Annotated in this window: 52 protein-coding genes, 1 tRNA gene, 2 pseudogenes and 1 riboswitch (1 of these 56 cut by a window edge); of the genes and pseudogenes, 22 read left to right on the top strand and 33 right to left on the bottom strand. The window is 66.6% G+C overall.

All coding sequences use genetic code 11. The annotated features are described in order from the left end of the window. A protein-coding gene (locus GTK09_RS16755; RefSeq protein ID WP_163464606.1) for a LysR family transcriptional regulator crosses the window boundary here: on the bottom strand, positions 1-669 show its 5' portion. Its footprint begins 351 nt before the window's first position; only the first 669 of its 1,020 coding nucleotides appear in the window; the start codon lies at positions 667-669; its stop codon lies beyond the left edge, outside the window. Positions 670-761: 92 nt separating this feature from the next. Here GTK09_RS16755 and GTK09_RS16750 point away from each other — a divergent pair, with 92 nt between their 5' ends. Together GTK09_RS16750 and GTK09_RS16745 are read left to right on the top strand one after the other, a co-directional pair. Then, positions 762-1,907 (top strand): GNAT family N-acetyltransferase, encoded by a 1,146-nt coding sequence (locus GTK09_RS16750; RefSeq protein WP_163464604.1) that lies wholly within the window; start codon positions 762-764, stop codon positions 1,905-1,907. 26 nt (positions 1,908-1,933) lie between these two features. After that, complete coding sequence (locus tag GTK09_RS16745) at positions 1,934-2,203, top strand: hypothetical protein (RefSeq protein WP_163464601.1); 270 nt, start codon at positions 1,934-1,936, stop codon at positions 2,201-2,203. 72 nt (positions 2,204-2,275) lie between these two features. Here the strand turns inward: GTK09_RS16745 and GTK09_RS16740 are convergent, their stop codons facing one another. From GTK09_RS16740 to GTK09_RS16710, 7 genes and pseudogenes are all read right to left on the bottom strand, one after another. Next, the gene (locus tag GTK09_RS16740) at positions 2,276-3,763 is read right to left on the bottom strand and encodes a M48 family metalloprotease (protein WP_246217956.1); all 1,488 of its coding nucleotides are present in this window, start codon (positions 3,761-3,763) and stop codon (positions 2,276-2,278) included. A 234-nt stretch (positions 3,764-3,997) separates the two neighbouring features. Next, positions 3,998-4,786, bottom strand: coding sequence for a thiamine ABC transporter ATP-binding protein (locus GTK09_RS16735; RefSeq protein ID WP_203561078.1), 789 nt, complete (start codon positions 4,784-4,786; stop codon positions 3,998-4,000). After that, positions 4,783-6,408, bottom strand: coding sequence for a thiamine/thiamine pyrophosphate ABC transporter permease ThiP (locus tag GTK09_RS16730; RefSeq protein WP_163464597.1), 1,626 nt, complete (start codon positions 6,406-6,408; stop codon positions 4,783-4,785). The genes GTK09_RS16735 and GTK09_RS16730 overlap by 4 nt, the downstream gene beginning before the upstream one ends. Positions 6,409-6,670: 262 nt before the next feature. Beyond that, positions 6,671-7,711, bottom strand: a complete 1,041-nt coding sequence (gene thiB / locus GTK09_RS16725; RefSeq protein ID WP_163464595.1) for a thiamine ABC transporter substrate binding subunit — start codon at positions 7,709-7,711, stop codon at positions 6,671-6,673. A gap of 53 nt (positions 7,712-7,764) precedes the next feature. Then, positions 7,765-7,864, bottom strand: a riboswitch (TPP riboswitch). Between the two features lie 396 nt (positions 7,865-8,260). Next, positions 8,261-9,520, bottom strand: a pseudogene (locus GTK09_RS16720) (HlyC/CorC family transporter); the annotation flags it as partial. After that, the gene (aroB, locus tag GTK09_RS16715) at positions 9,517-10,665 is read right to left on the bottom strand and encodes a 3-dehydroquinate synthase (RefSeq protein WP_163464690.1); all 1,149 of its coding nucleotides are present in this window, start codon (positions 10,663-10,665) and stop codon (positions 9,517-9,519) included. The pseudogene GTK09_RS16720 and the gene aroB, both read right to left, overlap by 4 nt. Positions 10,666-10,691: 26 nt before the next feature. Then, positions 10,692-11,273 carry a shikimate kinase gene (locus GTK09_RS16710; RefSeq protein WP_163464593.1) on the bottom strand — a complete coding sequence of 194 codons (582 nt, stop codon included), beginning with the start codon at positions 11,271-11,273 and terminating at the stop codon, positions 10,692-10,694. Positions 11,274-11,452: 179 nt separating this feature from the next. On the opposite strand from GTK09_RS16710, the gene GTK09_RS16705 reads away from it, so the two are divergent. Together GTK09_RS16705 and xerD are read left to right on the top strand one after the other, a co-directional pair. Beyond that, positions 11,453-11,641, top strand: a complete 189-nt coding sequence (locus GTK09_RS16705) for a hypothetical protein (RefSeq protein ID WP_163464591.1) — start codon at positions 11,453-11,455, stop codon at positions 11,639-11,641. Then, positions 11,638-12,633, top strand: a complete 996-nt coding sequence (gene xerD / locus GTK09_RS16700) for a site-specific tyrosine recombinase XerD (protein ID WP_163464589.1) — start codon at positions 11,638-11,640, stop codon at positions 12,631-12,633. The genes GTK09_RS16705 and xerD overlap by 4 nt, the downstream gene beginning before the upstream one ends. A gap of 21 nt (positions 12,634-12,654) precedes the next feature. Here the strand turns inward: xerD and GTK09_RS16695 are convergent, their stop codons facing one another. Beyond that, positions 12,655-13,584: a class I SAM-dependent methyltransferase gene (locus GTK09_RS16695; RefSeq protein ID WP_312869908.1), complete on the bottom strand. Its 930-nt coding sequence runs from the start codon at positions 13,582-13,584 to the stop codon at positions 12,655-12,657. A 181-nt stretch (positions 13,585-13,765) separates the two neighbouring features. Between GTK09_RS16695 and GTK09_RS16690 the strand changes: the two genes are divergently transcribed. Together GTK09_RS16690 and GTK09_RS16685 are read left to right on the top strand one after the other, a co-directional pair. After that, on the top strand, positions 13,766-14,719 hold the full coding sequence (locus GTK09_RS16690) for an acetyl-CoA carboxylase carboxyltransferase subunit alpha (protein ID WP_163464587.1): 954 nt from the start codon (positions 13,766-13,768) through the stop codon (positions 14,717-14,719). A 302-nt stretch (positions 14,720-15,021) separates the two neighbouring features. Continuing rightward, positions 15,022-16,011, top strand: coding sequence for a L,D-transpeptidase family protein (locus GTK09_RS16685; RefSeq protein ID WP_163464585.1), 990 nt, complete (start codon positions 15,022-15,024; stop codon positions 16,009-16,011). 220 nt (positions 16,012-16,231) lie between these two features. Here the strand turns inward: GTK09_RS16685 and GTK09_RS16680 are convergent, their stop codons facing one another. From GTK09_RS16680 to tkt, 5 genes are all read right to left on the bottom strand, one after another. Then, the gene (locus GTK09_RS16680; protein WP_163464583.1) at positions 16,232-17,113 is read right to left on the bottom strand and encodes an NAD(P)/FAD-dependent oxidoreductase; all 882 of its coding nucleotides are present in this window, start codon (positions 17,111-17,113) and stop codon (positions 16,232-16,234) included. Beyond that, on the bottom strand, positions 17,106-17,564 hold the full coding sequence (locus GTK09_RS16675) for an Rrf2 family transcriptional regulator (RefSeq protein WP_163464581.1): 459 nt from the start codon (positions 17,562-17,564) through the stop codon (positions 17,106-17,108). The genes GTK09_RS16680 and GTK09_RS16675 overlap by 8 nt, the downstream gene beginning before the upstream one ends. A gap of 171 nt (positions 17,565-17,735) precedes the next feature. Continuing rightward, complete coding sequence (locus GTK09_RS16670; RefSeq protein WP_163464579.1) at positions 17,736-19,589, bottom strand: autotransporter domain-containing protein; 1,854 nt, start codon at positions 19,587-19,589, stop codon at positions 17,736-17,738. Between the two features lie 275 nt (positions 19,590-19,864). After that, positions 19,865-20,881, bottom strand: a complete 1,017-nt coding sequence (gene gap / locus GTK09_RS16665; RefSeq protein ID WP_163464577.1) for a type I glyceraldehyde-3-phosphate dehydrogenase — start codon at positions 20,879-20,881, stop codon at positions 19,865-19,867. A gap of 154 nt (positions 20,882-21,035) precedes the next feature. After that, on the bottom strand, positions 21,036-23,042 hold the full coding sequence (gene tkt / locus GTK09_RS16660) for a transketolase (protein WP_163464575.1): 2,007 nt from the start codon (positions 23,040-23,042) through the stop codon (positions 21,036-21,038). Positions 23,043-23,320: 278 nt separating this feature from the next. Here tkt and GTK09_RS16655 point away from each other — a divergent pair, with 278 nt between their 5' ends. From GTK09_RS16655 to GTK09_RS16645, 3 genes are all read left to right on the top strand, one after another. After that, positions 23,321-23,599 (top strand): DUF4164 domain-containing protein, encoded by a 279-nt coding sequence (locus GTK09_RS16655; RefSeq protein WP_163464573.1) that lies wholly within the window; start codon positions 23,321-23,323, stop codon positions 23,597-23,599. Positions 23,600-23,731: 132 nt separating this feature from the next. Beyond that, positions 23,732-24,094, top strand: coding sequence for a cell division protein ZapA (locus tag GTK09_RS16650; RefSeq protein WP_163464572.1), 363 nt, complete (start codon positions 23,732-23,734; stop codon positions 24,092-24,094). Next, a complete protein-coding gene (locus tag GTK09_RS16645; protein ID WP_163464569.1) occupies positions 24,091-25,050 on the top strand; it encodes an alpha/beta hydrolase in 960 nt (319 codons plus the stop codon). Before GTK09_RS16650 ends, GTK09_RS16645 begins: the two co-directional genes overlap by 4 nt. 41 nt (positions 25,051-25,091) lie before the next feature. On the opposite strand, the gene GTK09_RS16640 is transcribed toward GTK09_RS16645, so the two are convergent. Both GTK09_RS16640 and GTK09_RS16635 read right to left on the bottom strand, forming a co-directional pair. Further along, positions 25,092-26,138, bottom strand: coding sequence for an alcohol dehydrogenase catalytic domain-containing protein (locus tag GTK09_RS16640; RefSeq protein ID WP_163464567.1), 1,047 nt, complete (start codon positions 26,136-26,138; stop codon positions 25,092-25,094). Between the two features lie 179 nt (positions 26,139-26,317). After that, complete coding sequence (locus GTK09_RS16635) at positions 26,318-26,473, bottom strand: hypothetical protein (protein ID WP_163464565.1); 156 nt, start codon at positions 26,471-26,473, stop codon at positions 26,318-26,320. A gap of 168 nt (positions 26,474-26,641) precedes the next feature. Between GTK09_RS16635 and GTK09_RS16630 the strand changes: the two genes are divergently transcribed. After that, on the top strand, positions 26,642-26,983 hold the full coding sequence (locus tag GTK09_RS16630; protein ID WP_163464563.1) for a hypothetical protein: 342 nt from the start codon (positions 26,642-26,644) through the stop codon (positions 26,981-26,983). Positions 26,984-27,153: 170 nt separating this feature from the next. Continuing rightward, positions 27,154-32,856 (top strand): PDDEXK-like endonuclease domain-containing protein, encoded by a 5,703-nt coding sequence (locus tag GTK09_RS16625; RefSeq protein WP_163464562.1) that lies wholly within the window; start codon positions 27,154-27,156, stop codon positions 32,854-32,856. Between the two features lie 171 nt (positions 32,857-33,027). Here the strand turns inward: GTK09_RS16625 and GTK09_RS16620 are convergent, their stop codons facing one another. From GTK09_RS16620 to dctP, 6 genes are all read right to left on the bottom strand, one after another. After that, positions 33,028-33,372, bottom strand: a complete 345-nt coding sequence (locus GTK09_RS16620) for a DUF6481 family protein (RefSeq protein WP_163464560.1) — start codon at positions 33,370-33,372, stop codon at positions 33,028-33,030. Between the two features lie 174 nt (positions 33,373-33,546). After that, positions 33,547-34,977 (bottom strand): SNF2-related protein, encoded by a 1,431-nt coding sequence (locus tag GTK09_RS16615; protein WP_163464558.1) that lies wholly within the window; start codon positions 34,975-34,977, stop codon positions 33,547-33,549. 161 nt (positions 34,978-35,138) lie between these two features. Next, complete coding sequence (locus GTK09_RS27840; protein WP_281353401.1) at positions 35,139-35,261, bottom strand: hypothetical protein; 123 nt, start codon at positions 35,259-35,261, stop codon at positions 35,139-35,141. A gap of 10 nt (positions 35,262-35,271) precedes the next feature. Continuing rightward, positions 35,272-36,585: a TRAP transporter large permease gene (locus GTK09_RS16610; protein WP_163464556.1), complete on the bottom strand. Its 1,314-nt coding sequence runs from the start codon at positions 36,583-36,585 to the stop codon at positions 35,272-35,274. Between the two features lie 3 nt (positions 36,586-36,588). Next, complete coding sequence (locus GTK09_RS16605; RefSeq protein WP_163464554.1) at positions 36,589-37,140, bottom strand: TRAP transporter small permease subunit; 552 nt, start codon at positions 37,138-37,140, stop codon at positions 36,589-36,591. Between the two features lie 69 nt (positions 37,141-37,209). Beyond that, positions 37,210-38,235, bottom strand: a complete 1,026-nt coding sequence (gene dctP / locus GTK09_RS16600; protein WP_203561077.1) for a TRAP transporter substrate-binding protein DctP — start codon at positions 38,233-38,235, stop codon at positions 37,210-37,212. 156 nt (positions 38,236-38,391) lie between these two features. Here dctP and GTK09_RS16595 point away from each other — a divergent pair, with 156 nt between their 5' ends. Genes GTK09_RS16595 through GTK09_RS16585 form a run of 3 tightly spaced genes read left to right on the top strand, consistent with a single transcriptional unit; the run spans position 38,392 to position 40,480 of the window. Further along, positions 38,392-39,060, top strand: a complete 669-nt coding sequence (locus GTK09_RS16595; RefSeq protein ID WP_163464550.1) for a GntR family transcriptional regulator — start codon at positions 38,392-38,394, stop codon at positions 39,058-39,060. A gap of 20 nt (positions 39,061-39,080) precedes the next feature. Further along, a complete protein-coding gene (locus GTK09_RS16590) occupies positions 39,081-40,190 on the top strand; it encodes an isocitrate/isopropylmalate family dehydrogenase (RefSeq protein ID WP_163464548.1) in 1,110 nt (369 codons plus the stop codon). Then, on the top strand, positions 40,190-40,480 hold the full coding sequence (locus GTK09_RS16585) for a putative quinol monooxygenase (RefSeq protein ID WP_203561076.1): 291 nt from the start codon (positions 40,190-40,192) through the stop codon (positions 40,478-40,480). Before GTK09_RS16590 ends, GTK09_RS16585 begins: the two co-directional genes overlap by 1 nt. Before the next feature lie 51 nt (positions 40,481-40,531). On the opposite strand, the gene GTK09_RS16580 is transcribed toward GTK09_RS16585, so the two are convergent. Then, positions 40,532-40,957 carry a type II toxin-antitoxin system VapC family toxin gene (locus GTK09_RS16580; protein ID WP_246217955.1) on the bottom strand — a complete coding sequence of 142 codons (426 nt, stop codon included), beginning with the start codon at positions 40,955-40,957 and terminating at the stop codon, positions 40,532-40,534. After that, positions 40,954-41,217 (bottom strand): type II toxin-antitoxin system Phd/YefM family antitoxin, encoded by a 264-nt coding sequence (locus GTK09_RS16575; protein WP_246217954.1) that lies wholly within the window; start codon positions 41,215-41,217, stop codon positions 40,954-40,956. The genes GTK09_RS16580 and GTK09_RS16575 overlap by 4 nt, the downstream gene beginning before the upstream one ends. A gap of 90 nt (positions 41,218-41,307) precedes the next feature. On the opposite strand from GTK09_RS16575, the gene GTK09_RS16570 reads away from it, so the two are divergent. Further along, positions 41,308-42,795, top strand: coding sequence for a UdgX family uracil-DNA binding protein (locus GTK09_RS16570; RefSeq protein WP_163464547.1), 1,488 nt, complete (start codon positions 41,308-41,310; stop codon positions 42,793-42,795). A gap of 23 nt (positions 42,796-42,818) precedes the next feature. On the opposite strand, the gene GTK09_RS16565 is transcribed toward GTK09_RS16570, so the two are convergent. Together GTK09_RS16565 and GTK09_RS16560 are read right to left on the bottom strand one after the other, a co-directional pair. Next, positions 42,819-43,238, bottom strand: a complete 420-nt coding sequence (locus GTK09_RS16565) for a type II toxin-antitoxin system VapC family toxin (RefSeq protein ID WP_163464545.1) — start codon at positions 43,236-43,238, stop codon at positions 42,819-42,821. Next, positions 43,239-43,634: a FitA-like ribbon-helix-helix domain-containing protein gene (locus GTK09_RS16560; protein WP_246217953.1), complete on the bottom strand. Its 396-nt coding sequence runs from the start codon at positions 43,632-43,634 to the stop codon at positions 43,239-43,241. A 169-nt stretch (positions 43,635-43,803) separates the two neighbouring features. Between GTK09_RS16560 and hisS the strand changes: the two genes are divergently transcribed. The 3 genes from hisS (at position 43,804) to hisG (ending at position 47,484) form a co-directional block, all read left to right on the top strand. After that, positions 43,804-45,417 carry a histidine--tRNA ligase gene (gene hisS / locus GTK09_RS16555; protein WP_163464543.1) on the top strand — a complete coding sequence of 538 codons (1,614 nt, stop codon included), beginning with the start codon at positions 43,804-43,806 and terminating at the stop codon, positions 45,415-45,417. Between the two features lie 5 nt (positions 45,418-45,422). Continuing rightward, complete coding sequence (locus tag GTK09_RS16550) at positions 45,423-46,559, top strand: ATP phosphoribosyltransferase regulatory subunit (RefSeq protein ID WP_312869907.1); 1,137 nt, start codon at positions 45,423-45,425, stop codon at positions 46,557-46,559. Positions 46,560-46,791: 232 nt separating this feature from the next. Then, positions 46,792-47,484, top strand: a complete 693-nt coding sequence (gene hisG / locus GTK09_RS16545; RefSeq protein WP_163464539.1) for an ATP phosphoribosyltransferase — start codon at positions 46,792-46,794, stop codon at positions 47,482-47,484. 257 nt (positions 47,485-47,741) lie between these two features. Here the strand turns inward: hisG and GTK09_RS16540 are convergent, their stop codons facing one another. The 3 genes from GTK09_RS16540 to fumC form a co-directional block, all read right to left on the bottom strand. Further along, positions 47,742-48,122, bottom strand: a complete 381-nt coding sequence (locus GTK09_RS16540) for a DoxX family protein (protein WP_163464537.1) — start codon at positions 48,120-48,122, stop codon at positions 47,742-47,744. Positions 48,123-48,230: 108 nt separating this feature from the next. Further along, complete coding sequence (locus tag GTK09_RS16535) at positions 48,231-48,470, bottom strand: hypothetical protein (RefSeq protein ID WP_163464535.1); 240 nt, start codon at positions 48,468-48,470, stop codon at positions 48,231-48,233. Between the two features lie 38 nt (positions 48,471-48,508). After that, positions 48,509-49,897, bottom strand: coding sequence for a class II fumarate hydratase (fumC, locus tag GTK09_RS16530; RefSeq protein WP_163464532.1), 1,389 nt, complete (start codon positions 49,895-49,897; stop codon positions 48,509-48,511). Positions 49,898-50,116: 219 nt separating this feature from the next. Here fumC and GTK09_RS16525 point away from each other — a divergent pair, with 219 nt between their 5' ends. Further along, on the top strand, positions 50,117-50,332 hold the full coding sequence (locus GTK09_RS16525; RefSeq protein ID WP_163464530.1) for a YMGG-like glycine zipper-containing protein: 216 nt from the start codon (positions 50,117-50,119) through the stop codon (positions 50,330-50,332). A gap of 151 nt (positions 50,333-50,483) precedes the next feature. Here the strand turns inward: GTK09_RS16525 and GTK09_RS16520 are convergent, their stop codons facing one another. The 3 genes from GTK09_RS16520 to GTK09_RS16510 form a co-directional block, all read right to left on the bottom strand. Then, the gene (locus GTK09_RS16520) at positions 50,484-51,146 is read right to left on the bottom strand and encodes a YiaD family glycine zipper/OmpA-like lipoprotein (RefSeq protein WP_163464528.1); all 663 of its coding nucleotides are present in this window, start codon (positions 51,144-51,146) and stop codon (positions 50,484-50,486) included. Positions 51,147-51,364: 218 nt separating this feature from the next. After that, the gene (locus GTK09_RS16515) at positions 51,365-52,588 is read right to left on the bottom strand and encodes a glycosyltransferase family 39 protein (RefSeq protein ID WP_163464526.1); all 1,224 of its coding nucleotides are present in this window, start codon (positions 52,586-52,588) and stop codon (positions 51,365-51,367) included. Positions 52,589-52,735: 147 nt separating this feature from the next. Further along, positions 52,736-53,767, bottom strand: coding sequence for an aspartate-semialdehyde dehydrogenase (locus GTK09_RS16510; protein WP_163464524.1), 1,032 nt, complete (start codon positions 53,765-53,767; stop codon positions 52,736-52,738). Between the two features lie 264 nt (positions 53,768-54,031). Between GTK09_RS16510 and GTK09_RS16505 the strand changes: the two genes are divergently transcribed. From GTK09_RS16505 to GTK09_RS16495, 3 genes are all read left to right on the top strand, one after another. Further along, positions 54,032-54,673, top strand: coding sequence for a thiamine diphosphokinase (locus tag GTK09_RS16505; RefSeq protein ID WP_163464516.1), 642 nt, complete (start codon positions 54,032-54,034; stop codon positions 54,671-54,673). A 174-nt stretch (positions 54,674-54,847) separates the two neighbouring features. Then, a tRNA-Arg gene (locus GTK09_RS16500) sits at positions 54,848-54,924 on the top strand. A 150-nt stretch (positions 54,925-55,074) separates the two neighbouring features. After that, a complete protein-coding gene (locus GTK09_RS16495) occupies positions 55,075-55,602 on the top strand; it encodes a hypothetical protein (protein ID WP_163464514.1) in 528 nt (175 codons plus the stop codon). Here GTK09_RS16495 and GTK09_RS16490 read toward each other — a convergent pair. Next, a pseudogene (locus GTK09_RS16490) lies at positions 55,586-55,705 on the bottom strand (IS481 family transposase); the annotation flags it as partial. The gene GTK09_RS16495 and the pseudogene GTK09_RS16490 overlap by 17 nt on opposite strands.

Below are 55,705 nucleotides of genomic sequence, written 5' to 3'. Positions count from 1 at the left end.
GACGATCCGTTCGCCGAGATCGATGCCGAAGATCGAGGCGAAGTCGATGTGCTGGAGTTGTTCGGTCTGCTGCACGACGACGCGGTGACGGGCGAGATCGGCGATGTTGCGCGGCGTCCCGTAGCGTTCGAGATAGGAGCGGCTCGCAAACGGCATCGTATGGAGGCGTCCGAGCCGCCGCTTGATCAGTTCGGGGGCGGTGGGCTCGGTCAGCTGTATCGAGACGTCGGCTTCCAGCCGCAGCACGTCGACCGAGCGCATGGCACATTGCAGGTTGATCTGGATGTCGCGCCCCTCGTCCGTCTCCATGAACTCCGCGAGCCGCGGGGTCAGCCAGAAACTGCCGAGGCCCTCGGTGATGGCAAGGTGGACCGGGCCGCCGCGGGTCGATGACGACGTCTGCGCCACCCGCCACATGTCGGACATCGACTGCTCGACATCCCGGGCCGAGGCGATGATCCGGCGACCCTCGGGCGTCAGCGTCACGCCGCCGACCTCGCGGTAGAACAGCTTGTAGCCGAGTTGGTCCTCGAGCCGGATGACGGCGTTGCGAACCGTGTTCACGCCGACGCCGAGTTCTTCGGCGGCGCCGCGAAAGCTGCGTTGGCGATCAACCATGATGAAGATGCGGACGGTATCCCAGTCGACCCCGCGCCACGAGTGTTCCATCAACGGAACGCCCCCCTTTCAAATCGGTAAAACCTGAGCGCGAGGATGTCGCGTAGGTTGACCCCAGGGCAAGCTAGTTCATGGGGACGAAAATGGGAAATCAGGCAGAGACCGGTGCCGCACGCGCCGCCCGTCTGATCGAAGTGCGAAACGCGGTCACCGCCGAGGCGATCGAAGCCCTCCTTCCAAAGGCCGAAACGGCCATGGGACCCTTGGCGAAAGCTGCGACGATCGAGCGGCTGACGAGGACCAACCCCGATACGATCTGGCTCGTGGCGCGGCGTGGGGCCGCGCGGCCCGAAGGCTTCGTGACGGTCCTGCTTCTCAACGAGGAAGGGTACGAAGCGCTTCTGAACGACGCGATGGATCTCGCCGATCCGGACGACCGCTACATCGTCCGGCAATCGGAGACTCCGGCGGCCGTCTACAGCTGGGCCTCCTATACGCCGGGGATCCTGGCGAACGCCATCCCGCTCGTCGTCGACCACTTCTCCTCGCCCCGCTACGCCAGCGCCGACATGATCGCCAACGTCACGACCGAGCGCGGCCGGAGGGCGATGCTCAGGCTCGGCTTCGACGAGGGGCTCGAATGGCGCGGGACGTTCAAGCCGAACCTCTTCATCAAGCATCGTGCCCCCAACTCCCGGCTTTTCCCGCGTCGCCGCTACGACCAGACGGCCGATTCGGCCGCGGGGACGGGCATCACCGTGGTGCACGGCATCGACCAGCTGTTCAGGGTCGCGGCGGTTCGTAGCGCCGTCTATATCGGCGAGCAATCCTGTCCCTACGACGAGGAGTTCGACGGCAACGATTTCGCGGCGACCCACCTTCTCTATTCGGTGAAGGGCGAGCCAGCCGGTTGCATGCGTATCCGCTTCTTCGGCGACTTCGCCAAGATGGAGCGGCTGGCGGTGCGCAAGGAGTTTCGCCGTTCGACCATCGCCTTCGAGCTGGTACGGGCCAGCGTCGAACTCTGCCGCGACAAGGGGTTCCGGAAGCTCTACGGCCATGCGCGCGAAGATTATCTGCCCTTCTGGCAACGCTTCGGTTTCAAGCTGAAGCACAACGGCGCGCCGTTCGGCTTTTCCGGCCACACCTTCGTGGAAATGGTCGACGACGTCGAGCCGCCGGATACGGCGATCTCGATCGACGACGGCCCCTACAAGCTCATCCGTCCCGAGGGTCAGTGGAGCTACCCCGGTATCCTCGATCGATCCGGACGAAGCCCATGGCTTTAGCGGCAAGCGGGGACCTGGATCTACAGATGGCAAACCTCATACACGAGATCGCCCACTGCAAGGAACTGGCGGAAAAGGCGGATCTGCGCTTCGCCTCGCGGCTTCTCGACATGTGCCTGCTCGAGGTCGCGATGGAGTGGGAGGGGCGGGGGCGCCTCGAGCCGCTGGGGGACGAGGAGCTCCTGATCGTTCTCCTGCGCTCCAAGCTCAAGATCGCCGTCAGCGGGGCGGGGCGTTCGATTACGGTCGGCTCGCCCCCGCCGCGTCGGCCGCCGGCCGATCCGGATCAGACGTGATGCGAAGACGCATTGCAACGACATCTGGCATGATAGCAGACGGACTGCGCGGGGACCCGCGCGGCCGCGGGCCTATTCGCCGACGATCTTGTAGCGCTGGCCACTTTTCACCGCATCGTCCGGTCCAAGCTCGTTCAACAGCCTGAACAGTCGCTCCTTGCCATCGACGCCGACCATCCGGTTCGACAGCGTCTCGGCCGTGTCGCCGGGCCTCGCATCCACAATACGGATGCGCAGGGGCTTGAGCGCCGCCTGCTCCTGCGGCGTCAACTGGTGGAACGAATCGGCCGTCTCGACCGCGATCGTCTCGGCATTGACGCTCGCCTTGGAGGGAACCGCGGTCAGGAAGCGGTAGACCTGCCCGCCGAGGCGCACCACCGTGACGTCGAAATCATACTCGCCGCCGCGCGCCTTGGCCGAGACTGCCTCGAGCCCGTGGATTCGGCGCTGGCGCACGCTGCCGGCCTCCAGCCCACCGATCCAGCCGGAATTGACATAGTCGACGAGACTGCGATTGGGCGGCAGCGCCACGCCGTCGAAGCGGATCGCGGTGTCGTCCGGGCCGGTGGCCATCACCGCCTCGGCGGTGTTGTCGAGAATGAAGCCCTTCGGCACCGTGAAGCTGATGCCGAGGCCGGGATGCAGGAAAGTGCGCTCGCGCACGTAGCCTTCCGCCGCCGAATCGCCGAACAGCATGCCGTCGACACCGTCGAGATAGCGGTCGCGATCCCGCTTGCCGGCATTGCCCACCGGGTTCACCTCGCCGGCGAGCTTCTCGGCGAGCTGGATGCGCTGCGGCGCGGAAGGATGCGAGGCGAGGAAGTCGAGATTGGGGTTCTTCGCCTGGAAGGCGTTGCGCATGTTGGCGTAGGCATCCATCGCCTTCAGGAAACGCGCCGCCGCGAAAGGATCGTATCCGGCCCTCGCCACATGGCGGATGCCGAGTCCGTCGGCCTGAAGCTCCTGCTGGCGGGAGAACTGGGCGAGCGAGAGCTTGCCCTTGGCGAGCGCGATCTGCCCGGCCGATTCGTTCTCGAGCACTTCCGACACGACGCGGCTCGCAAGCTCCGCCGCCTGTTCGCGCTGCTGGCGCTGGATGCCGTGATTGGCGGTGATGTGGCCCATCTCGTGGCCGATCACCGCGGCCACTTCCGAGCTGTCATTGGCGAGCGCGAGGAGGCCGCGGGTGATGTAGACATAGCCGCCGGGCAGGGCGAAGGCGTTGATGTTGGGCGAGTTCAGGATGGTGATGCGATAGGCCCGGTTCGGATCGTCGCTCGCCGCGGCCAGCTTGCCGACGATGCCGGCGAGGGCCTGTTCGAGCTTCGGATCGGAATAGGCTCCGCCATAGGCGGCGAGGATCTTCGGATGCTGGCTTCGGCCGATGACCGACTGCGGATCGCCCTGCTGGGCGGTCTCGAAGGTGATCGGCTGGCGCGTCGAGGTATAGCCCGCCTGCAGGCTGTCTTCGTCGCGCGCCGCGGACAGTCCGTCGAGCCCGGCCTCCATGGTCGTGCAGCCGGAGGCTATGGCGAGCGCACAGATGCCGGCAGCGCGCATGAGCGCCCGCATCCTCGGCCCCGTCTTCAGTTGATGCCATGGTGCTGTCATTGACGCGAATGACGCCTCGTCCGTCTCGACCGCGACTCTGCTTCCGCCGCCTCGAATATCGCAACTAATCGAATCGGCTGCCAGACCGATAGCGTGGAAAGGCAACATTGCCGATCAATTCACGGAAAGGAATCCCCCGATCCCCATTCTTATGAGTTAAGTAGGAATTCCGCCGGAATTGCGTCACGCCTCTCGTCTCCGAAGCCCGAGATAGTGCGAAACCCGGTGGTCGCCCTCGCCGGACAGCATCTCCGACGCCGGGCCGATCGCGGCGATCTCCCCGGCTTCCAGATAGGCGACGCGATCGGCATGGGGAGCGGCGTCTTCCGGGTGATGAGTCACCATCACGATGGCTGCCGCAGGCGCATCATCGCGCTTTCGTAGCTCGGCGAGAAGCGCCAGCATGTCCCGCCGCAGCGCTGGTCCGAGGGCAGCGAAGGGCTCGTCGAGCAGAATCAGCGGGCGCCTGCGCAGGAAGGCCCGAGCGAGCGCCACGCGCTGGCGCTCGCCGCCGGACATTTCGGCCGGCCGGCGCCTCGCGTAACCTTCGAGACCGACGGCGGAAAGCGCCGCCTCGATCTGCCGCCGCTCGTCCCTGGAAACCCTCAGACGCGGCGCGATTCCGAGCGCGACGTTGCGGAAGGCGTCGAGTTGCGGAAACAGGTTGTTCTCCTGGAACAGCATGGAAAGCGGGCGCTCGGCCGGGGCGATGCGGGTGACGTCCGCGCCGGCCATGAGAATGCGCCCGGCGCTCGGCGCCAGGAACCCAGCCGAAAGGTCGAGCAGCGTCGACTTGCCCGCGCCGCTCGGCCCGATCAGCGCCAGCCATTCTCCTGGTCCCACTGCCAGATCGAAGCGGAACGCCGCCCCGCCATGGGCGAAGCGGACGTCTTGGAGGCGAAGTGCCGCCGGCGCGTCGCTGGGGATGTTGCCCGAATCATGCGGGTGCCGCTCACTTCCATCCCTCGTCAACGGCCCGTCTCCTCTCGTCCAGCGAAACCACGCTCGACCAGCCCCATCAGCGCCACGGTGACGAGGCCGAGGATCAGCGCGAGGCCCGCCGCATCGGCGGTGCGGTAGCTCCCCATGCGCTGGAGCAGCAGATAGGGAAGCGTGACGAAGTCGCTCGACCCAAACAAGGCGATGGCGCCGAGATCGCCGAAGGAGAGCGCCAGGGAAAAAGCGAAGGCGAGGGCCAGCGGCCGGCGCATCGCCGGCCAGTCGACCAACGCGAAGCGGGCCGCTCCGGTCAGGCCGAGGCCTTCGGCGAGTTTGCCGGTCTCGGCGTTGGCCTGGCTCAGCGCCGGCCCGATGATCCGCACGATGAAGGGCATCGCCATCACCGCATTGGTGGCGACGACGACGTAAGGCGCCGCGGCGAGGACGTCGGTCACCTGTCGCAGCGCCAGGAACCAGCCGGCGCCGACGATCACCGGCGAGACGACGAGGACGAGGCTCGTCGCGGTTTCGAGACCGATTCGGGTGCCGCGGCGCGCGGCGCCTGGCCTCTTGCCGAAGCGCAGCGCCTCGATCGCCATGAGGACAAGCATGGAGACGAGGAGGGAGAGGGATGCCGCCGCGGCGGCGACGAGGAGGCTGGTTATCGCCGCCTCCTGGACTGTCGCTTCCCGTACGAGCCGCGTCAGATCGGCCGCAAGGCCGGAGACGAGGATCGCGGCGAAGGGGCTGACGACGAAGAGCGTGCCGAGAACGACGACGAGGCCGTCGCCCACGTCCCTGACTCGGCTTCGCGCGTCGAAGCGTCGGGCCCGGCCGCCGGTGCCGAAGCCGCCGGCCGGATCGCGCCCGAGGATGAGCGTCGCGACGAGGACGAGGGCCGTCAGGACGATCTGGATGATCGACAGGCCGATCGCCCGGCCGGGATCGAAATCATAGCGCAGGGCCTGGTAGACCGCGACCTCGAGGGTCGTTGCCGCCGGTCCGCCGCCGAGGACGAGGACGATGGTGAAGCTCGTCACGCAGAGCATGAAGATCAGCGCCGAGGCGCCGGGAAGGGCGCTCCGCAGCGCCGGCCACTCGATGGTGCGAAACACCGTGAAGGGCGGCAGGGCGAGCTGACCGGCGAGTTTCCAGCCTTCCGCCGGCACCCGGTCGAGGGCTGCGACGAACAGCCTTGCTGCGAGCGGCATGTTGAAGAAGACGTGGGCGACGAGGATGCCGGTGAGGCCATAGACGTCGAGCTGCGGCAGGCCGACGGCCGCAAGTCCGTCCGAGACGACGCCGTTGCGGCCCCAGATGGTGATGACGGCGAGAGCCCCGGCGAGGACGGGCAGCGCCTGTGGCAGGAGAAACAGCCGCAGGATCGCCCGCTTGCCGGCGAAGCGGGCGCGATGAAGGGCAAGGGCGAGGGGGATGGCGAGGACGACCGACAACAGCGTCGACAGTCCGGCCTGCATGAGGGTGAAGCCGAGGATCGAGCGGACGTAGGGGTCGGCGAGAGGCGCGACGACGTCCGGCGCCTGGTCGGAGACGACCAGGAGGACGAGGATTCCGCCGAGGAGGAAGCCAAGGGCGAGGAGCGCGGCGGCGATCCCAGCGCCGATGCGGATCTGGCGATCGGTGCGGGTGTTCATGTGCGGTCGTGACTCGCAGGACCGGTCGGCGCTCTACGAGATACCCCCCTCTGCCTGCCGGCATCTCCCCCACAAGGGGGAAGATCGAAGCGGGAGCGGCGGCGCCTCCTTGGCGACGTTCCTGTCGCCGCAGCTACTGACGGTTTGGAGCTGCGCACGACGCTGCCTGATCTCCCCCCTCGAGGGGGAGATGCCGGCAGGCAGAGGGGGGCGCCCAGCCGCACCGTTACAGGCCTTGCTTCCACCGCGAGCGCGTCGGCAGTCACCGCGCCCCGACCGCCTGCAGCCATTCGTCGGTCCAGGCGCGCCGGTTCTTCGCCACCGTGTCCGGGTCGATCAGCAGCGGCTCGTCGACGCTCACGAGGTCCGAAAACGCCTCCGGCAGATCGATGTCGTCGCGGACCGGCAGCGCCCAGTTCGTCGTCGGCAGGATCGACTGCGCCTCCTTGCCGACGAGGAACGTCAGGAATTTCCGGGCGAGTTCGGCATGCGGGGTTTCCTTCAGGATGCCGGCGACCTCGATCTGCAGATACTGGCCTTCGGCAAAGCCCGCCGCCTTGTAGCGGTCGGTTCCCTCTTCGATGACGTGATAGGCCGGCGAGGTGGTGTAGGAGAGGACGATCGGCACCTCGCCCTTGGTGAACAGGCCATAGGCCTCGCTCCAGCCGGGGGTGACGGTGAGGATGCGCGGCTGGAGCTCCTGCCATTTGGCGGCGGCCTCGTCGCCATAGACCGCCTTCATCCACAACAGGAAGCCAAGGCCCGGCGTCGAGGTGCGCGGATCCTCGATGGCGATCTTCTGGTTGGGGTCGCCCGAAACGAGATCGGCGAGGCTTTTCGGCGGGTTCGTCACCGTCTCGGAATCGTAGACAAAGGCGAGATAGGAATAGTCGTAGGGAACGAAGACCGCGTCGGAAAAGCCGGTCGGGACAGTCAGGTCCGAAACGTCGACCTCACTGTCCATGAACATGCTGGTCGCCTTGGCTTCGGGAATGAGGTCGGAGGTCAGGCCGAGGGCGATGTCGGCTTTGGTCGAAGGGCCTTCGAGCTTTAGCCGGTTGAGGATGGCGACGCCGTCGTCGAGGCCGACGAAATCGAGCGTGCAGTCGCAGCCGGATTCGAAGGCCTGCTTCAGCTTCGGTCCCGGGCCCCATTCGGCCGAGAAGCTGTCATAGGTGTAGACGGTCAGCGTCGGCCGGTCGCCGCTCTGGGCAAAGGCCCCGCCGACGATGACCGCGACGGTGGCGAGAGCGACCGCAGCGGATGCTGAAAATCGCAACAGGGAACGGGTGAGCTTTGGCATCGGCGCTTTCCTCTTGCCGGATGGGAAAGAGAAGCGCCGCGTGTCAAAGATCCACCGCAAGGCGCCCGCAATCCCTCCGCCGGCATGATCCGGATCAGGTTCGACGGGTTGGCTTCTCGCCTCTCAGCCTGCGTGGCACCCCGTGTGAGCTTTCCCGGTAGGTAACGGTTCCGCTCACCGAAGCAAGGGGGCCGAAGGGGCGTGGTCGAGAGGAATTGCGCCCTATCGCCGCTCCTCGTCGCCGTTTCGGTGGCGGGCGGGCCCCTCGTCGTCGTCGAGCCTCGGCTCGTCGTCTTCGCGCTCGTGGTGCCATGAGCGCGGGCGGTTGCGATCGGCGTCGCTACCGTCCTCACTCAGCCACCCCTCGTCGTTGAGGCCATCGTCGTGCCAGCCTTCGCGCTCGCTCCGGATCGGCGCCGCGGCCTCCATCTCCTCCATCTCCTCCATCGCTGCGTCGAGCACCTCGGGGTCGGTTTCCTGCACGTCGGCGACCGCTCCGGCGAGCCCGCCGGCATGGAAGGCCGACTTCTTCGGCGGCACGAGAACCGTCGCCGGGCGGATCCGCAACTTCGAAATGCGGTTCTTCTCGCGCTTCAGGACGGTGAAGCGCTTGTTGAAGAAGGTGAAGGCCTGGCGCTCCTCGGGGATGGTCTGGGTCTCGTGGATGACCAGGCCGGCGATCGTCACCGCCTCGTCGTCCGGCAAATTCCAGTCGAGCGCCCGGTTGAGGTCGCGGATCGGCACCTGGCCGTCGACCACCACCGAGCCGTCAGCCTCCAGCTTGACGCCCTGCATGTCGACGTCGTGCTCGTCGGCGATGTTGCCGACGATCTCCTCCAGAATGTCCTCGAGCGTGATCATCCCTTCCACCTCGCCATATTCGTCGACCACGATGGCGAAATGCGCCTTCCGGCGCAGGAAGGCGTTGAGCTGGTCCTGCAGCGTCGTCGTTTCCGGCACGAACCACGGCTTGGTGCAGATCTTGAGGACGTTGATCTTCGAGGGGTCGTTGTCGACCTCGTGCAGCGCCCTCAGGACGTCCTTGGCATGGATGACGCCGACGATGTTGTCGTAGTGGCCACGCCAGACGGGCATGCGGGTATAGGGGCTTTCGAGCACCTGGCGCACGACGTCCGCCGGCGCGTCGTCGGCATTGATCTGCCGCATCGACGTGCGGTGGACCATGACGTCGGAGACTTCGAGCTCGTGCAGGTCGAGAAGGCCGCCGAGACGGTTGCGGTCGGCATTGACGAGGGAACCTTCGCGATGGAGCACCTCGACGGCGCCGCGCAGCTCCTCATGGGCGGTCAGGAGCGAGGCGCCCGATTGCAGGCCGACGCCGAAGAGCAGGAGGATGCGCCGAACGACGAAGTTGACCGTCGCGGTGACCGGCCCGAAAGCGGTGACGACGAAGGCGACAGGGCGCGAGATCGCCAGGGCAAAACCGTCCGGCCGGGCGATCGCCGCCGACTTCGGCAGCACCTCGGCGAAGATCACCACGATGATGGTCATCGCAATGGTCGCGTAGACGACGCCGGTCTCGCCGAACAGCCCGAGAAAGGCGCTGGTGGCGAGCGAGGAGGCGAGGATGTTGACGAGGTTGTTGCCGATCAGGAGCGCGCCGATCAGCCGGTCCTTCTTCTCGATCAGCCGCTGGACGATCCCGGCCCGCGGGTCGCCGTTCTTCTCGTGGCTCATCATCCGGGCCCGCGAGACGGCCGTCAGCGCCGTCTCCGAGCCCGAGAAGAAGGCGGAGATGCAGATCAGGCAGATGACGATGCCGAGATAGATCCAGAGCGTCGTCGTCATTTCGCGAGCTCCTCGTCGAGGAAGCGTTCGACATCCGTGGGCTCGACGTCCCTGGCGACGAAGGCCTGGCCGATGCCATGGGTGAGGATGAAGGTGAGGCGGCCGCGCGAGACCTTCTTGTCCTGGGCGATCGCTTCCATCAGGGCCCGTCTGTCGAGCGCCGGGCCGGGGATCGCGGCGATTTCGGTCGGCAGGCCCGCGGCCCCAAGATGCGCCGCGACGCGGCCGGCATCCTGCCTGGTCGCAAGGCCGAGCTTGGCCGAAAAGCGATGCGCCAGCGCCATGCCGATCGCAACGCCTTCGCCATGGACGAGGCGGGCGGGATCGTAGCCGACCGCCCGCTCCAGCGCATGGCCGAAGGTGTGGCCGAGATTGAGCAGCGCCCGGCTGGCGTGCTCCTCTTCGTCGGCGGCGACCACCGCCGCCTTCGCCTCGCAGGACATCGCGATCGCCTCGGCGCGTTCGGATCCGCCGGCAAAGATCGCCGGCCGGTTGCGCTCCAGGAACTCGAAGAAGTCCGGCCGGTCGATCAGGCCGTATTTCACCACCTCGGCATAGCCCGCCGCAAATTCGCGCGGGGAAAGCGTGTCGAGGAGGGCGATGTCGGAAAGGACCAGCGTCGGCTGGTGGAAGGCGCCGACGAGGTTCTTGCCGCGCGGGGTGTTGATGCCGGTCTTGCCGCCGACGGACGAATCCACCTGGGCGAGCAGCGTCGTCGGAACCTGGACGAAGTTCGTGCCGCGCTTGACGATCGCGCTGGCAAAGCCGGCGAGATCGCCGATGACGCCGCCGCCGAGCGCGATGACGGCATCGCCGCGCTCCAGCCGTGCTTCGAGCATCGCATCGACGGTCCGCTCCAGATGGGCGAAGGACTTGGTCGTCTCGCCGGCCGGCAGCTTGACGCAGGTCGATTCGATGCCGGCACCGGCGAGGGCGATCTCGAGCCGGGTCAGATGGAGCCTCGCCACCGTCTCGTCGGTGACGATCACGGCGCGGATTCCCGGCAGGCGGGCGGCGATCTCCTCGCCGGCGCGGTCGATCAGCCCTTCGCCGATGACGATGTCGTAGGAGCGGCTGCCGAGCGAAACCCGCACACGGCGCTCGTCGGCGACGCGGGCCGGCGCGTGAGGGACCGGGCGGGGCATGGCTGAGGGCGTCTCGCCGGACGGGGTCAACGGCGCGTCCCTCCACGAAGATGATCGGCGAGCGCCTCGATCAGCTCGTCGGCGACCACCTCGCGCTTGACCGCCCGTGAAAGGACGGTCAGATCGGCTTCGGCATAGACCGGATAGCGCATGTCCATGAGTTCCTGCATCACCTTTCGCGGGTTCGGCGCCTTCAGGAGCGGCCGGTCGGCCCGGCGGCCGACCCGCTCCATCAGCGTGTCGAGATCGGCCTTCAGCCAGATGGTCACCGCCCTGTCGCCGAGAAGCGCCCGCGTTTCGCCATTCATATAGGCGCCGCCGCCGGTGGCGATCACCCTCGGCCCGTCCTGCACCAGCCTGGCGATGACCCGCGCCTCCAGCGCCCGGAACTCCGGTTCGCCATAGGCTTCGAACAATTCGGCGACCGTCATCGTCGAGACCGCCTCGATCTCGGCGTCGCTGTCGATGAAGGGCAGCGACAAGAGCGACGCGACCCGGCGACCGACGGTGGTCTTGCCGGCCCCCATCAGCCCGACGAGGACGATCGGCCGTCCGTCGAGCCGTTCCCGGATCGCCGATCCCCGGTCCTCCAAATTCTCGCCATCCATCGGCCCGACCGTTCCTCCGTTCGGCGCATAACGTCCCGAAGACGACGCGCGGGCGCTTCCACAACGGGCGTCGGCACCGTTATCGTCTCGCGTTATCGTCTTGCGTCTTCTCACATTCCCACTAGAAGCGGGGCCCAGGGACGCGAGCTTTGGCTCGAAACTGAGTTCGCCAGACGCCGATGCCGACACTCGTACGCCTCTTGACGATCATCGCCCTCGTTTGCGGCACCATCTACGGCATCATGGCCGCTCTCGTCTACTTCGTCGAACCGACCCGGACGGAGGTGACGGTGCCCGTCACCCTGCCTGAGGTGGACGAGGAAGCCGAACCGGCGGCGAGCGACGGACTGTCGGAGTTGCGGCCATGACGCCCGCGGCCGGAAAGCGGGCGGGCCGAGCCGCTTCGGCAGCGCGGCGCGGCGCCGGCTTCGAGGCCGAAGCCTTTCTGGAAATGATGGCCGTCGAGCGCGGTGCGGCGCAGAACACGCTCGACGCCTATCGACGCGACCTCGAGGATGCGGCCGGCCATTTCTCCGCCCGGGGTCTGTCGATGAAGAACGCCGACACCGAGGCCGTCCGCGGCTATGTCGCGGCGCTGGCGGCCGAGGGCCTCGCCGAATCCAGCCGGGCCCGGCGGCTGTCGGCGCTGCGCCAGTTCTATCGCTTCCTCTATACCGAGGGCCATCGCGGCGACGACCCGACCGGGCCGATCGAGGCGGCGAAGAAGAAGCGCCCGCTGCCCAAGGTGATGGGCGAGGAGGAGGTCGACCGGCTCCTGGATCTCGCCGAAGCGGAGGCCGAGAACCCGGCGCTGTCGCCATCCGCGAGACTGCGGGCGGCGCGCCTGTGTGCGCTGGTCGAGCTTCTCTATGCGACGGGCCTGCGGGTCTCCGAGCTCGTCGCCCTGCCGCGCTCGGTGCTCCGCGCCACCGGCCAGGCGATCGTCGTGAAGGGCAAGGGCGGCAAGGAGCGCATGGTGCCGATCGGCGAGGCGGCGGGCGACGCGATGCGCCGCTACGTGTCGGTGGCCAGGGAGCCGGGTCGAAAGCCGGAGGGCGACGAACGGTTCCTCTTCCCAGCCGCCTCCGAGAGCGGCCATCTTACCCGCCAGGCCTTCGCCCGCGACCTGAAGTCGCTCGCCGCGCGGGCCGGCATTCCGGCGGCAAAGATCTCGCCGCATGTCCTGCGCCACGCCTTCGCCAGCCATCTCCTGAAGCACGGGGCCGATCTTCGCGCCGTCCAGGAGCTGCTCGGCCACTCCGACATCTCGACGACGCAGATCTACACCCATGTCCTGGAAGAGCGGCTGGTTCGCCTCGTCACCGATCATCACCCGCTGTCACCGGTGAGCCGGGATTAGCGGCCTGATCGTTTCGCTCGTTTATGCGTGCCCGATCCAGCCCCGAAAGGTGAAGGCCGCGTAGAACAGCGCCGCGTCGGAAAATCCCGCGTCTCGCAAGATCGCTTCGTCCTCTTCGGGCGAAAAGCTCTTCAGGCTGCCCGCGACGGCGGCGCGGGCCTTCTCCACGTCGGCAGGCTCCGCGCCCATCGCGATGGGATAAGCGGCGTAACGATCGAGCCACACGTCCCGCTCGCCAAGCCCTTGAGGAAAGCTCGCATGCGCCGCGACGAAAGGCGAACGCGGCCGCAAGCGGCGGTGAATTTCGCCGACCGTCCGGGTGCGTTCCGCCGCATCGAGGAAGTGAAGGGTCAACAGGCAGGTCGCGGCATCGAAGGGGCCGTCGGGCGCATCGTCTATGTAGCCTTGCACCAACGTGACGCGTTCCATCAGCGGACCCAGGACGCGCTCGGCCAGCCGCAGCATCTCCCCTGCGGGATCGACGCCGACGAAGCGCCAGCCCGGCTGCGCTTCGGCCATGGCTTTGAGTTCACTCCCGCCACCGGCCCCGAGCACGAGCACCGCGGCCTCGCGGGGGGCGTGCTCGGCCAATAGAAGTCCGGTCATTCGATGAAGCGCGTCAAGGCCGGGAACGAAACGAGGGGGCCCTTCGGTGTAGCGCGCGACCGCGGCGGGGTCGTCGAAACCCCTGAGGAACGTCTTTTCGTCGTGCCGGGTATCTGCGTTCATCATTGTCTTCCGATGGGTTTTGCCCAGCCTGTGCCAGGCGTGGATGAAGTGTGTGGTGAAGCGCGAAAACGCGACGTTGCGGATGGGTGCCGATAGCGGCACCCAGGCCGCGCCGGACGGCATCATGCGACTGACAGACGGCAGATCGGCGGTGCATATGTTGTAACTTGGTATGTTACGAAAATCAGGGCCGGTCAAGGGTTGATGATCGGCCTTGATCACGGGCAGTCGCGGTCACGCCGCTCCGCTTGCTTGACATTCGACCGGCCCGTGGCCAGTTTCCGCCGCGAAGATTTCCGCCGCAGGCGGGGCACTGCGCGTTGCCGAAGCCGCTTGGCGGCGGCCCTGCCTGACCGGCGTTCGCCCCTCTCGCTCTCTCTGGACGGCCGCCGCCGTAGGACGCATGCACAACTATCTGGATTTCGAAAAACCGGTCGCCGATCTGGAAGGCCAGATCATCGAGCTGAGGAAGATCGAGACGGGCGAGGACGCGGTCAAGGTGACCGACGAGATCGACCGGCTGGAAAAGCGGTCGAAAGAGGCCCTCGAGGACCTCTACAAGAAGCTGACGCCCTGGCAGAAGACCCAGGTCGCGCGCCATCCGGACCGGCCGCATTGCGTCGACTACCTCGCCCGCCTGATCACTGACTTCGTGCCGCTTGCGGGTGACCGCTACTTTGCCGAGGACTATGCCGTGATCGCCGGCTTCGGTCGCTTCGACGGGGCGCCCGTCGCGGTGATCGGCCAGGAAAAGGGCTCCGACACCCAGAGCCGGCTGAAGCACAATTTCGGCATGGCCCGGCCGGAGGGGTATCGCAAGGCCGTCCGGATCATGGAGCTCGCCGAGCGCTTCGACATCCCCGTCCTGACGCTGGTCGACACCGCCGGCGCCTATCCCGGCATCGGCGCCGAGGAACGCGGCCAGGCCGAGGCCATCGCCCGTTCGATCGAGGCCTGCCTCAATCTGAAGGTGCCGCTGGTCTCGCTGGTCATCGGCGAGGGCGGCTCGGGCGGGGCGATGGCGATCGCCGCGGCCAATCGCGTCCTGATGATGGAGCATTCCATCTACAACGTCATCGCGCCGGAAGCCGGCGCCTCGATCCTCTACCGTGACGCGGCGCGGGCCCGCGACGTCGCCCAGGCGATGAAGATGACGGCGCAGGATCTGATGGGTTTCGGCATCATCGATGCCATCGTCGAGGAGCCGCTCGGCGGCGCCCATCGCGGCCCCGAGACCGCCATCGATGCCGCGGCGGCGCAGATTCGCCGGGCTTTCGGCGAACTCGGCCCGCTCTCGGGGGAGGAACTGAAGCGCCAGCGGCGGGAGAAGTTCCTGGCGATCGGTCGCAATCTCTGACGACAGTTGCAGCCCGGCCACAGGGTGCAACTTCCATTCCCCACCGTCATGCGCCAGAATGTCGCCATCGTCGTGGATCAGGGTGCGACGATGGGGCGCGAAAAGGGGTCGCGCCTCGGCGTCGGGACGGCACGGTTTACGGTCACTTAAGAAAATCGTGAAAGACTGCCGCCAACCATGCGCCCTGACTGCCTCTTGTGAGAGGTGTCGAGGACGCGATGAGGGGCCGTCGCTCGCGGCGGTCGTTCGAGAGGGGTGGTGGGCCATGATGCGCTCGCCGCAGGCGATGGGGACTTGAGGGGATGATCGTCCGACGTTTCGCGACGGCCGCGGCCTTGGCTGCGCTGATGACCGTGTCCGCTTGCAAATACGAAGATCTGGCTCCAGAGAACGCGCCGCTTCCGCCGGATCTGGCGCGGGCGATCCAGGCGAGCAGCATGGGCGTCAACTCGCCCATCCTCGTGCGACTCTTCAAGGAAGAGTCGGAGCTCGAGATCTGGAAGCAGAAGACCGACGGCACCTACGCCCTGCTCAAGACCTACGAGATCTGCGCCTGGTCCGGAAAGCTCGGCCCGAAGCAGAAGGAGGGTGACCGCCAGGCGCCCGAGGGCTTCTATACGGTGACGCCGGCCCAGCTCAACCCGAAGTCGAACTATCACCTCGCCATCAACATGGGCTATCCCAACGCCTATGACCGCGCCAACGGGCGCACCGGCTCCCATCTGATGATCCATGGCTCGTGCAATTCGTCCGGCTGCTACGCCATGGACGACGAGCAGGTGCAGGAGATCTACACGCTCGCCCGCTATTCCTTCGACGGCGGCCAGCGCGCCTTCCAGATCCAGGCCTATCCCTTCCGGATGACGCCGAAGAACATGGCCCGGCACAAGAATTCCGATCATTACGGCTTCTGGCAGATGCTGAAGAAGGGCTCGGACTATTTCGAGACCACCCATCTGCCGCCGAATGTCGGCGTCTGCGAGCGCCAATACATCTTCGACCAGACCGCAGAGACCGTCGCGGGCCTGTCGCCCGCGGGTCCGTGCCCGACCGTCGAGATGCCCCACGTCGTCGCCGCGAAGCACCAGGCCGATCAGGCGGCAGCCGAGGAAATCGCCGCGCGCATGGCGCCGAGCGAGTTCGCCACCTCGACGACCTTCTCCTACCGCACCGGCCAGCCGATGACCGCCGAGGCCTATGCCCAGGAGCAGCATCGCCGCGAGGGCTACGACCGCGACGGCAAGCGCATCGGCGGGCGCAAGGGCGGCTCGATCTTCAGCCTGTTCGAGTAGAGATCCTTCCCCCGGCGCCCTGTCGGACCGGGCCTCCGATGGGGTCGAGGCCGGGAACGAAAGCCGGGTTCGAGACAGACAGACGAAAAGGGCCGGTCGTTGCACCGGCCCTTTTTCTTTCAGACCTTCAGTGTCCGGACCGTGCCCAACCACCCGAGCGGAGCGTTGCCCCGAACAGGATCCGACGGGCGGAAACGCCGGCATCCTGATCCGTTGCCTCTCAGCCGAACATCAGCGAGCGGTGAACGGCCGTGCCCGTCATGGCCCCGTCGCCGACGGCGAGCGACACCGATCCTGCGGCCCGGGCGACGTCGCCGCAGGCAAATATACCGGCGACCGTCGTCTCCTGCATCGCATCCGTGCGCAGGAACCGGCCCGTCGGACCTTCCTCGACCCCGCAGCCGAGGCCTTCTGCGAGGCCGCAGGAGGGATGGATGCGGCTCGCGGTGAACAAGCCGGCCATGGCGAGGGTTCGCCCGTCCGTCAGGACGACGTCTGCCTCGCCGGCGATCCTTGCCACGCCGGTTGCCTCGATCGCGACGCCGCGGGCCGCCAGTCGTGCGCGTTCCTCGGGGCTCGGCTCGAAGGCGCCGTTGAGGAAGAACGTCACCGTCCCCCAGTCGGGCAGCATCAGTGCATGGTGCATCGACACCGGCCCTGTCGCCAGAACGCCGATCGCGCCGGCGTTCAGTTCGTAGCCGTGGCAGTAGGGGCAGTGGAAGACGTGCTTTCCCCAGCGTTCGGCAAGGCCGGGGACATCCGGCAGGTAGTCGACGACTCCCAGCGCCAGGACGAGGCGGCGGGAAAGGAACGACTGCTTCTTCTCGACACAGACGGCGAAATCGGCGCCGGGGCGCTCGATCCGGGTGGCTCTGCCGTCGACGAAGGTGACGTTCGGATAGGCCGCGATCTGCTGCCGTGCCTCGGCGACGATCGCTGCGGGATCGCGGCCGTCCTGGCCGAGGAAGCCGTGCGAATGTGATGCAAAGCGGTTGCGACGCAGGCCGGCGTCGATCACCACGACGTCGCGACGGGCGCGGGCGAGTTGCAGGGCGGCGGCGAGACCGGCATAGCTGCCGCCGACGACGATGACGTCATGCATGGGCTTTGGTTCCGTTTTCGGATTTGTGCCGTGCGAAGCGCCGGCGGAAATCGGCGGCGAGGGCGGCGAGCGTGACGGTCGCGAAGCGCTCCAGCAGCAGCGCTTCCGCGGCGTCGAAGGCATCGTCGAGAGCCGCGTTCACCGCCTGCTCGACGAGGCAGGCCGGGTTTTCGTGGCGATTGCCGACGGCAAAGAGCGCCGGCTCGCCGAGCGCGGCATTGATGTCCCTGAGGGTCACCCGGTCGAAGTCGCAGGCGATCGACCAGCCGCCGTTCGGGCCGCGATCGGAGCGCACGAAGCCGCTCTCCCGGAGACCGGCCATGGTTCGGCGGACGACGACCGGGTTGGTCGACATGCAGGTGGCGAGGTCTTCCGACGTCATCGGCTTGCCGTGGGATTCCATGTGCAGGAGTGCATGGAGGACGGAGGAGAGGCGGCTGTCGCGTTTCATGTAACTTGAGTTATTACGAATTATGCAGCGACGCAAGTCGCCATCTGGAGGCGTGGTTGGACGTTGTCGCGCGATCGGCACCGGGGAGGAAAAAAAGGGACCGCCCGACGGGCAGCCCTCGACCGAGATGTCGGATCGCCGGGCCAGGGAAGCCAGGCCCGGCGGCGACTGTCAGAACTTCACGGTCAGGACCGCCTTCGCCGCATGGCTGACGTCGATCGTGTCGCCGAAGCCGACCGAGTAGTTCAGGGAGCCGGCGACCGTGTCGGTGAAGTTCGCCTCGGCACCGGCGCCGACGACGAAGCCGCGAGCGGAAAGGTCGCCGAATTCGGCGAAGGAATCCTGCGACGGACTGCCCGAAATCCGCGAGACGATGCCCGTATCGTCGCTCGTCAGATTGTCCTCCCAGCCGATCCGGCCGGTCAGCCTGGCCGGACGACCGAAGGCCTCGGTGGCATAGGCAAGGTTCAGATTGGCGGCGCCGAGCAGCGCGTCGCGATCGTAGCCGTCATACTGGATGCGGGCGGCGAGGCCGGACTCGGTGAAGCCGTCCACGTCGAAATGCAGATAGGTGAGCGACAGGCTCGGCGTCGCGGTGAGGTCGCCGAAGGCCATCGGATAGGCGATCTCGGCCCCGACGTCGTAGATCGCGGCATCGGTGTCGGCGCCGCCGTTGACGACGCCCGGCAACAGGGTGACGCGTTCGATGTCGTTGAAGTCGGCATGGGCGATGCCGGCCGTCGCGGCGAGCTGGAAGCCACTCAGCGTCGTCGCGGTATAGATGTCGGCGGCGAAGGCCTGGGTGTCGTAGGTGATCGGCGAATCGTCCAGCGAGCCGTTCGAATAGCTGACGGATCCGCCGACGAGGGCATTGCCGAGAAAGGCATCGTAGCCGAGGCGCACGGTGCCGACGCCGTAGTCGTAGCCATGCATCCGGCCGCTGTCGCCGCGATCGTACCAGTTGCCGCCGAAGCTGGTGTAGAACCCTGCGGCCTCCGGGCCGCCGGCCAACACTTTCCGCCCACGCTCTAAGGCCGACGCGGCGCCCTCGTAACGGTCGAGGATCGCCGTCTCCGACATCGAGCCGACATTCGCCGCCTGCTCGCCGGCGGTCAGATAGTCGAGCACCAGCGAGGCGAGCAGCTGGTGGCCGGCCGTGGTCGGATGAACGTTGTCGAAGAAGAGATACTGGTTCTGCTCGGCCTGGGTTCCATTGAGGCAGCTCGTCACGAAGCGGCATCCTTCGGTGGCGTTGTCGAAGCCGAAGCGCTGGGGGTCGGCGATGATCGCGGAGAACACCCGCTCGACGTCGACAAGATGGGTGTCGGTACCCGGATTGGCTGCCGCCGAGGCGAAGACAGCCTGGCTCAGCGCCGAATTGAAGGTATCCGAGGCGAGCGTCCCGACGAACTGGGTGGTCGGCGAGCCGTTGAACTGCGGGGTCAGGCCGAGATCCGGCAGGTTGAGAACGACCACCGTCGGGGCGCCGATCTGCGAGAGGGTCCCGGCGGCCGTGCCGATGTTCTGGGCGGCAAGGGCTGCGGCGGCGGCGATGTCGGCAGGTGTCGCAGCCGGCTGCCGGGCCGCGTCGAAGATGTCGTTCGCCCCGCCGAGAAGCGTCACCACGTCGTTTGCTGCGAAGGCGCCGTCCTTCAGCTGGAAGAAGCCGATCTGATCCGGGATGCCGGGTGGCAGCGCCGTCAGCGCGTCCGTCCGGGCGCCGCCGAACGCGTAATTCTGGTTCGCCGTCGGATCGATCGGTACGCCGCCGAGCGTCGCCGCGCCGGCCGGCTGCATCGGCCCGTTCAGATACTCGGTGAAGACCGGCCCGTTCGAATAATGGCCGTTGAAATAGGGCGGGGAAGCGGGCGTGCTGCCTGCCGTCACGGCGTAGAGATTGCCGTTGTCGGATAGGCTGTCGCCGAACGAGACGACCGCTCCGATATCGCGGGCGATTGTCGGCTGCGCCGCCAGCGCGACGATGGTCGAGGCCAACACGCCCTGCGCCAGACGAGACTTCAACATCGTTGTTCCCCCAACATGATGCTGAAAACAAAAGCCTATCTCGTGCCGTTGACGCAACCGTCAGAGGGAGCCTTCGGCGCGGGGCGTGACGTCTTCGCTCTTCGTGTCACCGAAAAGCCGCAAAGCCGGGGCGTGCGCTGATCCGCGCCCGGCGCGTCCGCGCAAGCACTGGTTCGGGCGTGGGAGCAGGCGGAACCGAAACGCTCGGGCCCATGAAAAAAGGCCGCCCCGCGGGACGGCCTTTCGAAAACGTCGCTCGATCAGAGATTGTCGCCTCAGGCGTTGTGCATGGCCACGGCGGTGTCGTTCATGCGGTTCGAGAAGCCCCACTCGTTGTCGTACCAGGACATCACGCGCACCAGCGAGCCTTCCATGACCTTGGTCTGGTCCATGTGGAAGATCGAGGAATGCGGGTCGTGGTTGAAATCCGACGAGACGTTCTTGTCGTCGGTGAAGCCGAGAATGCCCTTCAGCGGACCGGATGTGGCGGCGGCGCGGATGGCGTCCTGGATTTCCTTCACGCTGGTGTCGCGCTTGGGAACGAACTTGAAGTCCACCACCGAGACGTTCGGGGTCGGCACGCGGATCGCGACGCCGTCGAGCCGGCCGTTCAGCTCCGGCAGGACGAGGCCGACGGCTTTCGCCGCGCCGGTCGAGGTCGGGATCATCGACAGGGCGGCGGCGCGGCCCCGGTAGAGATCCTTGTGCATGGTGTCGAGCGTCGGCTGGTCGCCGGTATAGGAATGGATCGTCGTCATGAAGCCCTTGTCGATGCCGATGGCGTCGTTGAGGACCTTGGCGACCGGGGCGAGGCAGTTGGTCGTGCAGGAGGCGTTGGAGGCGATCCTGTCGTCGGACGTCAGGGTATGATGGTTGACGCCGAAGACGATGGTCTTCTCGGCGCCGGCCGCGCCCGACAGGGGACCGGAGATCAGCACTTTCTTCGCGCCGGCTTCCAGATGCGCCGAAGCCTTGGCTGGATCGGTGAAGATACCGGTGCATTCCATCGCGACGTCGATGCCCATCTCGCCCCAGGGCAGGGCCTTCGGATCGCGCTCGGCCGTCACCTTGATCTTGCCGCGACCGACGTCGATCATGTCGCCCTCGACCGTCACGGTGCCCGGGAAGCGGCCGTGGACCGAATCGTAGCGGATCAGATGGGCGTTGGTTTCGACCGGCCCGAGATCGTTGATCGCCACGACCTCGATGTCGGTGCGGCCGGACTCGACGATGGCGCGCAGGACGTTTCGTCCGATGCGGCCGAAGCCGTTGATTGCAACGCGAACTGCCATGTGTCTTTCTCCCTGAAGGGTGCCCGAAGCCGGTTTCGAAGCCGGGCTGTAGCCCTGCCGGACGGACGAATCAAGTTTGCGGCGGCATCAGCTTTTCTCAAGGCCGGGCTGAGAATGTCTCGCTGGGCGCGCCACGGCGAAGGGTGCTTCGGCCTCATCCGGCGTCGGGCTCGTCCTGGCGCCCCAGCCGCTCCGTCACGGCGGCGACGACCGCTTCTGCGGTGATACCGAAATGCCGGTAGAGTTCCGGCGCCGGGCCGGAGGCACCGAAGCCGTTCATGCCGACGAAATGCCCGTCGCGGCCGATGAGTTCGTCCCAGCCCTGGCGGATGCCCGCCTCGATGGCGACCTTGAAGCTCGGATCGTCGGTCAGAGCCCGGCGGTATTCGACGGTCTGGCGGCGGAACAGCTCGAAGGAGGGAACCGAGACGACGCGGGTGGGGATGCCGCCGCGCTCGAGTTCGTCCCTCGCCTCGACCGCGATCTCGACCTCCGAGCCGGTGGCGTAGATCGTCACCTGCGCCTCTCCCGAGGCGGGATGGATCTCGTAGGCGCCGCGGGCGCTGCGATTCTCGTCGTGCTCGTCGAGGCGCAGCGTCGGCAGGCCCTGGCGCGACAAAGCGAGGATCGAGGGCGCCGCGCGGTTCTGCAGCGCCAGCTGCCAGCATTCGGCGGTCTCGACGGGATCGGCCGGCCGGAAGACGAGGAGGTTGGGGATGGCGCGGAGAGCCGCGAGCTGCTCGACCGGCTGGTGGGTCGGCCCGTCCTCGCCGAGGCCGATCGAATCGTGGGTCATCACGTGGATCACCCGGATGCCCATCAAAGCGGCGAGCCGAAGCGACGGCCGGCAATAATCGGAAAAGGCCAGGAACGTCCCGGAATAGGGGATCAGCCCGCCATGCAGCGCCATGCCGTTCATCGCCGCGGCCATCCCGTGCTCGCGGATGCCGTAATGGACGAAGCGGCCGGAATAGTCGCCTGCGGTGATCGGCGCGGTCTGGCTGGTCCGGGTGTTGTTCGATCCGGCGAGATCGGCCGAACCGCCGATCGTCTCCGGCACGATGGCGTTGATCTCCTCCAGCGCCATTTCGGAGGCCTTGCGGGTGGCGAGCTTCGGCCGTTCCTCGTTCATCCGGCGCTTGAACCGGTGCAGCGCCTGGGTGAAGCCGCTCGGCAGATCGCCGCGCATGCGCCGCTCGAATTCGCCGCGGGTTTCGGCGTCGACGGCGGCGAAGCGGGTTTCCCAGGCCTTGCGCCGGACGCTGGATCTGAGGCCGGCGAGCCGCCATTGGTCGAGGATCTCCGAAGGAACCTCGAAGGGCGGATGCGGCCAGTCGAGCGCCTTGCGGGCGGCGGCGATTTCCTCCGCTCCCAGCGGCGACCCGTGCGCCTTTTCGGTGCCGCCCTTGTTCGGCGCGCCGAAGCCGATCGTCGTCTTGGCCGCGATCAGCGTCGGCCGGTCGCTCGTCTTGGCCGTCTCGATGGCGCCGGCGATGGCATCGTGGTCATGGCCGTCGCAGGCAAGCGCCTGCCAGCCGCAGGCCTCGAAACGTTGCAGCTGGTCGGTGGAATCGGCGAGCGAGACTTTGCCGTCGATGGTGATGCCGTTGTCGTCCCACAGGAAGATCAGCTTCGACAGCTTCAGATGCCCGGCGAGCGCGATCGCCTCCTGGCTGATCCCCTCCATCAGGCAGCCGTCGCCGACGAGGGCGTAGGTGGTGTGATCGACGACGTCGTCGCCGAAGCGGGCGTTGAGGATGCGCTCGGCAAGCGCCATGCCGACGGCGTTGCCCGCGCCCTGGCCGAGCGGGCCGGTGGTCGTCTCGATGCCGGCAGCGTGGCCGTATTCCGGATGACCGGCGGTCTTCGATCCGAGCTGCCGGAAGCGCTTGATTTCGTCGATGCCGATGTCGCGGTAGCCGAGCAGATAGAGCAGGCTGTAGAGCAGCATCGAGCCGTGGCCGGCCGAAAAGACGAAGCGGTCGCGGTCCGGCCAGTCGGGCTTGGTGGGGTCGAAGGTGAGGAAGCGGGTGAACAGGACGGTGGCGATGTCCGCCGCGCCCATGGGCAGGCCGGGATGCCCGGAACCGGCCGCTTCCACGGCGTCGGCCGACAGGAACCTGATCGCGTTCGCCATCAGCTGGCGCATTGGCGTCGTCATCGCGAAGGCTCCCCGTCATGCCCCTGGTCAGGATCTGGCCGCCGGGTGAGGGGCCGCCGAGACGCGCGGCTTGCATCATAAGCTCTCGATCCTGTCAACGAAACCCTCGTCGCCGAGGGCGAGGCGCGAGACGCCGCGCTTTCCTTGCTCGCGTCGAGCGGTTAAGAGCAGTGAGGCCCATTCCGGCCGCAACCGCACCGCAACTTCAAGGAGCGCCGCCGTTTCCGGCGGACAATCCGTGATCCTTGGGCAGCTCGTGATCTTTGGAGAGAGACTGGATGCCGCATGACGATCCGTTCGACGCAGCCAGGATGCGACTTCGCACGGCGCTCGAACGGTTGGAAGGAGCCGTCGACGCTCGCCTCGAGCGCGAAGACGCCTTGAGAAGCGTCGACGCCGAGGTCCAGCGCCAGACCGCCGATCGCGGCCGTCTCGCCCGCGAACTCGACGCCGCCCTGGCGCGGGGCGAGCGTCTGGAACAAGCCAATCGCGAGGTCTCCAAACGCCTCGTCGACGCCATGGAGCGCGTGCGCAAGGTGCTCGAACAGCACAAATAGCCGTTCGCGGCGGACAATTTCGACGGGCAGGTGGGACATTTCGGGCCGCCGGGAGTTTACGTCGTCGGTCCCTTGGCAGAACTGTCGATCGAGGGGCTCGCATGAGACGACGCGATTGAAACGGGAAATACGATGCCGCAGATTGTCGTCACCATCGACGGAAAGACTTATCGCATGGCCTGCGCCGAGGGCGAGGAGCAGCACCTCGAGACCCTGGCGGCCGACGTCGACGGCAAGATCGCGGAGCTGCGCGGTTCCTTCGGCCAGATCGGCGATCTCAGGCTGACCGTCATGGCGGCGATCATGGCGACCGACCAGCTCTACGAGACACGCCGCCGGCTGGCCGATCTGCAGGCGAGGTTCGATGCCGATACCGCGTCGCACGGGGCACGGGAGGCGAGCGAGGAAACGACGCGCGAGGAATTCGCCCGCAGCCTGGAGGAAACCGCCGCGAGCATCGAACGTATCTCCGCAAAGCTTGCAGGCGGCCAATGAACGAACATGACGTCGAATGCCGCCCCGCGCCCACAGAGCGCGGTGCGCTGCCCCGTGCCGGCGTGGTTGAGGCGGCGAGCCGCAGCGGTCTCTTGACGCGGCTCGCCTTGTTCCTGTTCTGCGGGCTCTATGGCTTGGCGATGTCCGGCTGCGCATCCGCACTCAACGCCGTCACACCCTCCGGCGACTACCGGCTGGTGTCCGATCTCGCCTATGCGCCCGGCGAGCGTCGGGTTCTCGATCTCTATGTGCCGAAGGGCGTCACGGCGAGGGCGCCGGTCGTCGTCTTCGTCCATGGCGGCAGCTGGGATTCCGGCTCCAAGGACATCTATCCCTTCGTCGGCCAGTCGCTGGCGAGCGCCGGCATCATCGTCGCGATCCCGAACTACCGGCTCTATCCGCAGACGACCTTTCCGGGCTTCGTCGAGGACGCGGCGAAGGCTGTGGCATTCGTCGAGCGGCTGGCCGCCGACGGCCGCGAGGGCATCCCGAAAGGCCGGCACCGGCTGTTTCTGATGGGCCATTCGGCCGGCGCCGAGATCGCCGCTCTGCTGGCGACGGACGGCCGTTACCTTGCGAATGCCGGTTCGTCGATCCGCCGGCTCGCGGGCTTCGTCGGCCTGTCCGGGCCCTACGACTTCCTGCCGCTCACCGAGAAGCGCTACAAGCGCATCTTCCCGGAAGCCGTGCGCCAGGCGAGCCAGCCGGTGAACTTCGTTTCCGGCGACGAACCGCCGACGCTTCTGATCGCCGGCGACGCCGACACCACCGTCGACCCGAAGAACACCCGATCGCTCGCCGCCAGGCTGAAGGCGGCGGGCGTTCCGGTAAAGGCTAGCCTCTATCCCGGCATCGGCCACATCGGCACGATCTCGTCCTTCTCGACGGTGCTTCCGCTCGGCAATCGCGGCATCCGCGAAGAGGTCATCCGCTTCATTCGCGAGAATGCGAGGTAAGAGACGGGACCAACAGGGCCGCTCCGTGACCGAGGCGCGGCTCACGGCCGGATCAGCACCTTGCCGCGGTTGAGGCCGGAGAGCGCCTCGCCGAGCTTCTCCTCTGCCTCGGGGAGGGAGAGCGCTGCGGCGACGTCGGTCTTCCATGCGCCGGAGACGAAGCGCTCCTGGACCTTTTCGAAGGCCTCGCGCCGGGCTTCCGGTGAGGCCGTCGCCAGCCAATCGCTCAGCCAGAAGCCTTCGATCTTCTTCTTCATGAAGACCATTTGGCCGAGACTGGGCAATGCCGGCGACTGCGGCGACAGCTTGCCGTAGATCACCCAGCGCGCGCCGCCCGGCATCGCCGCGAAGATATCGGCCGAGCGGCTGTCGGCGACGGCATCGAGCAGGACGGTCGGCTGCACCTGACGCATCGCCATTACCAGCATGTCCTCGAAGTCTTCCCGCTCGGTGTTGAGGACCGTGCCGACGCCGAGACCTTCGAGCAGAGAGCGATGCTCCTCGCGGCGGATGGTGGCGACGGCGGCAAGCTCCATCTCCTTCGACAGGGTCGCCATCAGCTTGCCGAGCTGGCTGGCGCCGGCCGTCATGACGAAGGCCCTCGCACCAGCCTTCTTCACCAGATCGAGCATCGCCCAGGCCGTCATCGGATTGACGATCAGGGCTGCCGCGTCCTCGTCGCGCAGCTTCGGATGGAGCGGCACCACGGCCCGCGCGTCGGTGAGGGCATATTGCGCCCATACGCCGCTGCCGCCACGGCTCGCCGAGACCGCGACGCGCTGGCCGATCAGCTTGCGGGCCGCCTCGTCCTCGCCGCTCGCGACGACCTCGCCCATGCCTTCGAAGCCGGCGGGAACGCCCTTCCTGCGCGGCTGGCCATATTCACCCTTGATGTAGTGGAGATCCGAGGGATTGACGTTAGCGAGCCCCACCTTGATCAGAACCTGGCCGCCTTTCGGCTTCGGCACCTCGATCTCCGAAAGCTCGCACCAATCGGACAGCCGCTCGATCGCCGGACCTTCCGAGGTTCCGGAATAGCCGTCGTATTTGACGATCAGCGCCTTCATGGTCGTGGGAATCTCGGGCATCGTCGCCCCCTTTTTTGATGCGGTTGATACGGTGGTCTTTCTGCCGCCGCGACCAGCGACCCTGGAGCGATCGCCGGGATGGCTCGGCTTTGCCCTCGATATCGGGCGCACCACGGTCGGCGCCAAGGGGAGGGCGCACTAGACGGGGCGGCTCGCCGGTGGCCGGGAAGGGGCTGCGGTCAGGATTTCGGGACGTCGGGCATCGCCGTTGCCGTGGCTTCGCCCGGCAGTGTCCCTTCGGTCGGAGTGCCGTGCGGCGACGAAGTGGCGGCCTCGATCGTCTCCGCCCAGATGACGATCTCGACGGTTGCGCCGTAGCGTCTGCGCGAAATCATGATTCGATTGCAAGAACAAGTAATAATCGTTTTTGCATAATATATAATTGAAATAGATTAAAATTGTATGCAACTTTCATTCGCTTCTGTTGTCGAAGGAAATATTTTTATTCTGCTGTATCGTGGTGAGAATGTAGAGCGCATCGTACAGTCATGGGAGATGATCCGATGAATGATGGCGTGAGCTCCGACAAGCCGTCGACGGAACGCTCTTGGGCGACGGAGTTCACGTCATGGTTTAGGGCACTTGGCGTCGTCGAGGAACTGAGGTCGATCGACTACCCGATGAACCGCGTTCTCGGCGACGTTGCGGGGACGACGGTGGGGCTGGCCGGTCTGTACGGTCTGGCTCACCTCGCCCCGAACGGCTGTGCCTATACCCCGTTCCGATCGACCGGTTCGAGCTGCGTGATGGCGAGCGAGAGCCCTCTCCTCTTCCTCTTGTCGATCGGCGGGATGGGCCTTGCTGTGAGCGCTTTGCTGTTCGTCTTCTTCCGCGACGATCCCTGACGTTCGACGCGACGAGCCTCGGGTCGTGACGGAGCCCGCCACGATGCCGGTCAATGCGAGATGCTCCGCATGCAGCCGTCGGCGATCGTTTTGATCGTCTGCCTCTTCTCATGAGCACTGAGCTTGCCCTACGGTTGCGATGGTGAGGCAGAGCGAATCGAGATGGCGCCATGGCAGAATTCGGTCGAACGAACGGCAGCGCCGAAGACATCGACCTTGCCTTCCAGAGCCGGGAGATTGCGCGGCTACGGGAAAAGCTGCTGGATCTCACGCGCCGCAACGGGCTCCTGAATTTTCGTCATTCGCGCGGAGGTGCCTTCGTCCGGGTCGTCGACGAACTGCCGGACGGGCTGCTCGAAACTCTGCAGAACGGCGAGATGGGCTTCGAGCCGCTGCCGGACCCGGAGTCCGAGCCTGCCGACGAACGCACCGAGACGTTCCAGAACGCCATGGCGATCGGCCGGCTGACCGATGAGACCTATCTCACGGCGACGGCAGAACTCGGTGAGGCGGAGGCCGACACCGAACGGCTTGCAGAAGCGGACGAGGCGCTGCGCCATCGGGTGCGGGCCTCGCTCGGCCTTCCCAAGCTCGACGGCGGCAAGAAGCTCGATATCGCCGAGCTTGCCCGGGCGAACGGCTTCGACCCGAGCTTCGACCTTCGCCGGCCGCCGCACCGCGACGCCGAGCTCGATGGCATCACGCCCGCCCATCTCGACGACGACCGGATCCGCATCCTCCTCACGAGGTCGCAGGCGGAACGGCGCCTGAGGACGATCTTCGATCGCAACCGGACGCTCGAAAACGAGACCGGCATCCACACGCTGCAGATCGCCTTCGGCTTCATCGAATGGGCCGATCCGAAACAACCTTCGGCCGGGCCCTACCATGCCCCGCTGCTGACGATGCCGCTCAATCTGAGGCGCAAGATCGTCGGCGGCAACTATCATTTCTGGGCGAGCGCGCCGGAGGGCGAGCTGTTGGTCAACCTCGCGCTCGTCGAGCTGTTGAAGCGCGACCACGGTGTCGCCCTCCCTGCCGTGGGCGAAGACGAGACGCCGGAGGTCTATTTCGCCCGACTCGCGCCGGCGCTGGAGGCGGCGAAGTTCCTCGAGCTCCGGCGTTTCGTGACGATCGCGATCTTTCCGTTTCCGCGCATGGGACTATGGGCCGATCTCGACGAGACGATCTGGCCGGAGGACGGGCTGCGCCGGCATGCCGGGCTTGCCAGGCTGCTTGGCGGCCTGTCGAGCGAAGGGGCGGCCGGAACCTTCGGCGTCGACCATCCGATCGAGGACGAGGCCTGGGCGGGACGGGTACCGCCGCTGGTCATGCCGGCGGACGTGTCCCAGCATTCCGCCATCCTCGACGCGATGGAGGGCAAGGACCTCGTCGTCGAGGGGCCGCCGGGAACCGGCAAGAGCCAGACCATCGCCAACCTGATCGCCGCCGCAATAGGGGCGGGACGACGCGTTCTCTTCCTCGCCGAAAAGCGCACCGCGCTCGAAGCGGTGGCGAAGCGCCTCAACGAGCGGGGCCTCGGCCCGACGCTCCTGGAACTCCATTCGGAGAAGACCTCGAAGCCGGAGGTGATGGCCTCGCTCGCCGCGGCCGTCCATAACGGCGAGACCAAGCCGGCGCGCCTCCCCGGACTGCGGGCGGAACAGCGGCACGAGGGCAAGCTCCTGCGCGACTACCATTCGGCCCTTCAGACGAAGCCCGATGGTCACGAACGCACCACCTGGCAGCTGATCTGGAAGGAAACCGCTCTGCGCCGGGCGCTTGCCGGCCAGATGGCCGAGACGATCCTGCCGAAACACGTCGCTGGCGTCGATCTTTCCGACGAAGCGGTGTTTCGGCAGACGTCGGACACGCTGAGGGAGCTCGCCAGGGCCGCCGAGACCGTCGAGGAGCGCCTGGGCGGGTTGCAGGCGAGCCCCTGGCATGCGGCGCGGGGCCTTCCCGTCCAGCCGCACGCGCAGGAAACCCTGCTGCGCGAGCTTTCCGAACTGCGGCAAGGGCCGCTCGCCGCCGTGGAGGAGGCGCTGGCGCGCATCGGCCAGGCCGTCGACGGTGCGGCCTTGAACGCAATGTCGTCCGGCGATCTGGTGCGGCTCTGCGATGCGTTGACGAGCCTCGTTCTCGCCGACGACGACCGGCTGGCCGCGGCCGCCTTCGAAGACCGCCTGGGCGAGGAAACGCTCGCTGCGGCGGCAGAACTGGCGAGCATTCAGGCGCGGCGCTCTGCACTCGTCGACGGCATGATCTTCGACGAAGCGGCACTGGAGCCGCTGCAGCAGCAACTGGCGGCGATCGGTTTCAACCGGGTCTCGATCGACGATCTGGATCGAAAGGCCCGCGGTTTCATCGACGACGCGGCGCGGTTCGACGCCGTCGCCGAGCGGTTCCGAGACCGGTTTTCAGGCTTCGGCACGGATTTTCCGTCGACCCCCGCAGGCGTCGAGACGATCGCAGGGCTTGGGGCGATCGGCCGTCGCTATCCGGCCCGCGCCTGGGACCTCCAGATCTTCGTGGCGAACAACCGGCGGCGGGAGCATCTGGAGGAACTCGCCGGCCGCTCGCGAACCGTGAAGGAGCGGCTGAGAGGATTGGCCACCGAGATCGATCTTGGCCGCGCCGCGGCGCATTCTTCGACCGATCTGCGAATGATCGGCGATACTGTGGGCGAGTCCGGGCTGTTCGGGCGGCTGTTCGGCGGCGCGTTCAAGCGCGCCTTGTCGGAAGCCCGCGCCATCGCCCGGGGCACGGAGGATCGCGAGCGGCTGCGCAGTCTGCTGCACGAGGCGGCCGCGACGAGCGACGAATGGGAGGCCATCCAGATCGACGAGGAGGGCAGGGCGGCTTTCGGCGAGGACTGGCAGGGCCCGGAGACCGGCTTTGCCGTGCTGGACGACGCTGCCGCCTGCCTCGAGGAGGTGGGGGCGTTCCTGCATCGCCGCGACGAAGGTCATCGCATCCGGGCGGCGTTGCAGATCGGCGCGGCGCAGTTCGAAACCGAGCTTCTGTCGGACACCGAGGCCAGGCTCGTCGAACGGGCGACGAAAGACAACCCCCTGGCATCACTCGCGCAGGGCCTGCGCCGGCGAGCGGAGGAATTCCAGGCCCTTGCCACCGAGGGCCGACGAATCGGCATCAGGCCGTCGGCGCCGGTCCTCGACGGCGACGTCCGGCTCGCCGACCGGCTGGCGGACTTTTCCCGGCAGGCCAGGGTGGCTCTTGCCGCGGTTCCTCCCGAAAGCCGGGAGGTGATGGCGATGGCCGCCGCCAACCTTGCGGAGGCCCGGGCCGCGGCCGACCTCGCAGGGGCGCCGATCCTCGCGAAGTTCTTCGGCGCCGAACCCGCATCGAACGGTGCGGCGCGTCTCGCCGAGGTTCGCGCCCTCCAATCCGGCGCCGAGGCTCTCGCCGGGCGGCTGCCGACGTTGGAAGCGACGAGCTCCGCGATGCGCGAGCGTCTCGGCGAACGCTTCGTGCCGATTGCCACGGACGCACGCATCGCGAGCCGGGTTGGCGAGCTACGCAAGGCGCTCGAAGACGGTGAGGGACTGCGCCTTCACGCCAATCTGGAGCGTTATCTCGACCAGGCGTCCGCTACGGGTGTCCTGCCACTCTACGAGACGCAGATCGATGCGGGAAAACCTGTCTCGGCGCTTGCCGACATCCTGGCGCTCTTGCGTTGCGAGCAGGCCCTGGAGGCAACGTTCCAGGATCCCGCCTCGCCGATCCGGCAATCGACCACCGGCCGGCTGGACACGGCGCGCGGCCGCTTCGGCCAGGCGGAGGTCGAACTCTACCGGCTCGAGGCGGACAACGTCCTGGCGAGTGCCAGGGAGCGGCTGAAGACGGCGCCCTGGGGCAACGACTCCGGCCCCGTCGGCACCCATACGAACCTCGCGCTGATCAATCGTGAGATGGCCAAGCAGAAGCGCCACATTCCGATCCGCCAGCTGATCGAGCGGGCCGGCAGCGCGTTGCAGGCGCTGAAGCCGGTGTTGATGATGAGTCCGCATGCGCTGGCGCAATACGCCCCGCCGGGTACACTCGAATTCGACCTCGTCGTCATCGACGAAGCTTCGCAGATGAAGCCGGAATTTTCCGTCGGAGCGCTGGCGAGGGGCGGGCAATACGTCATCGTCGGCGACCAGAAGCAGCTGCCGCCGACGGACTTCTTCGCCGCCCAGAGCGACGGCGACGGGGATGGCGATGAGGAGGCCGGCGCTGCCGATCTCGCCGAGAGCGTCCTCGATCTCGCCGCCTCGCGCATCCCGCACAAGCGGCGGCTGCGCTGGCACTATCGCTCGCAGCACCCGGCGCTGATCGCCTTTTCGAACCGGGAGTTCTACGACCGCGAACTGGTGATCTTCCCCGCCGCCTCCGAGAGCGAATCATCGGGCGTGCGCTGCGTGGATGTGGACGGCATCTATCAGGCGAACGTCAATCCGCAGGAAGCCGAGACGGCGATCGAGGAGGCGCGCAGGCTGATCTACAAGGCCGCCGAGGACGGCGCCGACCTGTCGCTCGGCATCGCCACGATGAACCTCAAGCAGCGCGATCTCATCAACGCCGAATTCGAGCGCCTTGCGGCGAGCGACCCGATCGTGCGCGCCTATGTCGAGCGTTGGGAAAAGACCGTCGAGCCGGTCTTCGTCAAGAACCTCGAAAACGTCCAGGGTGACGAGCGCGACGTCATCATCATCTCGACCCTGTTCGGGCCGGCCGAACGCGGCGCGCGGGTGAAGCAGAACTTCGGCGCGATCAACCGCGGCGCCGGTCATCGGCGTTTAAACGTCCTGTTCACCCGGGCCAAGCGGGCGATGATCATCGTCACCTCGCTGAAGACCGGCGACGTCGTGCCGACGCCGTCCTCCTCGCGCGGGGTGCAGGTCTTCAAGGGCTTTCTCGACTATGCCCGCGGCGGCGCGGTCTATGACGACGCCGAGGCGCGAGATGCGGAGAGCCCGTTCGAGGAATTCGTCGCCGAGAAGCTCGCCGCGGCCGGCTACGACGTCGTCCATCAGATCGGCGTCGAGGGGTTCCGCATCGATCTCGCCGTCCGTCATCCGGACGATCCGTCGGTCTTCATCGCCGGCATCGAATGCGACGGGGCGCCGTTTCACGTCGGCCTGACCATCCGCGATCGCGACGTCATCCGCCAGAAGGTGCTGGAAGGGCTCGGCTGGTCGATCTGGCGGATCTGGTCGACGGACTGGTACAACGATCCGGACGGTGAGGCGGAAAAGCTCGTCGGCTTCCTCGGTCGGCGGAAAGCCTATCTGGACTCGACTCGCCCCGCCCGCAGCGAGCCCGTTGGCGTCGGCGCTACGCAGCCGCTCGTGGACGCGCCGGGAGCAGAACAGCCTGGTCCGGCACCTGGACCAAACGAGCCCGCGGACGAGATTTCAGACAAGCAAGCATCTTCCTCGGCAGAGGCGACGGACGAAGCGCCAAGCGTCGAAAAAGCCGGGGAAGCGCCGCAAGTCGCTTCCGTCCCTCGGCCTGAAATCGCGCCCGAGCAGGAGGCCGAGCCGGCATTGCCAGTGTCGGCAGAAGAGCGGCCCTCTCCGCCTGTCGCGCCGCCGCCGCGCGGCCGGCACATTCGCCGCAATCACCTCGACGTCTACGAAGTGCTGCCCGGCCTGTTCGAGGTTCGTCGGGAGGGGATGGTGATCGGCGAGGTCGAGCGCCAGTCGGGCGTCGGGGTCGACCGGCGGCTGACGGCGGGGACCGCGCCGTCGCTGCCGCGCTTTCGCGGGACGCGCGAGGGTAGCGAGGTGACCTTCACGACGACGGACATCTACGAGGCTTTCGACCGGCTGGACCGAGAAACGTCTGCCGAATTGGCCGCCCAGTAAATCGAAGCGCCGGCGCATCGCGGAACCGCCGCTCCATCGTCGGAGCGGCTCCGCTCATCGTCGACGCGCAAGGCCGACCGATCGCACGCCAATGCTCATTCAGGGGCGGCGCGCCGCACCGCTGACGCATCGTCGGCGGGGCCTGCCGGATGGCACCCGCTCCGGCCTGGATCAGCCGTGTCCCTTGCGGGCCTTGCGGGCGGCATAGCGCTCGTCGCGGGCGGCCTTGCGGGCAGCTTCGTCCTCGACCATGCGGTTGATCAGCTTGTTTTCCTCGGCCTGTTTGGCGGCCTGCTCGGCTGCCTCGCGCTCGGCGTTCTCGCGGGCGAGCTTCTCGGCTTCGGCGCGCTTTGCAGCCTCGCGCTCCTCGCGCGCAGCGACGACGGCGGCGCGCTCGGCACGGCGGGCTTCGGCGGCCGGATCGTTCTGTTTGGCTTTCACCTTCTCCAGGAGCGCAGCCTTGGCATCCTTTGCCGCCGCGCGCCGCTCGACGAAATCCGCATCCTTGCTCTTCAAGCTTGTCTTACCAATCGTGTTTGGAGGAAGCCGGAACTCTCCGGCAATCGCCTCTCGCCTACGCGCTCACAGCCGCCACTTCAAGCCGGGAGATGGCCCGGATCAAGAAGAATTGCACCAAAGCACCAGGGCTCGCCCGAAAATGGACGCCGATTCTGCTGGGGCCCAGGGACGTCAGGCGGCGCGGTCCAGCTCCCTCGCGATCGCCTCGATGAGGGCCGTGTCGTCCCCCGCCATGCCGTCCATCGAGGCCATGCGCGCCATGACGATGGCGGCGATCTTCTCTTCGACCGTGCCTTCGGCATAAGTGTAGTAGATGACCGCCCGCTGCCCGTCGCGGTGGCAGCGCCCCTCGATCTGCTGCAGCTGGATCGCGCTGTGGCGCATGTCGTGGACGACGAGCGAGCGCTCCCGGTCGCCGCCCGGCATCTCGCCGCGATGAAGCGAGATCGACTCCGTCACCGTGAAGACCACCGCGTCGAGCTGGCCGGTCTGGAAGGCGACGCGCGTCGCCTCGTTGGCCTCGCCGGTCTGGCCGCCATTGATCTCGCCGACGCGCCAGCCATTGCCGCGCAGGCTCTCGGCCAGCATCGCACCGGTTTCGAGAAAGGCGACGGACACCGCCACCTGCTGACCGTTGCCGAGAAGATCGCCTGTAAAATCGGTCGTTCCCTTCACCCGAATCAGGCTGGCCTTCTGGCGGAAGCGCAGGTCCGCGGCCCATCCCGTCGGCCGCCTGGTCGATCCGCCGGCAAGGCCGAGCTCCCGGCGAAACTCCCGCCAGGTCGCCTCGTAGAGACGCTCGGCGGAAGCGTCGAGCGCCGTCGGCGCCAGTTCCCGTTGCACTTCGGGCCAGCCGGATATCTGTTCCGGCCGCCGGCGCATGCCGATCGCGTCGGCGCCCTTGTAGAGAAGCTGCGACATGACCTGCCGGTCGGCTTCGTTCGGCTCCCAGCTCCAGTTCTTCCAGCGGCCCTTGGCGCGGCCGATCTTCAGCCGCTTCATCAGCGCGCGGAACTCGTCCATGTCGCCGGACGATCCACCTGTTGCAACGGCGAGGAGCCGGCCGAGATAGGACAATTCGTGCGGCGACTGGCCGGCCGTGGCGCTCATGTAGATGGTGAAATCGGCGGCGGCCGCCAGATGGCGGCAGACCTGACCCTGCTGCGAGGCCGGATTGCGGATGCGATGGCTCTCGTCGACGACGACCAGCGGCCAGCGCCGTTTCAGCGTCCCGAGCCTGGCGAGCTCGTTGTTCTTCGCCCGCGTCGAGCGCCGGTTGCTGGTGGGCGGCGGCGCCATCAGCGCCTTGGTGCGCTCGAAATTGAGGATGGTGACGTCCTTGCCGGTCGAAGGAGAGCCGGCGATGGTGCGCCGCCATTGCGGGATCGCGCCCTTCGGGCAGACGATCAGCACCTCCTCGTCCGGCATGGCGCTGATGGCGCTCCAGGCCGACAGGGTCTTGCCGAGCCCGGTGAGGTCGCCCAGCAGGAAGCCCGGCCGCCCGCTCCGCCGCGCCGCGATGATCGCTTCGCGCGCCTCGACCTGGTGGGGGCGCGGGTGGAAGACGGGTGCCGCGGCGGGGGCGGGATCTTTCTGGGGCAAGGCTTCTCTCGGTCGCGGGCGATTCGCGGCCGACCTATACCGGATGTCCAGCGGCAGTGTGGAATGCGATCGCGTGCCCCCGTCTCATTCGACGGGCTTTGGCAGATGCGCCGCGGCCGGATCGTTCGGCGGCCCGTCGATCCGGACGGTGGATGCGCCGGCTACAGGCTTCCGGTGGCGCCCCAGAAGAAGAACGCGATCAGGGCGAGCGTCATCACCACGCCGGCCAGTTCGGGCCACCAGCCGAATTCGTAGGTTTCCGGCTCCTCGTCGCTGGTTTTCATGGCATCTCTCCTATTGGCCCAGCGAGGGCAGCCAGAGGGCGATCTGCGGGAAGGCGATGACCAGCCCCAGGGCAATCAGCTGCAAGCCGATGAAGGGTAGCACGGCGGCGAAGATCTCCTGCAAAGTGACGTCCTTCGGCGCGACGCTCTTCAGGTAGAAACAGGCCGGACCGAAGGGCGGCGAGAGCATGTAGATCTGGATGTTCATCGCAAAGAGGATGCCGAACCACACCGGGTCGTAGCCGAGCTGGTTCACCACCGGCGCGAAGACCGGCACGGTGATGAAGACGATGGCGATCCAGTCCATGAAGGTGCCGAGCACGACGATGATCGCCATCATGATCAGGATCACCACGATCGGCGCGACGTCCAGGCCGGTCAGCAATCCCCGCAGGAAGGCGGTGCCGCCCATCAGGTTGTAGATGCCGACGAGGCTGACTGCGCCGACCACCAGCCAGATGATCGAAGCCGTGGTGACGACCGTGGACCAGAGCGCGTCGCGCATCCCCTCGACCGTCAGTTCGCGCCTCAGCATGGCGACGAGGATCGCACCGGCGGCACCCACGGCAGCCGATTCGGTGACCGTGGCGATGCCGGTATAGATCGTCCCGAGAACGCCGCCGATGAGGATGAAGGGCAGGATCAGGCCCTTCAGGTGCAACAGCCGACGATGGACGGGAAGCCGCGTTTCGGGAAGGTCGAGAGCCGGGCCCATCGCCGGGTTGATCCGGCAGCGCAGAACCACGTAGCCGACATAGAGCATCGCCAAGAGCAGGCCCGGCAGCAGCCCGGCGGAGAACAGCGCCTTGATCGACACGCCGGCTTCCGCCCCGTAGACGATCAACACGACCGAAGGCGGGATCATCGTCGCCAGCGACCCAGAGGCTGCGATCGCCCCGATCGACAGCTTGCGGTCATAGCCGAGCGCGAACATCTGCGGCAACGCGATGAGGCCGAGCAGCACGATCTCGCCGCCGACGATCCCGCTCATCGCCGCGAGGATCACCGAGACGAAGACGGTCTGCACCGCAACGCCGCCGCGCATCTGGCCCGCCAGGATCGCCATCGATCGGAACAGCTCCCGCGCCACCCCGCCGCGTTCCAGGATGTTGGCCATGAGGATGAAGAACGGCACCGCGATCATCGTCTCCTTGACGAAGACGTGCAGCACGTTGCTGGACACCAGGATCAGTCCCGGCGCGCCGAACTTCGCCAGCGCCAGCACCACGGAGACGAGAAGTGTGGTGGCGCCGAGCGGTACGCCCGCCGCCATCAGGGCGAAGAGGGCGAGGATGATGACGAGGGTGAGGTACTCGATGCCCATGGCTCAGCCCCGGCCGTGCTCGGGCATGTCGAGCGGGCGATCGCTCAGTCCCTCGTCATGCTGGGCGCTGCCGGGCCCTCCGACGAGATTGGCCAGGAGTTGCAGGAAATACAGCGCCAGCGCGACGAGGATCATGGCTTTCAGATAGCTCGGAAACGGCGGGTTGAACGCGCTGCCCGAGCGTTCGAGATGGTTCAACGTCCGCGTGAAGGGGGTGTAGCTCGCCCAGAACAGGCCGGCCACGGCCAGCATGCTGGCGACGACGGCTGCGGTCCGCATCGCCTGCCAGACGCGCTGCCCGACGAGGATCTCCATCACCGTCACCGTGATGTGGCGGTGTTGCTGCGTGACGGCCCCGACGGAGAGCATCCAGGCGGTCGCGCAGAGGGCCATCACCAGTTCCGGCGTCCAGACGGTCGGGCTGTCGAAAACGTAGCGCGCGAAGATCTCGAACAGCGAGATCAGGATCGCGGCGAGATAGAAGACCCCGCAGGCCTTTCCCAGAAAGCCGCTGACCCGGCCCATTCCGGCCGCATAGCGTGCGCCGAGCCCCATGACGATCATCCTCCCCCCATGCATGAATGGCCGGGACGCACCGGCAAGGCGCGTCCCGGACGATCGGCCTTACTGGATCAGCCCGATCTCGCGCATGTAGGCGAGCTGGGACTTCAGCGCGGCTTCGGCCTCGGGCGACTGGGCAGCCGTCTCCTCCCAGGCTTTCTGGGCGATCGCGCGGAAGGCGTCGCGATCCTTCTGCGCCCAGTCGATCACCTCGATGTCCGGGTTTTGCTTGTCGCGCTCGACGAGCTTCAGGTCTTCCTCGTTCAGGGCCTTGGCGAGGTCGGCATAGGCCTCGTAGAACCAGCTCGTCAGGCCCTTCTGCGCCTCGGGGCTGAGCGACTGCCAGGTCTCCTCGGAAACCGTGAACTGGTGCACGGCCATCGAGTGAATGCCGGGGAACAGCGGGTAGGGCGCGATCTCGTTGAAGCCGTTCTGGTCGTTGTTGACGTAGGCGGATGCGTCGGAAGCGTCGACGATGCCCTTCTCCAGCGCGGTGAAGACCTCGGCGAAAGGAATGTTGACCGGGCTCGCGCCGGCGGCCCGGAAGACCGTCGCGGCCATGCCTTCGGGCGAGCGGATCTTCTTGCCCTTCAGGTCTTCCAGCGTCCGGATCGGCACCCGCGCGACCAGCGCCTCCTTCGACACCGCCCCGCAGCCGACGACGTGGATCAGGTTAGGAAACTGGGTGTTCCACAGCTCCTGCAGCGCCTCGGCGCCGCCGCCCTCGCGGCAGTAGTCCTGGATCTGCTGCGGCGTGTCGTAGCCGGCGATCAGGTCGCCGAGAATGGCGAAGGCGGGGTTGCGCCCGGAGAAATAGGCGATCGAGGTGAGATCGCCGCCGAGAACGCCCGCGGCGATCGTATCCGGGGTCTCGGTGCTCGGAACCACCGAATTGATCGGCAGGAACTCGATCGAGACTTCGCCACCGGTCATCTCCGAGATCTTCGGCGCCCAGTTCTCGTTGATGTACTTGAACGAATAGCCGCCCGACTGCGTGGACGTCTGCACGCTCAGGGCCGTCTGTGCATGGGCGGCGCCCGCCGAGGCCGCGAGCGCCAGCGTGACGGCTCCGGTCGATAGAAATCGCATGGTCATTTTCCTCCGCATGGTCTTCGGGCACGCCCAGCCTGCCCGACGATGGGCGAACGATATCCGTGACAATGCGTTTGTCAATGCATGCATTAAATTATTTGACGACGCATTCACTGTGCTGCTATCTCTTGATGCAGCGTATGGAGGGCCAGGATGGTGTCTGCAAAGGCTAGCCGCGTCGACGACGCCTATGCCCGGCTGAAAGCCGACATTCTTCACGCCCGGATTCCGCCCGGGCACGTCGCGACCGAGCCCGAGATCGCGTTGCGCATGGGGATGAGCCGTACGCCCATCCGCGAGACGCTGATCCGTCTGGAGGCCGAGGGGCTGGTGGAGCTGATCCCGCGCCGCGGCGCCCGCATCCTGCCGATCAGCGCGTCGGCGATGCGCGAGATCTACGACATCCTCACCTCGCTCGAGCCCGACGCCGCCGCTCGCGTCGCGCTTGCCCGGCACTCGGCCGAGACGCTGCAGCCGCTGCACGACGCGACGTCGGACATGGAAGCGGCGCTGGAACGGGGCGATCTCGACGCATGGGCGGAGGCGGACGAGCGTTTCCACCGCCAGTTGATGGCTCTGACCGGCAACCGGCGGCTCCAGCAGATCGTCGCCCAGCTCAACGACCAGGCCCACCGCGCGCGGATCATCACGGTGCGCCTGCGCGAACCGCCAGTGCGCTCCACCGTCGAGCACCGCGCCATCCTCGACGCGCTGCTGGCCGGCGACGGCCCCCTGACGCGGACGCTGTTTCGCGAGCATCGCGAACGGGCGGCGCAGGAACTGCTCGCCATCCTCGAAAATCTTCGGCTGACCCAGCTCTGACGCCGAACCCGGGAAGACAGATGAGAAGACCAGAAATCGCAGTGATCAAGGGCGACGGCATCGGTGTCGACGTCACCGATGCGACGCTCGCCGTCGTCGATGCCGCCTGTGCGGCGGCCGGTGCCGAGACCCCGTCCTATGTCGAGATCGGCGCCGGCGCCGGCCACTACGCCGCCCATGGGCGCGACATCGAGGAGGGCGGCGAAGAAAGGGCCGGCGAGGCCGACGCGATCTTTCTCGGCGCGATCGGGTTGCCGAGCGTGCGCCATCGCGACGGCACCGAGATCTCGCCGCATCTGCGCCTGCGCGACCGCTACGGCCTCTATGCCGGAGTCCGCCCGATCAAGGCCTATCCGAACGCACCGCAGCGGCTTGCCGATCCCCGTGCCGCCGGGATCGACATGGTGGTGCTGCGCGAATCGACCGAAGGGCTCTTCTACTCCGCCGCCGTGCATGGCCGCAGCGAGGTGATCGGCGACAGCGAGGTGCGCGAGACGCTGCGGGTCAGCCGCGCCACCACCGAGAAGCTGCACGCCTTCGCCTTCCGCCTCGCCCGCAAGCGGCGCGAGCGCGGCAAGCGCGGCCGCGTCACCTGCGTCGACAAGGCCAACGTCTTCACCGCCATGGCGTTCTTCCGCAAGATCTTCGACGAGGTGAAGGCCGATTTTCCCGACGTCGAGACCGGCTACAACTATGTCGACGCCATGGCTCTCGACATGGTTCGGCGCCCCTGGGAATTCGACGTGATGGTGATGGAGAACATGTTCGGCGACATCCTGTCGGATCTCGGCGGCGGGCTCGTCGGCGGGATGGGCATGGCCGCCTGTGCCGAGATCGGCGATACGACCGGCCTGTTCCAGCCCGCCCATGGCAGCGCGCCGGACATCATGGGCGAGGACAAGGCCAACCCCTTGGCCGCGATCCTCTCCGGAGCCTTGATGCTGGAATATCTCGGCGAGACGCTGGACCAGCCGCAACTCGCCGCGGCGGCGGAGCGGATCGAGGCTGCAGTCGAAGCGGGCTTTGCGGCCAATCGCCTTCGCCCGATGGAGTTCGGCGGCGACATGGGCACCCGGGCGATCACCGACGCCGTCCTTGCCGGCCTCGACATGGCCGCGGAGGCGCGCTGATGTCCCGCACCGGAATGCTCGTCGTATTGGTGGAACTGGAGATCGCGGCCGAGCGCATGGAGGAATTCCTCGTCCACATGCGCGAGCAGGCCCGAAACTCGCTGACGCGCGAGCCGGATTGCCACGTCTTCGACATCGCCCGCGACGGGACGAGGCTGACGCTCTACGAGGTCTACACCGATGCATCGGCCTTCCAACGGCATCTGGAGAGCGAGCATTTCCTTGCCTTCGATGCCGCGACACAGCCGATGACGCTCGCCAAGCACGTCCGCAAGTTCGAGCTCGTTTGAGGACCGGTTCGCGCCGCCCTTCGCCGCTTCGCGAGGGAGGTGCGGCGCGGCTCAGGCCCAGAGATCGAGGATGCGCTGGCCATCGATCGCATCGAAGTCGGCGACGTTGCGGGTCACCAATGTGAGGCCATGGGCGAGAGCCGTCGCGGCGATGAGCGCGTCATTTGTCGGACGACGGTCCGGAACATGGAGTGGAGCGCAGCGGAGGACCACCTGTTGCGTCACCGGCAGGATCTGAGCGGCGTCGAGCTCCGCGCGTCGAGATCGTAGCCATTGCCGAAGCTCGGCGCCTTGGCGAGGATCGCGTCGCTCCATGGATCTGACGCCGATCTCAAGTTCCATGAGCGTGATGACGGAAACATATGTCTTGCGGAGCGCCAGCGATCGTATGGCGCCGGCAACGTGATCAGCAAGCGCCCACGGCTTGCGGGCTGCCGAAATCACGTTGGTATCGAGAAGATACAAGGCGGCGCTCAATCGAAGTCGCCTTCGCGCGGCACGCTCCTGTCTCTCGGTGGATCGAAATCAAAGTCCGCTTCTGGCCGCCTATCGGCGAAAAACTCGAGCACCGAGACGCGATTTCCCCGCAGCCTCTCATACTCGGCATAGCTCATCAGGACATGGGTCGGGCGACCGCGATCGGTGACCACGACCGGACTTTCCTCGGCGGCCCGCTTGGCGGCGGAGAGCTTCTGGTTGAACATCCGCGCGTTCATCTTATGTTCGTGAAACGTCATCGACCTGCTCCGATGTAGTCTCGAGGCGGCATTTGTTACTCCGTCTGGCGGTTCGCGGCAATTCGCGTGTGCGATGAGGGTTTCGTCGAAATGTTCAACGCCCGCCTTGCCTTCCCTGCCGATTTCGAGGGCTGGCGGGCGACCGCGCGGACGGCTCTGGCGCTCGGGTTGCCGCCGGAAGAGATGAGTTTCACGATCGGCGACGCGGCGGCCGGCCTGTTCGCCGAGCCTTTGCCCGAGCCGCCGGAAAACGCCTTGCAGCCGACGGTGCCGAAGGCCTTTCCGGAGCTTGCCCGCAAGCTCGTCTGCCATGCCGACGACGACCGCTTCGTCTTCGCCTATCGCCTGCTGTGGCGGTTGCAAAGCGAGAAGAAGCTCCTGGAGATCGCTGCCGACAAGGACGTTCTGAGGGCCACCGAAATGGAAAAGGCGGTGCGCCGCGACAGCCACAAGATGAAGGCCTTCGTGCGATTTCGCGAGATCGAGGACGGCGAGCTCGGCCGCCATTCCGTCGCCTGGTTCGAGCCCTTCCACCACACGGTGGAACTCACCGCGCCGTTCTTCGCCCGGCGCTTCGCCGGCATGATCTGGACCATTTTGACACCGGAGCGCACGGCCCACTGGAACGGCGAGGAACTGTCCTTTCTGCCCGGCGCCACCCGCGACATGGCCCCGGGCGACGACGACATGGAGGCGCTGTGGCTGACCTATTACGCCTCGATCTTCAATCCGGCGCGGCTGAAGGTGAAGGCGATGGTCGCCGAGATGCCGAAGAAATACTGGGCGAACATGCCGGAGACCGCGCTGGTCAAGCCGCTGATCGCCGGCGCCGAGGCGGCGACGCGCCGCATGCTGGAAACCCAGCCGACGCTGCCGAGTTTGCGGGACGAGAGGTTGAAGGAGCGTCGCGCCATGACACTGCCCCGCATGGAAAAGACCCCGGAGGTCGGTCCCGGCCTCGGCTATAACAAGGTGCCGGACACGATCGAAGAAGCCCGCGAGCAGGCGGCCCATTGCACGGCCTGTCCACTCTGGGAGCCGGCGACCCAGACGGTGTTCGGCAAGGGGCCGGAAAATGCGCCGGTGATCTTCGTCGGCGAGCAGCCGGGCGACCAGGAAGACATCGCCGGCGAACCCTTCGTCGGGCCGGCGGGCAAGGTGTTCGACCAGGCGCTGGCGGCGGCGGGCATCGACCGCTCCCAAGCCTATGTCACCAATGCGGTCAAGCACTTCAAGTTCGAGCCGCGCGGCAAGCGCCGCATCCACGCCAAGCCGAACATGAGCGAGATCAAGGTCTGCCGCTGGTGGCTCGACCAGGAGCGGGCGCTGATCGCCCCGAAGCTGATCGTCGCATTGGGCGCGACGGCGGCTCAGGCTGTGCTCGGCAAGACCGTGACGATCAAGGCGACGCGCTCGCAGCTGATCGACCTCGACGAGAAGACGCAGCTTTTGGTGACCGTCCACCCGTCTTATATCCTGCGCCTGCCTGATCAGGCGGCGAAGGACCGGGAGACGATAGCGTTTCAGGCGGATATGGCGCTGGTGCTGGAGACGGTGCCGGAACTGGCGGTGGGGTGAGGGAGCTCTTCGCGGAAGGCTGATCAATCCGCCCAGGGGTTGAAGATCGTAATTCCGCAGTCGTCGAAGTCTCTGACGTTGCGGGTCGCGATCTCTGCGCCACGGGTGGCCGCAATGGCAGCAATCTGAGTATCCATCTCCTTTATTGGGCGGCCAGTTGCTCGTCGCTTCGCCCGGAGAAACGCATAGGCCTGGGCAGCTTTACTGTCGAAGGGCAGAATGCGGCCACCAAAATCCTCCACAAGGGTCGCTTCCAGACTTTCGGCCAAGAGATTCTTGCGCCGTCCCCTTGGCATGATGGCGATGCCGTACTGTAATTCCGCTTCACTGATCGCTGTGAGAAAAACAGCGTCCATATTTTGCTGATCCAACCAGTCTACGACCCGCCGCTCTGGAAGTGGGCGCATCACCTCCGAGATGACATTCGTATCGAGGATAATCATTTAATCGAAGGTCGGAGGTTCACGGCTTGGTCCGCGCGGTGGTAACTCGAGTTCGACTCCTCCGATCGGCTCGAATCTCGCGCGAATTCTCGAAGCGAGATTGCCATGGGACGGGATATCCTGGTCGACGCTGCCAAGGGATTCAGAATGCTGGTGAGCGGGCCCAACGAGGCTCTCTCCAGGTTCGTTCTCAGCCGATGACTTGGCTGATGGCTGGCCTTCGACGACCTCAAGCGCCTGTCGCAACAGAACTCGCGCTTCGTCCTCCATTGAGCGGCCATGTTTGCTTGCTCTGCGGCTGATCTGGTTCGTCGTCTTGTCGTCGAGATCGGTGATGGTCAGGCTCGTCATTCCTGCACTCATAAATTGTTTCACGTCATATAAGTCGATCTGCATGCGGGATGCCAGATCATCTCACAACGCAGGCCAGCCATTTACCTGCCGCTTGATACGCTTGAGACGATCTGGCCGATGGGCTAAGCCGCAGCGAGATGACTACAAAGGCAGTCGCTGGCGCAAATGAAGTGTGAACAGCAGACGGCCATGACGCATTGGTGAAACGGATATGGCTGCGAAAAAGCCGAAACGGGTGACGGCGCGGGTGCCGCGCGGCTTCGTCGATCGGGACGCGTCCGATCTGCGCGCCCAGGACGGGATGCTGGCGAAGATCCGCCGGGTCTACGAGACCTACGGCTTCGAGCCGGTCGAGACGCCGGTGTTCGAATATACCGACGCGCTCGGCAAGTTCCTGCCCGACAGCGACCGGCCGAACGAGGGCGTCTTCTCGATCGAGGACGACGACGAGCAGTGGATGAGCCTGCGCTACGACCTCACGGCGCCGCTCGCCCGCTACGTGGCGGAGAACTACGAGACCCTGCCGAAGCCCTATCGCAGCTATCGGGCGGGTTACGTCTTCCGCAACGAGAAGCCTGGGCCGGGCCGCTTCCGCCAGTTCATGCAGTTCGACGCCGACATCGTCGGCGCGCCGAACGTCTCGGCCGACGCCGAGATGGCGATGATGATGGCCGACACGATGGAGGCGCTGGGCATCCCGCGCGGGCAGTACGTCATCCGGGTGAACAACCGCAAGGTGCTCGACGGGGTGCTGGAGGCGATCGGCCTCGGCGGCGAGGAAAATGCCGGGCGGCGGCTGACGGTGCTGCGGGCGATCGACAAGCTGGACAAGTTCGGCGTCGAGGGCGTGCGGCTATTGCTCGGTGAGGGGCGCAAGGACGAGAGCGGCGATTTCACGCCGGGGGCGGGCCTAGGCGAGGACGAGCTCAAGCAAGTCCTTCATGTTATTGAAGCTCGGCATGCCGGAAAGATGCGCGTTTTCGCTTATTCGGGGGCGGAAAAATCAGCAGGCGACGGCGGACCACCGCCCAACGAAGCGGAGATCAATCGCAATACTGCAGGCTTCTTAAGCGCCATTCTGATGTCTAGCACAGATGGACGCGACGGTGCGTTGGAGTTGTTGCAATTAGCGCAGACTTTTGAGGACGCTGGTTACGCTGACGGGCGAATTCAAATCGACCCCTCCGTCGTCCGCGGCCTCGAATACTACACCGGCCCGGTCTTCGAAGCCGAACTCCTCTTCGACGTCACCAACGAAAAGGGCGAAGTCGTGCGCTTCGGCTCCGTCGGCGGGGGCGGACGCTATGACGGCCTCGTCTCGCGCTTCATGAGCCAGCCGGTGCCGGCGACGGGCTTTTCCATCGGCGTCTCGCGGCTGATGACGGCCTTGAAGAACCTCGGCCGGCTGGAGACCTCCGAACGCACCGGCCCGGTGGTCGTAACCGTGATGGACCGCGACCGCATGGCCGACTACCAGGCCATGGCGACGACCCTGCGCAACGCGCTGAACGACGATCCGGCTGCTCCGCCCGTGCCTGTCGAGGTGTTCCAGGGCAATCCGAAGCAGTTCGGCAAGCAGCTGCAATATGCCGATCGGCGCAATGCCCCTTGCGTGATCATTCAAGGCGGCGACGAGAAGGCTGCCGGCAAGGTGCAGGTGAAGGATCTGGCGCTCGGCAAGGAAATGTCGGCGCAGATCACCGACAATGCCGAATGGCGGGAAGCCCGGGCCGGCCAGGAGATGGTCGACTACGATCCTGCCAATCCGGAAGCGATGATCGCCGCGGTCCGCGACATCCTCGCCCGCCCGTCCGGCAGGGCCTGAACCTCGTGCCTGCGTCCGACAAGACCATCGGCGAGGCGCTCGACCAGCTGTTCGCCACGCGCGGCGCGGCGCCGGCCGAGACCGCGATCATCCTGCCGGCCGAGCCCTATCTCGACGCGGCCGGCGAGGCGCTGCGCCGGCGCATCTTCCTCACCCGCGGCGAGGGCGGTGAGAATCTGTGCCTCAGGCCGGATTTCACCATACCCGTGTGTATGCGGCATATCGCAGAAGGCGCCGATCTGCCCCGGCGCTACTCCTATCGCGGCCTGGTGTTTCGCCAGCGGGCCGACGGGCCGGCGGAATTCGTTCAGGCGGGCATCGAGGATCTCGGAGAGGACAATCGCGCGATGGCCGATGCCCGCGCCGTCGCCGATGCGCTGGCGAGCCTCGAAACCTGCGGAATCGCGCTGGACGGTCTCGACGTCATTCTCGGCGACCAGGGCCTGTTCGAGGCGGTGCTGCGGGCGCTCGGTCTGCCTGAGGGCTGGCAGCGCCGGCTGATCCGAACCTTCGGCCACGACGGCCAGCTGCGCGCCGCGCTGGAGAGCCTGTCGAAGGGGCCGGAAAGCGCGCTGGAAGGCCTCGCGCCGGAGCTTCTGGATCTTGCCCGCGACCGCGAGGAAGGGGCGCTGACGCGGCTCATTCGCGGGCGTATGGAGGAGGCGGGCCTGCCGCCTCATTCCGGCCGCTCGCCCGGTGAGATCGCCGCAAGGCTGATCGAGAAGGTGGCGGTGGCCGAGGCGCGGCTCGGAGAGGGGCCGCTGCAGCTCCTGGAAAATTTCCTCGCCGTCGCATGTCCCCTCGACGAGGCGGGCGAAAGGCTCGCCGAGGTCATGGGAACGGCGGGGCTCGATCTCGGGCGGGCGATGACCGCCTTCGAGACGCGCAACCTCGCCTTGCGCGCGGCGAATGTGGATCTCGCCCGCGTCACCTATCGCGCCGCCTTCGGCCGGCCGATCGACTATTATACCGGCCTCGTCTTCGAGGCGCGGGACAAGGGCGCCGAGGATCCGCTCGTCGGCGGCGGGCGCTACGACCGGCTGATGACCATTCTCGGCGCCGGCACGCCGATCCCGGCGGTCGGTTTTTCGCTGTGGATCGACCGGATCGAGAAGGTCTCCGATTGCGGGATATCGGCATGAGTGTCGGCCACCCGCCCTCTGTCCTGCCGGACATCACCCCCACAAGGGGAGAGATCAGCCGCTTGACCGCCTCGTCTCGACTGGAAGCGTTTCGGCGACATCCATCCTTTGATATTGAGCGCAAAACCGTGCGGGAGATCGAGCTCCCCCCGCGTGAGGGTGATGTCCGGCAGGACAGAGGGGGGCGCCTCGGCGCCGGCCCCGGCGATTTAAATCGATGGGAGGGCCGCCAATGACCATCACCCTCGCCATTCCCTCCAAGGGCCGGCTGATGGAAAAGTCGCTGGAAGCCCTGAAGAGCGCCGGCGTCGAGGTCTCCGCCGGCGAGACGCGCTCGTACCGCACCCAGGTCGAGGGCTTCGACGGGCTTGAAGTCCTGCTCCTGTCCGCCTCGGAAATCGCCCGCGAACTGCGCGACGGGGCGATCGACTTCGGCATCACCGGCGAGGATCTCGTCCGCGAGACGATCCCCGAGCCGGATAACGCCGCCGCGATCGTCGCGCGGCTCGGCTTCGGCCATGCCGACGTCGTGGTCGCCGTGCCGGAGGCCTGGGTGGACGTCCAGGCCATGGCCGATCTCGGCGACGTCGCCGGCTCGTTCCGGGCGCGCCACGGGCGCCGCTTGCGCATCGCGACGAAATACTGGCGGCTGACCCAGGGCTTCTTCAGCCGCACGCACGGCATCCAGAGCTATCGCATCGTCGAGAGCCTGGGCGCGACGGAGGGGGCGCCGGCGGCGGGCTCGGCCGACATCATCGTCGACATCACCTCGACCGGCTCGACCCTCGTCGCCAACCGGCTGAAGATCCTGTCGGACGGGGTGATCCTGAAGTCCGAGGCCTGCCTGGTGCGCTCGATGCCCGGCCGCAGAGACGATGCCGACGCGGCACTGGCCGACGAACTCGCTCGCCGGTTCGCCGGCTAGGTGTGAGCCTTCTGGCGGCGGCAGGGACCGAAGGAAGAAAGCGCCGCGGCAAACGCCTACAAGCCGCCGGCCCGGATCGACGTCACGCCGCTTGTCGCCAGCGAACCGGCGACACTGGCGGGGTTGCAGGGAGCTCGGACGCGGAAGCCTCCGCGGAGGCGGAAGCCGAGCGTGCCGAGGAAGAAATAGAAGGCCGACACGCCTCCCGCCGCCGAGAACGCTCCGGCGGCGGGAGGCATGACGGGTCCAGCGCGGCCTCAGGCGTAGCGGCTCTCGCGCTTGGTCTTGTCGACGGCGATCGATCCGGCGCCCGAGCCGGCAAGGACGAGGAAGCCGCCGGCGAGCGCGATGTTCTTCAACAGCGCCGTCTGGTCGCCGGCATGGACGAGGACGCCGGTGGCGACGCAGAACAGCGCCAGCGCGATGGCGATGATCCGCGTCTGGAAGCCGACGGCGACGGCGATGCCGGCCAGCAGCTCGAAAGCGCCGACGAGATAGGCCATGGCCAGCGGGGCTGGAAAGCCGAGGCTGGCGAGGAAGCCGGAAAAGCCCTCGGCACCGGCCAGCTTGCCGAAGCCGGAAATGACGAAGATGGCGGCGAGCAGGACGCGGCCGGCGAGGATCAGGGTCTGGTTCATGGTGGCTCCGATGATCGCCCGGCGGGAAATTCCGGCGGTGCGGTTGCGATGACGCAGAGATAGCCGACCGAAACCGTCAACGCATCCGGGCGTCTTGCCGACGAATTGTCAACGGATGGCGGCACAATCGCAGCGGCGCAGGACAAGGAGGCGCTCGGCCTGACCACCAACTTTGGCGCGTCTCTCCGCAGTGGCGCCAGCTTCGACGAAGCGGCCGAACATGGACGCTTCGTCATCCTCGGAATAAGCCCGAGGATGGACGGCTCGTTGGGACAAGCCACTGATATCGGACGTCTGACGTTCATCGTCTGCGATGATGGACGCGGTGCACGCCGCGACGGTGTCCATCGCGGCGTGCCGAGAAGAGGGGTCGGCTCCCTTCAGCCTCAGGCCGGCGAGATCATCGTCTTCGGGTCGACGATGCGGTCGTAGTCCTCGGCCGAGACGAGGCCGGAGGCGATCGCCTCCTCGCGCAGGGTGGTGCCGTTCTTGTGGGCCGTCTTGGCGATGTTGGCGGCATTGTCGTAGCCGATGGTCGGCGCCAGCGCCGTCACCAGCATCAGCGACTGCTGCATCAGCGAGGCGATCCGCTCCTCGTTGGCCTCGATGCCGTCGACGCAATGCTCGGCGAAGCTCTCCATGCCGTCGGCGAGGAGCCGGATCGAGGAGAGGACCGCGTTGGCGATGACCGGCTTGAAGACGTTGAGCTCGAAATGCCCTTGCGAGGCGGCGACCGTCACCGTCGTCTCGTGGCCGAAGACTTCCGTCGCCACCATGGTCAGCGCCTCGCACTGGGTCGGGTTGACCTTGCCCGGCATGATCGAGGAGCCCGGCTCGTTGGCCGGCAGGTTGAGTTCGCCAAGGCCGGAGCGCGGGCCCGAGCCGAGGAACCGAATGTCGTTGGCGATCTTCATCAGATCGGCGGCGAGGGTGTTGAGCGAGCCGTGGAAGAAGGTCAGCGCGCCGTGGGAGGCGAGCGCCTCGAACTTGTTCTCGGCGGTGCGGAACTCGTGGCCGGTGAGCCTGGCGATCTCGGCGGCGATCTCGGTGTCGAAGCCGATCGGGGCGTTCAGCCCGGTGCCGACCGCCGTGCCGCCCTGGGCGAGCGCCAGAACGCCGTCGAGGCTGTCGGCGATCCGCTTCTTCGCCAGCTGCAGCGCCATGGCGTAGCCGGAGAACTCCTGGCCGAGGGTGACCGGCGTCGCGTCCTGGGTGTGGGTGCGGCCGATCTTGATGATGTCGGCGAATTCCTGCGCCTTCCTGTCCAGCGAGGCGTGCAACGTCTCGAGAGCGGGCAGGAGCCGCGCCTTCGTCTCGACGACCGCCGCGACATGCATCGCCGTCGGGAAGACGTCGTTGGAGGACTGGCTCATATTGACGTGATCATTGGGGTGGACCGGCTTCTTCGAGCCCATCTTCCCGCCCATCATCTCGATCGCCCGGTTGGAGATCACCTCGTTGACGTTCATGTTCGTCTGGGTGCCCGAGCCGGTCTGATAGACCACCAGCGGGAAGTGGTCGTCGAGCTTGCCGGCGATGATCTCGTCGGCGGCCTTCTCGATGGCGTCAGCGATTTCCTGGGGCAGGCGGCCCTTGGCGGCACTCACGCGGGCGGCAGCCTTCTTGACGGTGGCCAGCGCGTGAATCACCGGCAGCGGCTGGCGCTCGATGCCGATCTTGAAGTTGTTGCGCGAGCGCTCGGTCTGGGCGCCCCAGTATCGGTCGTCCGCGACCTCGATGGCGCCGATGGAATCGGTTTCGGTGCGTGTCGTCACTGGGTGGCCCTTCCTTCAAGACATTTTGGCTGCACTGCCCATAGCGGCGGCGGCCGGGGATCGAAAGAGCGGCGACGGGGTAAAATCGTTTGAAAGACCGGCCTCCCGGCCGGCCGCGAAGTCTGCCTCACAAAAACGCCGTTGAAAAACCTTGCCGTTTTGTCATCGCGACCGAGTTTCTCCTTCACCAACGTCAGTGAGTTTCGGAAGGATCGAGACATGAAGACCATCGTGAGGAGCACCGTCGTCCTGAGCCTCGTCGCCGGACTGGCGGTCAGCGCCGGCTGCAGCCGCACCCAGAAGACCCTGGCCGGCGCCGGCATCGGCGGCGCGACGGGCGCCGTGGCCGGCAATGCGATCGCCGGCAGCGGCGGCGCCATCGTCGGCGGTGTCGGCGGTGCGGTTGTCGGCGGTGCCGTCGGCCGGAACTACTGACGCGCAGCCGGTAAGACAGCGGCCCGGCGCCAGCCACGTAGGCCGCCGGGCGACAGGTCGCCGGCGACCTGGCAGATCATCACCGCCGAAATGACGAAGGCCGGGCTCATCGAGCCCGGCCTTCGTCGTTCATGACTTGTCGGGCGTCGGATCAGCCGGAGGTCAGCGGCGAGATCGAGATCTCCACCCGGCGGTTCTGAGCGCGGCCGGATTCGGTGGCGTTGGAGGCGACCGGGCGGCTCTCGCCGAAGCCTTGCGTGTTGAGCCGGCGCGGATCGACGCCCTGGCTGGCCAGATACTGGCTAACCGAGGAGGCGCGCTGCTGGGAGAGCTGCAGATTGTAAGAATCCGACCCCTGGCTGTCGGTGTGGCCGTAGACGTCGACGATCGACCGGTCGAATTCCTCGAGCACCAGCGCGACGGAATTCAGCGTCGGGTAGAAGCCCGGCAGGATCGCCGCCTGGTCGGTGGGGAAGGTGATGTTCGACGGCATGTTGAGGATGATCCGGTCGCCGACACGCGTGACCGAGACGCCGGTGCCACGCAGCTGGGCGCGCAGCTTGGCTTCCTGGTTGTCCATGTAAAGGCCGATGCCGCCGCCGGTCAGCGTGCCGACACCGGCGCCGATCAGGGCTGCGCGGCCGGCATCGGTGCCGGTCGCCCGGCCGATGACGTAACCGCCGAGCGCGCCGACGCCGGCGCCGATGCCCGCGCCGCCGAGCGTGTTCGAGATCTTCTGCTCGCCCGTATAGGGATCGGTGGTGCAGCCGGCGAAGGCGGCGGTGAGGGCGAGAGCGAGGGCAAGTTTCTTCATCGGGTCGTGACCAGCCTTTGGCGACGGGCTTCCCGCCCGTTCGCATTGTTCCTTCGATGCGCCGATAGTGGCGACAATTGTCGGGATTAGGGCTTGGCGCGCGACGAGACGGTTTGTCGTTCGCTGTTGCGCGGATGACACGCTCGTCTCCGCCCGGAGCGCCGCCGATGCGACCGGCTTGTCGAACTGGTCGGGCGCCATTCGCGAAGCCTCGTTCGTCAGCTTCCGATCCCTGAGGTGCGGATGACGAAGGCGACGATGCTCGCCAGCGCCAACAGTGCGCCGCAGAAGACGATCAGGCGGTTCGCCCATCCCGTCCGGTCGTACACTTCGAGAATGGCGGCGACGGCGGCCGGCAGCGTGATCAGGATCGGATGGAACCAGTATCCCTTCAGCTCGGTCGTGCCACTTGCGAGAACCAAGAGGAGGGCCAGGGCGAAAGACGCCCCGATCGCCGTCGCCAGGTAGCGGGTCTCCGGCCCGAGCCGCCCGAAAGCGCCGCGCACCGCCCGGCCGTCGAGGCGCGCCAGGAACGCGGCGGCCAGCGCAACCCCCAGAAGCGGTCCGCAATAGGCCAGGGTCTGGAACGCGAAGTCGGCGAGACCCGTCAGGCGATCGTGTAGCAGCGATCCGGTGCCGTGAAAGCCGAACTTGTCGGCGCTGTCGTCCAGCGTCTCGATCCGACCGGCGGCCAGCCAGAACAGCGGGGCGGCAAGAATTGCGAGGAAAGCGACCGCGGCGGCGAAGAGCCCCCGCACCCGAAGGGCGCGGCGAACGGCGGGGAGGGCTATACCGGCAGCCGCCGAGCCGGCAAGCGCGACGAGGCTGTTGTACTTTCCCAAGACCGCGAGGGCCGCGCTGGAGCCGGCCAGGACGTAGGTACCGGTCGTCCTGCGGCGGAGAAGCACGAGAAACGCCAGTTGGAAGAGGGCGGTGAACAGCATGCCGCTCAGCGAGTGGCTGAAGGTGCGCTGCGCCTCCCATCCAACCGTCGGCATCAGGAACAGGCCAAGCGCCGCCGCGGCTGCCCCCTGGCGCGAAAGCTGCAACTCGCGGCCGATCCGGTAGAGGGTGGTCGCCAGGAGAAAAAGAACGGTGAAGCGGGTGACGTAGATTGCGGCGATATCGCTTTCCACCACCAGGTCGACCAGCTTGATCAGCCAGGTGTGAAGCGGCGGCTGGACGCCGCTGTACCCCCAGGCCCACCAGCCCATTTCGGCGAGCTGCTGGCGGTCGTCGAAGCCGGGAGGCGGATTCGAGACGACGTTGATCGCAAGATTGGCGAGATAGACCAACGCGACGAAGACCAGCGGCACGGGCAGCGGGCCGAGCTGCGCCGATGCGAAGCGCGCGACGGCGGCATCGAGAGCGGCGGTCCTGGCGAAAAGGCCGCCGACACCGTCGGGCGAGCCGTGGTCCAGGCGTTCGTCCGTGACGTTCAAGGGATCATCCGGAAGTCTGTTTCGTCGCAACATCGCGGGTGGGGAGGGCCGGAGCAGGGTCGTTTTGCATCGACGCATCGGCCGAAAATCGCAAGGCCCTTGCCGCCGCCGGAGAGCCTCGCGGCGACGGCATTCATTCTGGTCCGATCAGGCCGCCTGGCGCTGCTTCAGGAGCCCGCGATTGATCAGCAGCTCGGCGATCTGCACCGTGTTCAAAGCCGCGCCCTTGCGCAGGTTGTCGGCAACGATCCAGATGTTGAGGCCGTTTTCCAGCGTCTGGTCCTCGCGGATGCGGGAGATGTAGGTGGCATCCTCGCCGGCGGATTCATAAGGCGTGATGTAGCCGCCGTCCTCGTGCTTGTCGATGACGAGGCACCCCGGCGCCTGGCGCAGGATCTCGCGGGCCTCGTCGGCGGTGATCTCGTTCTCGAACTCGATGTTGACCGCTTCCGAATGACCGATGAACACCGGCACGCGCACCGCCGTGCAGGTGACCTTGATCTTCGGGTCGAGCATCTTCTTGGTCTCGACCATCACCTTCCACTCTTCCTTCGTCGAACCATCCTCCATGAAGACGTCGATGTGGGGGATGACGTTGAAGGCGATGCGCTTGGTGAACTTCTTGCGCTCGACAGGGTCGGCGACGAAGACCGCGCGGGACTGCTGGAAGAGCTCGTCCATGCCCTCCTTACCGGCGCCGGAGACCGACTGGTAGGTCGAAACGACGATCCGCTTGATCTTGGCGTGATCGTGCAGCGGCTTCAAAGCGACGACGAGCTGGGCGGTCGAGCAGTTCGGATTGGCGATGATGTTCTTCTTGGTGAAGCCGGAAATGGCGTCGGCGTTCACTTCCGGCACGATCAGCGGAACGTCCGGATCATAGCGCCAGGCCGAGGAATTGTCGATGACGACGCAGCCGGCGGCGGCGATCTTCGGCGACCATTCCTTGGAGATCTCGCCGCCGGCCGACATCAGGCAGATGTCGGTGCCGGCGAAGTCATACTGGTCGAGCGGCTTGACCTTCAGCGTCTTGTCGCCGAAGGACACCTCCGTGCCCTGGCTGCGGCGCGAGGCGAGCGCCACCACCTCGTCGGCCGGAAAGCCGCGCTCGGAAAGGATCGACAGCATCTCGCGACCGACATTGCCGGTGGCGCCGACGACGGCAACCTTGTAGCCCATGGGAATTCGACCTTCTCTCGCTCTCCCCTTGCCAAACGATCGAGCACGCTCGTCCTCCGCCCCGGGGGAGACAAGCGGGGCGGGGCGTCAGCTAATCGACGTTTTTTTGGTCAGGGAGCGCACGGTCATGGGCGATGATATGCGCGGGAAGACAAATCTTGTCAATCACGGGAATTCGGGCATTCGACGGATCGTCTTATCGCTCTTCACGATTTGCGTGTTCTCATCTCAGGGAGAAACGCGCCGCTGCAAAGGGTCCTGCCGATGTCGCACTTCGTCATCCTGCTCGCCGGCCGCATGGAGCCGACGCTGGCCTTGCGTGCGGCGATCCGTGGCGCGCGGGTGATCGCAGCCGACGCCGGTATCCGTCATGCGCGCGCTCTCGGTCTTTCGCCGGAACTGTGGGTGGGAGATTTCGATTCGGCGCCCGAGGCGCCGCCGATCGCACTCGCCGGCATCAAGCGGGAGCCGTTCCCGCGCGACAAGGACAAGACCGACGGAGAACTTGCCATCGAGGCGGCGATCACCCTTGGCGCCTCGAAGATCACCTTGGTCGGTGCGCTGGGCGGGCCGCGTTCGGACCACGCCTTTTCCCATCTCGTCCTGGCGCTGCGCTATTTTCGCCAGGGGGTCGACGTCGCGCTCCGCGACGGGGCGGAATCGGCCCACCCGCTCTCGGCCGAGGCGCGAACCTTCGATCTGGCGGCAGGCGCGCAGTTCTCGATCCTGAAGTTCTCCCCCGTGAGGGGGCTGACGATCAGCGGGGCTAAATGGCCGCTCGAAGACGTCGACCTGCCACTCACCTCGATTCTCACCCAGTCGAACGAGGCGAGGGGGCCGGTGACGGTGACGGTGGCCGACGGCGAGGCGATCCTTCTGGCGCAAGACGACCCGGCGGTACGGTGAGGCAGCAATGGCGCAACGCCGGCCGGCCGCATATGCCTGTCGTCGCCAAGCCATCGACGATCGCCGCAAGATCGCCGACCCGCCAGCGAACGACGGCCGGCCAGAGCAAGTGTCGCCTTTTGCCAATCCACGCTTGGCCTTTCGGGCCGACTTCATTATGGTGCCGGCCCGAATGGTCCCGTAGCTCAGCAGGATAGAGCATCAGATTCCTAATCTGAGGGTCACTGGTTCGAATCCAGTCGGGATCACCAACGATTTCAATGACTTGTCCGTCTTGTTATCGGCTTCGTGTCGCACCCATGTTGCAGCGACTTCCTTTGATTTACAGGGGGTTTCCCGGAAGGCTCGGCAGCTTTACGCGACATGGGATGCAACATGGTTTCCGAGATTCGGATGCAATCTTGGAAGCGGCTATGAATAATCGAAGACCGTTCCCTTGGCGAAAGCTGACACCGGCCCAGATCGCGCTGCTTGAGCGGCTGCTGTCGGCGAATGGCGCACTCGAATACGGCAAGCTCGACTATTCCGAACTCGCCGCCTTCGAGGAGCTACGAAAGCTGAAACTTGCAGATATGCGAATTCGTGGCCGGTCGAAGCTTGAAGCCGTGGCTACCGACCAGGGGCGCAAGGCGCGCGACAATTCCTATGAGACTGATCGGATCGTCGTGCGCGTCACGGATCCGCAAATCGAACTGCTCCGGTATCTCGACGACGGGTTCTTGTACGAGGACAGCGTCGGGCGAACCGGCCATGACATGCCCGGCCATATGCGGGACGTCTGCCGCCGAATGTATCTTCGCGGATGGGTCGAATGGCATGGCGGCTGGGATGGCGTTCGATGGGCGCGGTCGACGCCTGCCGGGCGGGAAGTGCTTGCGGCGATCGACGCCTTCGACGACGCTATTTGTCCACTTAAGCTTCTTGACTGACGAATGACATGACGGTTTCGACTGGCCTACGGCCCATGTTGCGGTAGCCGAGGTGCGGGCGTTCGGTGTTGTAGTGGACGAGCCAGGCGTCGAGATCGGCCTG

This window comes from Jiella pacifica, from assembly GCF_010500815.1.
In the GTDB taxonomy this organism is placed as follows: Bacteria; Pseudomonadota; Alphaproteobacteria; order Rhizobiales; family Rhizobiaceae; genus Jiella; species Jiella pacifica.
Note: the sequence above shows the minus strand (reverse complement) of the source record. Positions and strands in the feature narration are given on the sequence as shown.

Coding starts and splice junctions, on each gene's coding strand:
- GTK09_RS16750 (WP_163464604.1), top strand. CDS start 762: ATGGGAAATCAGGCAGAGACCGGTGCCGCACGCGCCGCCCGTCTGATC.
- GTK09_RS16745 (WP_163464601.1), top strand. CDS start 1,934: ATGGCAAACCTCATACACGAGATCGCCCACTGCAAGGAACTGGCGGAA.
- GTK09_RS16740 (WP_246217956.1), bottom strand. CDS start 3,763: ATGCGCGCTGCCGGCATCTGTGCGCTCGCCATAGCCTCCGGCTGCACG.
- GTK09_RS16730 (WP_163464597.1), bottom strand. CDS start 6,408: ATGAACACCCGCACCGATCGCCAGATCCGCATCGGCGCTGGGATCGCC.
- thiB (WP_163464595.1), bottom strand. CDS start 7,711: ATGCCAAAGCTCACCCGTTCCCTGTTGCGATTTTCAGCATCCGCTGCG.
- aroB (WP_163464690.1), bottom strand. CDS start 10,665: ATGCCCCGCCCGGTCCCTCACGCGCCGGCCCGCGTCGCCGACGAGCGC.
- GTK09_RS16710 (WP_163464593.1), bottom strand. CDS start 11,273: ATGGATGGCGAGAATTTGGAGGACCGGGGATCGGCGATCCGGGAACGG.
- GTK09_RS16705 (WP_163464591.1), top strand. CDS start 11,453: ATGCCGACACTCGTACGCCTCTTGACGATCATCGCCCTCGTTTGCGGC.
- xerD (WP_163464589.1), top strand. CDS start 11,638: ATGACGCCCGCGGCCGGAAAGCGGGCGGGCCGAGCCGCTTCGGCAGCG.
- GTK09_RS16690 (WP_163464587.1), top strand. CDS start 13,766: ATGCACAACTATCTGGATTTCGAAAAACCGGTCGCCGATCTGGAAGGC.
- GTK09_RS16685 (WP_163464585.1), top strand. CDS start 15,022: ATGATCGTCCGACGTTTCGCGACGGCCGCGGCCTTGGCTGCGCTGATG.
- GTK09_RS16680 (WP_163464583.1), bottom strand. CDS start 17,113: ATGCATGACGTCATCGTCGTCGGCGGCAGCTATGCCGGTCTCGCCGCC.
- GTK09_RS16675 (WP_163464581.1), bottom strand. CDS start 17,564: ATGAAACGCGACAGCCGCCTCTCCTCCGTCCTCCATGCACTCCTGCAC.
- GTK09_RS16670 (WP_163464579.1), bottom strand. CDS start 19,589: ATGTTGAAGTCTCGTCTGGCGCAGGGCGTGTTGGCCTCGACCATCGTC.
- gap (WP_163464577.1), bottom strand. CDS start 20,881: ATGGCAGTTCGCGTTGCAATCAACGGCTTCGGCCGCATCGGACGAAAC.
- tkt (WP_163464575.1), bottom strand. CDS start 23,042: ATGACGACGCCAATGCGCCAGCTGATGGCGAACGCGATCAGGTTCCTG.
- GTK09_RS16655 (WP_163464573.1), top strand. CDS start 23,321: ATGCCGCATGACGATCCGTTCGACGCAGCCAGGATGCGACTTCGCACG.
- GTK09_RS16650 (WP_163464572.1), top strand. CDS start 23,732: ATGCCGCAGATTGTCGTCACCATCGACGGAAAGACTTATCGCATGGCC.
- GTK09_RS16645 (WP_163464569.1), top strand. CDS start 24,091: ATGAACGAACATGACGTCGAATGCCGCCCCGCGCCCACAGAGCGCGGT.
- GTK09_RS16640 (WP_163464567.1), bottom strand. CDS start 26,138: ATGCCCGAGATTCCCACGACCATGAAGGCGCTGATCGTCAAATACGAC.
- GTK09_RS16635 (WP_163464565.1), bottom strand. CDS start 26,473: ATGATTTCGCGCAGACGCTACGGCGCAACCGTCGAGATCGTCATCTGG.
- GTK09_RS16630 (WP_163464563.1), top strand. CDS start 26,642: ATGAATGATGGCGTGAGCTCCGACAAGCCGTCGACGGAACGCTCTTGG.
- GTK09_RS16625 (WP_163464562.1), top strand. CDS start 27,154: ATGGCAGAATTCGGTCGAACGAACGGCAGCGCCGAAGACATCGACCTT.
- GTK09_RS27840 (WP_281353401.1), bottom strand. CDS start 35,261: ATGAAAACCAGCGACGAGGAGCCGGAAACCTACGAATTCGGCTGGTGG.
- GTK09_RS16610 (WP_163464556.1), bottom strand. CDS start 36,585: ATGGGCATCGAGTACCTCACCCTCGTCATCATCCTCGCCCTCTTCGCC.
- GTK09_RS16605 (WP_163464554.1), bottom strand. CDS start 37,140: ATGGGGCTCGGCGCACGCTATGCGGCCGGAATGGGCCGGGTCAGCGGC.
- dctP (WP_203561077.1), bottom strand. CDS start 38,235: ATGCGATTTCTATCGACCGGAGCCGTCACGCTGGCGCTCGCGGCCTCG.
- GTK09_RS16595 (WP_163464550.1), top strand. CDS start 38,392: ATGGTGTCTGCAAAGGCTAGCCGCGTCGACGACGCCTATGCCCGGCTG.
- GTK09_RS16590 (WP_163464548.1), top strand. CDS start 39,081: ATGAGAAGACCAGAAATCGCAGTGATCAAGGGCGACGGCATCGGTGTC.
- GTK09_RS16585 (WP_203561076.1), top strand. CDS start 40,190: ATGTCCCGCACCGGAATGCTCGTCGTATTGGTGGAACTGGAGATCGCG.
- GTK09_RS16575 (WP_246217954.1), bottom strand. CDS start 41,217: ATGACGTTTCACGAACATAAGATGAACGCGCGGATGTTCAACCAGAAG.
- GTK09_RS16570 (WP_163464547.1), top strand. CDS start 41,308: ATGTTCAACGCCCGCCTTGCCTTCCCTGCCGATTTCGAGGGCTGGCGG.
- GTK09_RS16565 (WP_163464545.1), bottom strand. CDS start 43,238: ATGATTATCCTCGATACGAATGTCATCTCGGAGGTGATGCGCCCACTT.
- GTK09_RS16560 (WP_246217953.1), bottom strand. CDS start 43,634: ATGCAGATCGACTTATATGACGTGAAACAATTTATGAGTGCAGGAATG.
- hisS (WP_163464543.1), top strand. CDS start 43,804: ATGGCTGCGAAAAAGCCGAAACGGGTGACGGCGCGGGTGCCGCGCGGC.
- hisG (WP_163464539.1), top strand. CDS start 46,792: ATGACCATCACCCTCGCCATTCCCTCCAAGGGCCGGCTGATGGAAAAG.
- GTK09_RS16540 (WP_163464537.1), bottom strand. CDS start 48,122: ATGAACCAGACCCTGATCCTCGCCGGCCGCGTCCTGCTCGCCGCCATC.
- GTK09_RS16535 (WP_163464535.1), bottom strand. CDS start 48,470: ATGGACACCGTCGCGGCGTGCACCGCGTCCATCATCGCAGACGATGAA.
- GTK09_RS16525 (WP_163464530.1), top strand. CDS start 50,117: ATGAAGACCATCGTGAGGAGCACCGTCGTCCTGAGCCTCGTCGCCGGA.
- GTK09_RS16520 (WP_163464528.1), bottom strand. CDS start 51,146: ATGAAGAAACTTGCCCTCGCTCTCGCCCTCACCGCCGCCTTCGCCGGC.
- GTK09_RS16510 (WP_163464524.1), bottom strand. CDS start 53,767: ATGGGCTACAAGGTTGCCGTCGTCGGCGCCACCGGCAATGTCGGTCGC.
- GTK09_RS16505 (WP_163464516.1), top strand. CDS start 54,032: ATGTCGCACTTCGTCATCCTGCTCGCCGGCCGCATGGAGCCGACGCTG.